The sequence below is a fragment of the Streptomyces djakartensis genome, assembly GCF_014651075.1.
Taxonomy (GTDB): domain Bacteria; phylum Actinomycetota; class Actinomycetes; order Streptomycetales; family Streptomycetaceae; genus Streptomyces; species Streptomyces djakartensis.
In genome coordinates this window covers 453,880-507,709 of the sequence record NZ_BMWE01000001.1, presented here as the reverse complement: position 1 = coordinate 507,709, position 53,830 = coordinate 453,880, and the positions used below count along the sequence as shown (strand labels likewise).

At 68.9% G+C, this 53,830-nt stretch carries 66 protein-coding genes and 1 pseudogene (2 of these 67 running past the window's edge); 57 read left to right on the top strand and 10 right to left on the bottom strand.

The genetic code is table 11. The annotated features are described in order from the left end of the window. The 6 genes from fusA to IE212_RS02345 all read left to right on the top strand — a co-directional run. Positions 1-1,513: the 3' portion of an elongation factor G gene (gene fusA, locus IE212_RS02370; RefSeq protein ID WP_190195948.1), read on the top strand. The gene continues 614 nt to the left of window position 1, outside the view; only the last 1,513 of its 2,127 coding nucleotides appear in the window; its start codon lies beyond the left edge, outside the window; it ends in the stop codon at positions 1,511-1,513. Between the two features lie 157 nt (positions 1,514-1,670). After that, the gene (tuf, locus tag IE212_RS02365; protein WP_003992342.1) at positions 1,671-2,864 is read left to right on the top strand and encodes an elongation factor Tu; all 1,194 of its coding nucleotides are present in this window, start codon (positions 1,671-1,673) and stop codon (positions 2,862-2,864) included. A gap of 126 nt (positions 2,865-2,990) precedes the next feature. Next, positions 2,991-3,347: a hypothetical protein gene (locus IE212_RS02360; RefSeq protein WP_229863992.1), complete on the top strand. Its 357-nt coding sequence runs from the start codon at positions 2,991-2,993 to the stop codon at positions 3,345-3,347. Between the two features lie 755 nt (positions 3,348-4,102). Continuing rightward, complete coding sequence (locus IE212_RS02355; protein ID WP_190195947.1) at positions 4,103-5,431, top strand: hypothetical protein; 1,329 nt, start codon at positions 4,103-4,105, stop codon at positions 5,429-5,431. Positions 5,432-5,475: 44 nt separating this feature from the next. Then, entirely contained in the window at positions 5,476-5,973 is a 498-nt protein-coding gene (locus tag IE212_RS02350) for a hypothetical protein (RefSeq protein ID WP_190195946.1), read from the top strand. 59 nt (positions 5,974-6,032) lie between these two features. Continuing rightward, positions 6,033-6,545 (top strand): hypothetical protein, encoded by a 513-nt coding sequence (locus tag IE212_RS02345; RefSeq protein WP_190195945.1) that lies wholly within the window; start codon positions 6,033-6,035, stop codon positions 6,543-6,545. A gap of 433 nt (positions 6,546-6,978) precedes the next feature. On the opposite strand, the gene IE212_RS02340 is transcribed toward IE212_RS02345, so the two are convergent. After that, positions 6,979-7,404 carry an ATP-binding protein gene (locus tag IE212_RS02340; RefSeq protein ID WP_190195944.1) on the bottom strand — a complete coding sequence of 142 codons (426 nt, stop codon included), beginning with the start codon at positions 7,402-7,404 and terminating at the stop codon, positions 6,979-6,981. 157 nt (positions 7,405-7,561) lie between these two features. Here IE212_RS02340 and IE212_RS02335 point away from each other — a divergent pair. The 36 genes and pseudogenes from IE212_RS02335 to truA form a co-directional block, all read left to right on the top strand. Further along, positions 7,562-7,903 (top strand): annotated as a pseudogene (locus IE212_RS02335) (helix-turn-helix domain-containing protein); the annotation flags it as partial. Between the two features lie 77 nt (positions 7,904-7,980). After that, complete coding sequence (locus IE212_RS02330; RefSeq protein ID WP_190195943.1) at positions 7,981-8,199, top strand: DUF397 domain-containing protein; 219 nt, start codon at positions 7,981-7,983, stop codon at positions 8,197-8,199. A 95-nt stretch (positions 8,200-8,294) separates the two neighbouring features. Next, on the top strand, positions 8,295-8,672 hold the full coding sequence (locus IE212_RS02325; protein ID WP_190195942.1) for a peptidase inhibitor family I36 protein: 378 nt from the start codon (positions 8,295-8,297) through the stop codon (positions 8,670-8,672). 14 nt (positions 8,673-8,686) lie between these two features. Continuing rightward, a complete protein-coding gene (locus tag IE212_RS02320; RefSeq protein WP_190195941.1) occupies positions 8,687-9,070 on the top strand; it encodes a peptidase inhibitor family I36 protein in 384 nt (127 codons plus the stop codon). Positions 9,071-9,195: 125 nt separating this feature from the next. Continuing rightward, positions 9,196-11,322 (top strand): ATP-binding protein, encoded by a 2,127-nt coding sequence (locus IE212_RS02315; RefSeq protein WP_190195940.1) that lies wholly within the window; start codon positions 9,196-9,198, stop codon positions 11,320-11,322. Positions 11,323-11,736: 414 nt separating this feature from the next. Next, positions 11,737-12,045: a 30S ribosomal protein S10 gene (rpsJ, locus tag IE212_RS02310; RefSeq protein ID WP_003948644.1), complete on the top strand. Its 309-nt coding sequence runs from the start codon at positions 11,737-11,739 to the stop codon at positions 12,043-12,045. A 17-nt stretch (positions 12,046-12,062) separates the two neighbouring features. After that, a complete protein-coding gene (gene rplC / locus IE212_RS02305; RefSeq protein WP_010036739.1) occupies positions 12,063-12,707 on the top strand; it encodes a 50S ribosomal protein L3 in 645 nt (214 codons plus the stop codon). 4 nt (positions 12,708-12,711) lie between these two features. After that, positions 12,712-13,368, top strand: a complete 657-nt coding sequence (gene rplD / locus IE212_RS02300) for a 50S ribosomal protein L4 (protein WP_190195939.1) — start codon at positions 12,712-12,714, stop codon at positions 13,366-13,368. After that, the gene (gene rplW, locus IE212_RS02295; RefSeq protein ID WP_190195938.1) at positions 13,368-13,787 is read left to right on the top strand and encodes a 50S ribosomal protein L23; all 420 of its coding nucleotides are present in this window, start codon (positions 13,368-13,370) and stop codon (positions 13,785-13,787) included. The genes rplD and rplW overlap by 1 nt, the downstream gene beginning before the upstream one ends. Before the next feature lie 40 nt (positions 13,788-13,827). Further along, the gene (rplB, locus tag IE212_RS02290) at positions 13,828-14,664 is read left to right on the top strand and encodes a 50S ribosomal protein L2 (RefSeq protein WP_006130778.1); all 837 of its coding nucleotides are present in this window, start codon (positions 13,828-13,830) and stop codon (positions 14,662-14,664) included. 12 nt (positions 14,665-14,676) lie between these two features. After that, a complete protein-coding gene (gene rpsS, locus IE212_RS02285; protein ID WP_030233885.1) occupies positions 14,677-14,958 on the top strand; it encodes a 30S ribosomal protein S19 in 282 nt (93 codons plus the stop codon). A 44-nt stretch (positions 14,959-15,002) separates the two neighbouring features. Then, positions 15,003-15,350, top strand: coding sequence for a 50S ribosomal protein L22 (gene rplV, locus IE212_RS02280; protein WP_010036727.1), 348 nt, complete (start codon positions 15,003-15,005; stop codon positions 15,348-15,350). Next, a complete protein-coding gene (rpsC, locus tag IE212_RS02275) occupies positions 15,350-16,174 on the top strand; it encodes a 30S ribosomal protein S3 (protein WP_030233882.1) in 825 nt (274 codons plus the stop codon). The genes rplV and rpsC overlap by 1 nt, the downstream gene beginning before the upstream one ends. 5 nt (positions 16,175-16,179) lie before the next feature. Then, entirely contained in the window at positions 16,180-16,599 is a 420-nt protein-coding gene (gene rplP, locus IE212_RS02270; RefSeq protein ID WP_004984526.1) for a 50S ribosomal protein L16, read from the top strand. Further along, positions 16,599-16,823, top strand: a complete 225-nt coding sequence (rpmC, locus tag IE212_RS02265) for a 50S ribosomal protein L29 (RefSeq protein WP_003974259.1) — start codon at positions 16,599-16,601, stop codon at positions 16,821-16,823. Before rplP ends, rpmC begins: the two co-directional genes overlap by 1 nt. Continuing rightward, on the top strand, positions 16,823-17,110 hold the full coding sequence (rpsQ, locus tag IE212_RS02260; RefSeq protein ID WP_030233870.1) for a 30S ribosomal protein S17: 288 nt from the start codon (positions 16,823-16,825) through the stop codon (positions 17,108-17,110). The genes rpmC and rpsQ overlap by 1 nt, the downstream gene beginning before the upstream one ends. A gap of 103 nt (positions 17,111-17,213) precedes the next feature. Continuing rightward, entirely contained in the window at positions 17,214-17,582 is a 369-nt protein-coding gene (gene rplN / locus IE212_RS02255; protein WP_003998823.1) for a 50S ribosomal protein L14, read from the top strand. A gap of 2 nt (positions 17,583-17,584) precedes the next feature. Next, positions 17,585-17,908: a 50S ribosomal protein L24 gene (rplX, locus tag IE212_RS02250; RefSeq protein WP_010036713.1), complete on the top strand. Its 324-nt coding sequence runs from the start codon at positions 17,585-17,587 to the stop codon at positions 17,906-17,908. Next, the gene (gene rplE / locus IE212_RS02245) at positions 17,908-18,465 is read left to right on the top strand and encodes a 50S ribosomal protein L5 (protein ID WP_033308965.1); all 558 of its coding nucleotides are present in this window, start codon (positions 17,908-17,910) and stop codon (positions 18,463-18,465) included. The genes rplX and rplE overlap by 1 nt, the downstream gene beginning before the upstream one ends. Positions 18,466-18,470: 5 nt before the next feature. Then, positions 18,471-18,656: a type Z 30S ribosomal protein S14 gene (locus IE212_RS02240; RefSeq protein WP_003948630.1), complete on the top strand. Its 186-nt coding sequence runs from the start codon at positions 18,471-18,473 to the stop codon at positions 18,654-18,656. 213 nt (positions 18,657-18,869) lie between these two features. After that, the gene (gene rpsH, locus IE212_RS02235) at positions 18,870-19,268 is read left to right on the top strand and encodes a 30S ribosomal protein S8 (protein ID WP_003992367.1); all 399 of its coding nucleotides are present in this window, start codon (positions 18,870-18,872) and stop codon (positions 19,266-19,268) included. 24 nt (positions 19,269-19,292) lie between these two features. Further along, positions 19,293-19,832 (top strand): 50S ribosomal protein L6, encoded by a 540-nt coding sequence (rplF, locus tag IE212_RS02230; RefSeq protein WP_010036705.1) that lies wholly within the window; start codon positions 19,293-19,295, stop codon positions 19,830-19,832. Between the two features lie 3 nt (positions 19,833-19,835). Then, complete coding sequence (gene rplR, locus IE212_RS02225) at positions 19,836-20,219, top strand: 50S ribosomal protein L18 (RefSeq protein ID WP_010036704.1); 384 nt, start codon at positions 19,836-19,838, stop codon at positions 20,217-20,219. 41 nt (positions 20,220-20,260) lie between these two features. After that, a complete protein-coding gene (rpsE, locus tag IE212_RS02220) occupies positions 20,261-20,866 on the top strand; it encodes a 30S ribosomal protein S5 (RefSeq protein WP_004984517.1) in 606 nt (201 codons plus the stop codon). Between the two features lie 2 nt (positions 20,867-20,868). Beyond that, complete coding sequence (gene rpmD / locus IE212_RS02215; RefSeq protein ID WP_026244147.1) at positions 20,869-21,051, top strand: 50S ribosomal protein L30; 183 nt, start codon at positions 20,869-20,871, stop codon at positions 21,049-21,051. 2 nt (positions 21,052-21,053) lie between these two features. Further along, positions 21,054-21,509: a 50S ribosomal protein L15 gene (gene rplO / locus IE212_RS02210; protein ID WP_094054456.1), complete on the top strand. Its 456-nt coding sequence runs from the start codon at positions 21,054-21,056 to the stop codon at positions 21,507-21,509. Between the two features lie 234 nt (positions 21,510-21,743). Then, a complete protein-coding gene (gene secY, locus IE212_RS02205) occupies positions 21,744-23,057 on the top strand; it encodes a preprotein translocase subunit SecY (protein WP_190195937.1) in 1,314 nt (437 codons plus the stop codon). Then, complete coding sequence (locus tag IE212_RS02200; RefSeq protein WP_190195936.1) at positions 23,057-23,719, top strand: adenylate kinase; 663 nt, start codon at positions 23,057-23,059, stop codon at positions 23,717-23,719. The genes secY and IE212_RS02200 overlap by 1 nt, the downstream gene beginning before the upstream one ends. 133 nt (positions 23,720-23,852) lie before the next feature. Next, a complete protein-coding gene (map, locus tag IE212_RS02195; protein WP_190195935.1) occupies positions 23,853-24,689 on the top strand; it encodes a type I methionyl aminopeptidase in 837 nt (278 codons plus the stop codon). Positions 24,690-24,923: 234 nt separating this feature from the next. Continuing rightward, a complete protein-coding gene (infA, locus tag IE212_RS02190; RefSeq protein ID WP_003948620.1) occupies positions 24,924-25,145 on the top strand; it encodes a translation initiation factor IF-1 in 222 nt (73 codons plus the stop codon). Between the two features lie 59 nt (positions 25,146-25,204). After that, a complete protein-coding gene (rpmJ, locus tag IE212_RS02185; RefSeq protein WP_003974245.1) occupies positions 25,205-25,318 on the top strand; it encodes a 50S ribosomal protein L36 in 114 nt (37 codons plus the stop codon). A gap of 189 nt (positions 25,319-25,507) precedes the next feature. Beyond that, a complete protein-coding gene (gene rpsM / locus IE212_RS02180) occupies positions 25,508-25,888 on the top strand; it encodes a 30S ribosomal protein S13 (RefSeq protein WP_190195934.1) in 381 nt (126 codons plus the stop codon). Positions 25,889-25,952: 64 nt separating this feature from the next. Next, complete coding sequence (rpsK, locus tag IE212_RS02175; protein WP_003956432.1) at positions 25,953-26,357, top strand: 30S ribosomal protein S11; 405 nt, start codon at positions 25,953-25,955, stop codon at positions 26,355-26,357. A 204-nt stretch (positions 26,358-26,561) separates the two neighbouring features. Beyond that, the gene (locus tag IE212_RS02170; RefSeq protein ID WP_003966937.1) at positions 26,562-27,584 is read left to right on the top strand and encodes a DNA-directed RNA polymerase subunit alpha; all 1,023 of its coding nucleotides are present in this window, start codon (positions 26,562-26,564) and stop codon (positions 27,582-27,584) included. A 176-nt stretch (positions 27,585-27,760) separates the two neighbouring features. Then, a complete protein-coding gene (rplQ, locus tag IE212_RS02165) occupies positions 27,761-28,249 on the top strand; it encodes a 50S ribosomal protein L17 (RefSeq protein ID WP_190195933.1) in 489 nt (162 codons plus the stop codon). 140 nt (positions 28,250-28,389) lie between these two features. Continuing rightward, positions 28,390-29,244: a tRNA pseudouridine(38-40) synthase TruA gene (truA, locus tag IE212_RS02160; RefSeq protein ID WP_190195932.1), complete on the top strand. Its 855-nt coding sequence runs from the start codon at positions 28,390-28,392 to the stop codon at positions 29,242-29,244. 17 nt (positions 29,245-29,261) lie between these two features. On the opposite strand, the gene IE212_RS02155 is transcribed toward truA, so the two are convergent. After that, the gene (locus tag IE212_RS02155) at positions 29,262-30,077 is read right to left on the bottom strand and encodes a hypothetical protein (RefSeq protein ID WP_308430168.1); all 816 of its coding nucleotides are present in this window, start codon (positions 30,075-30,077) and stop codon (positions 29,262-29,264) included. Between the two features lie 227 nt (positions 30,078-30,304). Between IE212_RS02155 and IE212_RS02150 the strand changes: the two genes are divergently transcribed. The 5 genes from IE212_RS02150 (at position 30,305) to IE212_RS02130 (ending at position 37,100) form a co-directional block, all read left to right on the top strand. Further along, the gene (locus tag IE212_RS02150) at positions 30,305-31,447 is read left to right on the top strand and encodes a CapA family protein (RefSeq protein WP_229863990.1); all 1,143 of its coding nucleotides are present in this window, start codon (positions 30,305-30,307) and stop codon (positions 31,445-31,447) included. A gap of 205 nt (positions 31,448-31,652) precedes the next feature. Next, positions 31,653-33,896 (top strand): HAMP domain-containing protein, encoded by a 2,244-nt coding sequence (locus IE212_RS02145; protein WP_190196163.1) that lies wholly within the window; start codon positions 31,653-31,655, stop codon positions 33,894-33,896. Positions 33,897-33,903: 7 nt separating this feature from the next. After that, positions 33,904-35,412 carry a poly-gamma-glutamate synthase PgsB gene (pgsB, locus tag IE212_RS02140; protein ID WP_190195931.1) on the top strand — a complete coding sequence of 503 codons (1,509 nt, stop codon included), beginning with the start codon at positions 33,904-33,906 and terminating at the stop codon, positions 35,410-35,412. Positions 35,413-35,493: 81 nt separating this feature from the next. Further along, the gene (locus tag IE212_RS02135) at positions 35,494-35,976 is read left to right on the top strand and encodes a poly-gamma-glutamate biosynthesis protein PgsC/CapC (protein WP_190195930.1); all 483 of its coding nucleotides are present in this window, start codon (positions 35,494-35,496) and stop codon (positions 35,974-35,976) included. Between the two features lie 38 nt (positions 35,977-36,014). Further along, positions 36,015-37,100 carry an NlpC/P60 family protein gene (locus IE212_RS02130; protein ID WP_190195929.1) on the top strand — a complete coding sequence of 362 codons (1,086 nt, stop codon included), beginning with the start codon at positions 36,015-36,017 and terminating at the stop codon, positions 37,098-37,100. Positions 37,101-37,149: 49 nt separating this feature from the next. Here IE212_RS02130 and IE212_RS02125 read toward each other — a convergent pair whose 3' ends face one another. Next, on the bottom strand, positions 37,150-38,019 hold the full coding sequence (locus IE212_RS02125; RefSeq protein ID WP_190195928.1) for a hypothetical protein: 870 nt from the start codon (positions 38,017-38,019) through the stop codon (positions 37,150-37,152). A gap of 74 nt (positions 38,020-38,093) precedes the next feature. Between IE212_RS02125 and IE212_RS02120 the strand changes: the two genes are divergently transcribed. The 4 genes from IE212_RS02120 to glmM all read left to right on the top strand — a co-directional run bounded on the left by IE212_RS02120 (position 38,094) and on the right by glmM (position 41,183). Next, on the top strand, positions 38,094-38,435 hold the full coding sequence (locus tag IE212_RS02120; RefSeq protein WP_190195927.1) for a hypothetical protein: 342 nt from the start codon (positions 38,094-38,096) through the stop codon (positions 38,433-38,435). A 228-nt stretch (positions 38,436-38,663) separates the two neighbouring features. Continuing rightward, a complete protein-coding gene (gene rplM / locus IE212_RS02115; RefSeq protein ID WP_031118775.1) occupies positions 38,664-39,107 on the top strand; it encodes a 50S ribosomal protein L13 in 444 nt (147 codons plus the stop codon). Between the two features lie 42 nt (positions 39,108-39,149). Beyond that, a complete protein-coding gene (gene rpsI, locus IE212_RS02110) occupies positions 39,150-39,662 on the top strand; it encodes a 30S ribosomal protein S9 (RefSeq protein ID WP_190195926.1) in 513 nt (170 codons plus the stop codon). A 162-nt stretch (positions 39,663-39,824) separates the two neighbouring features. Next, positions 39,825-41,183: a phosphoglucosamine mutase gene (glmM, locus tag IE212_RS02105; RefSeq protein ID WP_190195925.1), complete on the top strand. Its 1,359-nt coding sequence runs from the start codon at positions 39,825-39,827 to the stop codon at positions 41,181-41,183. A gap of 108 nt (positions 41,184-41,291) precedes the next feature. On the opposite strand, the gene IE212_RS02100 is transcribed toward glmM, so the two are convergent. Both IE212_RS02100 and coaA read right to left on the bottom strand, forming a co-directional pair. After that, positions 41,292-42,221, bottom strand: coding sequence for a DUF389 domain-containing protein (locus IE212_RS02100; RefSeq protein ID WP_190196162.1), 930 nt, complete (start codon positions 42,219-42,221; stop codon positions 41,292-41,294). Between the two features lie 28 nt (positions 42,222-42,249). Continuing rightward, entirely contained in the window at positions 42,250-43,218 is a 969-nt protein-coding gene (gene coaA / locus IE212_RS02095) for a type I pantothenate kinase (RefSeq protein ID WP_190196161.1), read from the bottom strand. A 194-nt stretch (positions 43,219-43,412) separates the two neighbouring features. Here coaA and IE212_RS02090 point away from each other — a divergent pair, with 194 nt between their 5' ends. The 3 genes from IE212_RS02090 to glmS all read left to right on the top strand — a co-directional run bounded on the left by IE212_RS02090 (position 43,413) and on the right by glmS (position 47,194). After that, the gene (locus IE212_RS02090; protein ID WP_190195924.1) at positions 43,413-44,420 is read left to right on the top strand and encodes an ATP-binding cassette domain-containing protein; all 1,008 of its coding nucleotides are present in this window, start codon (positions 43,413-43,415) and stop codon (positions 44,418-44,420) included. Continuing rightward, positions 44,417-45,226 carry an ABC transporter permease gene (locus tag IE212_RS02085; protein ID WP_190195923.1) on the top strand — a complete coding sequence of 270 codons (810 nt, stop codon included), beginning with the start codon at positions 44,417-44,419 and terminating at the stop codon, positions 45,224-45,226. Before IE212_RS02090 ends, IE212_RS02085 begins: the two co-directional genes overlap by 4 nt. 120 nt (positions 45,227-45,346) lie before the next feature. Continuing rightward, entirely contained in the window at positions 45,347-47,194 is a 1,848-nt protein-coding gene (gene glmS / locus IE212_RS02080) for a glutamine--fructose-6-phosphate transaminase (isomerizing) (RefSeq protein WP_190195922.1), read from the top strand. A 73-nt stretch (positions 47,195-47,267) separates the two neighbouring features. On the opposite strand, the gene IE212_RS02075 is transcribed toward glmS, so the two are convergent. The 3 genes from IE212_RS02075 to IE212_RS02065 all read right to left on the bottom strand — a co-directional run bounded on the left by IE212_RS02075 (position 47,268) and on the right by IE212_RS02065 (position 49,466). Next, positions 47,268-47,885 carry a hypothetical protein gene (locus IE212_RS02075; RefSeq protein WP_190195921.1) on the bottom strand — a complete coding sequence of 206 codons (618 nt, stop codon included), beginning with the start codon at positions 47,883-47,885 and terminating at the stop codon, positions 47,268-47,270. Positions 47,886-47,899: 14 nt separating this feature from the next. Further along, positions 47,900-48,604 (bottom strand): hypothetical protein, encoded by a 705-nt coding sequence (locus tag IE212_RS02070; protein ID WP_190195920.1) that lies wholly within the window; start codon positions 48,602-48,604, stop codon positions 47,900-47,902. Between the two features lie 199 nt (positions 48,605-48,803). Next, entirely contained in the window at positions 48,804-49,466 is a 663-nt protein-coding gene (locus tag IE212_RS02065; protein WP_229863988.1) for an ankyrin repeat domain-containing protein, read from the bottom strand. 64 nt (positions 49,467-49,530) lie between these two features. Between IE212_RS02065 and IE212_RS02060 the strand changes: the two genes are divergently transcribed. Further along, the gene (locus IE212_RS02060) at positions 49,531-49,902 is read left to right on the top strand and encodes a holo-ACP synthase (protein WP_190195918.1); all 372 of its coding nucleotides are present in this window, start codon (positions 49,531-49,533) and stop codon (positions 49,900-49,902) included. Positions 49,903-49,916: 14 nt separating this feature from the next. On the opposite strand, the gene IE212_RS02055 is transcribed toward IE212_RS02060, so the two are convergent. After that, the gene (locus IE212_RS02055) at positions 49,917-50,189 is read right to left on the bottom strand and encodes a hypothetical protein (protein WP_190195917.1); all 273 of its coding nucleotides are present in this window, start codon (positions 50,187-50,189) and stop codon (positions 49,917-49,919) included. Between the two features lie 101 nt (positions 50,190-50,290). On the opposite strand from IE212_RS02055, the gene IE212_RS02050 reads away from it, so the two are divergent. Further along, positions 50,291-51,280 (top strand): BtrH N-terminal domain-containing protein, encoded by a 990-nt coding sequence (locus IE212_RS02050; RefSeq protein ID WP_190195916.1) that lies wholly within the window; start codon positions 50,291-50,293, stop codon positions 51,278-51,280. A gap of 58 nt (positions 51,281-51,338) precedes the next feature. Here IE212_RS02050 and IE212_RS02045 read toward each other — a convergent pair whose 3' ends face one another. Next, positions 51,339-52,496, bottom strand: coding sequence for a right-handed parallel beta-helix repeat-containing protein (locus IE212_RS02045; RefSeq protein WP_190195915.1), 1,158 nt, complete (start codon positions 52,494-52,496; stop codon positions 51,339-51,341). A gap of 221 nt (positions 52,497-52,717) precedes the next feature. Here IE212_RS02045 and IE212_RS02040 point away from each other — a divergent pair, with 221 nt between their 5' ends. Next, positions 52,718-53,830, top strand: partial view of an NAD(P)H-hydrate dehydratase gene (locus IE212_RS02040; RefSeq protein WP_190195914.1) — the 5' portion only. 336 nt of this gene lie beyond the right edge of the window; only the first 1,113 of its 1,449 coding nucleotides appear in the window; its start codon is at positions 52,718-52,720; its stop codon lies beyond the right edge, outside the window.

Below are 53,830 nucleotides of genomic sequence, written 5' to 3'. Positions count from 1 at the left end.
CATCCCCGACACCCACGCCGAGGCTGCCGAGGAGTACCGCGGCAAGCTGCTCGAGGCCGTCGCCGAGAACGACGAAGAGCTGATGGAGCTGTACCTGGAGGGCACCGAGCCCACCGTGGAGCAGCTCTACGCCGCGATCCGCCGTATCACCATCGCGTCCGGCAAGGGCGGCGGCACCACCGTCACCCCCGTGTTCTGCGGTACCGCGTTCAAGAACAAGGGCGTCCAGCCCCTGCTCGACGCGGTCGTGCGCTACCTGCCCACCCCCCTGGACGTCGAGGCCATCGAGGGCCACGACGTCAAGGACCCGGAGAAGGTCATCGCGCGCAAGCCGTCGGAGGACGAGCCCCTCGCCGCGCTCGCGTTCAAGATCATGAGCGACCCGCACCTCGGTAAGCTCACCTTCGTCCGTGTGTACTCCGGCCGCCTGCACGCCGGCACCCAGGTGCTGAACAGCGTGAAGGGCAAGAAGGAGCGCATCGGCAAGATCTACCGCATGCACGCGAACAAGCGTGAGGAGATCGACTCGGTGGGCGCCGGCGACATCGTCGCCGTCATGGGCCTGAAGCAGACCACCACCGGTGAGACGCTGTCCGACGACAAGAACCCGGTGATCCTGGAGTCCATGGACTTCCCGGCGCCGGTCATCCAGGTCGCCATCGAGCCCAAGTCGAAGGGCGACCAGGAGAAGCTCGGCGTCGCGATCCAGCGCCTGGCCGAGGAGGACCCGTCCTTCCAGGTCCACTCCGACGAGGAGACCGGCCAGACCATCATCGGCGGCATGGGCGAGCTGCACCTCGAGGTGCTCGTCGACCGCATGCGCCGTGAGTTCAAGGTCGAGGCCAACGTCGGCAAGCCGCAGGTCGCGTACCGCGAGACGATCCGCAAGGCCGTCGAGAAGGTCGAGTTCACCCACAAGAAGCAGACGGGTGGCACCGGCCAGTTCGCTCGCGTCATCATCGCGATCGAGCCGATCGAGGGCGGCGACGCCTCGTACGAGTTCGTCAACAAGGTGACCGGTGGCCGTGTGCCGAAGGAGTACATCCCTTCGGTGGACGCCGGTGCGCAGGAGGCCATGCAGTTCGGCATCCTCGCCGGTTACGAGATGACCGGTGTCCGCGTGACGCTGCTCGACGGTGCCTACCACGAGGTCGACTCCTCCGAGCTCGCGTTCAAGATCGCCGGTTCGCAGGCCTTCAAGGAGGCCGCGCGCAAGGCCAGCCCCGTGCTGCTCGAGCCGATGATGGCCGTCGAGGTCACCACGCCCGAGGACTACATGGGTGAGGTCATCGGCGACATCAACTCCCGCCGTGGCCAGATCCAGGCCATGGAGGAGCGGGCGGGTGCCCGCGTCGTGAAGGGCCTCGTGCCCCTCTCGGAGATGTTCGGTTACGTCGGCGACCTGCGCAGCAAGACGTCCGGCCGTGCGAGCTACTCCATGCAGTTCGACTCCTACGCCGAGGTTCCGCGGAACGTCGCCGAGGAGATCATCGCGAAGGCCAAGGGCGAGTAACGCACCGCGTCTACACGCCGTAGGCTTGACTCCGGAGCCTTGAGGGGCATTCCGCCGCGATCGTGGTGAGAATGCCCCGAGGATCCGGGCTATCCAGCAAAGATCACCTGGCGCCGATGAGTAAGGCGTACCAGAACCACTCCACAGGAGGACCCCAGTGGCGAAGGCGAAGTTCGAGCGGACTAAGCCGCACGTCAACATCGGCACCATCGGTCACATCGACCACGGTAAGACGACCCTCACGGCCGCCATTACCAAGGTGCTGCACGACGCGTACCCGGACCTGAACGAGGCCTCGGCCTTCGACCAGATCGACAAGGCTCCTGAGGAGCGCCAGCGCGGTATCACCATCTCCATCGCGCACGTCGAGTACCAGACCGAGACGCGTCACTACGCCCACGTCGACTGCCCCGGTCACGCGGACTACATCAAGAACATGATCACGGGTGCGGCGCAGATGGACGGCGCCATCCTCGTGGTCGCCGCCACCGACGGCCCGATGCCGCAGACCAAGGAGCACGTGCTCCTGGCCCGCCAGGTCGGCGTTCCGTACATCGTCGTCGCCCTGAACAAGGCCGACATGGTGGACGACGAGGAGATCCTGGAGCTCGTCGAGCTCGAGGTCCGTGAGCTCCTCTCCGAGTACGAGTTCCCGGGCGACGACGTTCCCGTCGTCAAGGTCTCCGCTCTGAAGGCCCTCGAGGGCGACAAGGAGTGGGGCAACTCGGTTCTCGAGCTCATGAACGCCGTCGACACGGCGATCCCGGAGCCCGAGCGCGACGTCGACAAGCCGTTCCTGATGCCGATCGAGGACGTCTTCACGATCACCGGTCGCGGTACGGTCGTCACCGGCCGTATCGAGCGTGGTGTCCTCAAGGTCAACGAGACCGTCGACATCATCGGCATCAAGCCGGAGAAGACCACCACCACGGTCACCGGCATCGAGATGTTCCGCAAGCTCCTCGACGAGGGCCAGGCCGGTGAGAACGTCGGTCTGCTCCTCCGCGGCATCAAGCGCGAGGACGTCGAGCGCGGCCAGGTCATCATCAAGCCGGGCTCGGTCACCCCGCACACCGAGTTCGAGGCGCAGGCCTACATCCTGTCCAAGGACGAGGGTGGCCGCCACACGCCGTTCTTCAACAACTACCGCCCGCAGTTCTACTTCCGCACGACGGACGTGACCGGCGTGGTGACCCTCCCCGAGGGCACCGAGATGGTCATGCCGGGTGACAACACCGAGATGAAGGTGGAGCTCATCCAGCCCGTCGCCATGGAAGAGGGCCTGAAGTTCGCCATCCGCGAGGGTGGCCGGACCGTGGGCGCCGGCCAGGTCACCAAGATCAACAAGTAAGTCTCCGGACTGGCTTGAGGGTCAACTGACCTGAGTGGCTCGAAGGGGCCCGTACGACTTCGGTCGTGCGGGCCCCTTTGCCGTGTCCGGGCCCGGTCACCGGGCCTTCCGCCTAGGGTCTCCATCATGTTCAGGTCAGGGGTGGGGTTCTTCGTGTTGTTCGGGCTCGGCTGGTGGCTGCTGGGCTTGAGCGCATTCGACGGGTTGACACGGCAGGTTCTGGTCATGGTTGGCTGTGCCGTCACGGCGGGGCTGATGCTCTCCGCGCGCCGTTTCCTTCCCTCGTCGGCAGGGGGGCCACTCCCCGGTAGCCGGCGTCGGCGGTTCAACCAGATCAACGGGCTCCAGTGGCTGCTGATCATCGCCGTCGCCGCAGTCTGCCGTCACGTCGGCGTGCCGGTTCTCATTCCCCCGCTGATCGCGGTTGTCGTTGGATTCCACTTCCTGCCGTTGGCGGCGGTGTTCGAGCAGCCCCGACTGTGAATACCGGCGGCCCTGCTGATCGTTTCCGGGGCGGCGGGGACGACCGTCTGGCTCACGAACGGCCCGGATGAGAGCGTTCGCCTCGTGGTGGGTCTTACTTCTGCCCTCTCCCTGTGGGGCATGGCGACATGCACAGTCGCTGCGGCGGCATCCGCTGCCGGGCAAGAGGCAGGAAATGAGGGACCTGGCGGCGCGTGCCAGGCACCATGTCCACCTGCGTCCTGCGGGCGCTCACTCTGCTCCGCGAGCACGGCTACGTTTCGCAGAGTCGACGCGTCCGCGTCAAAGAGCGGGTACTCTTCGGACCACACGAAACACACCAAACACACGACAACACGGGGAATTCGGCATGCCAGCCGGGACGGAAATCGAGAATCCTGCAGCGCTCAATTCCGCGGGCACCGGAGCGCGCGAGATCGAGGGACAGACACGGACCGCCGGTGCTCATCCAGTGGACGAGACACGCTCGGCATCCCGGGACTTCGGGACCGGTGACTGGGACGGTGGGCTGGGCAGGGTGCTTACCGGGCTGGCGGAGACGTGGTCGGCTCAGGTCGCCGCACTCGCGGCCGACTGCAACAGTCTTGCCAGCCAGTGCGGCGCTTCCGGAGTGCGGTATCAGCGCACCGAAACGGCGAACACGCAGACTATGCACTCTCTGGCCAGTGACTTCGGCTGAACCAAGCCCCCTCATCCACCGCCGCACGGTTTCAGCCTGACAAGACACACGACTCCACGGGGGACTCGCCGAGCTCATGCCGACGTACGAGCAGCTGTACCACCTCAACCTCAGCAATTTAGAAGCGGCCGCTCACCGTTGGGAGGAGACAGCCACCAAGTTCAAGGGGTTGGGCATCGCATACGGCGACCAGGTGGCTCGCCCCTTCAGCCAGGCGGGCTGGACCCAGCCGGTCATGACGGTGGCCAAGGCCAGCAACGACATACGCGCCGCCCAGCAGCAGTTCGAGAGCGCCTACAAGGAGGCAAAGGGTATCGCCGGCGTTCTCATGTCGCTGCACGCCGAGTTGAAAAAGGCCAGGGACGACCTGCACCGCCTTGCTGGCATCGAAGCCAAGGAGCAGGACCTCCACGTCAGCACTACCGGCACTGTCACACCACGCCATGACCTTTCCCAGGACGTTGGTGCTCGTCACGATCCCGATGGCCAAGCCGCCATCCGTGAACAGCAGCAAGCTTGCGAGGCGTTCGCCCGCCGCCTTGAGGCTGTCCTGAGGCGTGCAGCCGAGGCCGACGAGACCGCATGCTGGGCGCTACGCCGCGATCTCGGCAACAGCCGAAGCGACTTCAACTCCAATGTCGTCACCTCCCTCGACGACGCGAACGCAACGCGCGCGGCCGAGTCCAAGAGGAAGGAGGCCCGAACGAGAACCGACGGGTGGGTTGCCGAAGGCGAGGCCGAAGCCTCCGGCCTTGGGACCGGGACATCGGTCTCCGGGCCGGACACCGGGGCCGGCAAACTGGGCGAGGCCGAGGCGCATGCTGATCTCGGCCGCGCGAGTGCGGAGGGCAAGCTCTCCAACGGCCCGATGCAGCTCGCCGGAGCGTCTGAAGCCTATGCGGGTGCCAAGGTCTCTGCCGCTGGCGGGATCACAAACGAGGGCATCAGGGGTGAGGCTGGTGCCTTCGCAGGGGGCGAATCCTCGGCCAACGGTCGTGCCGACCTCGGCCCCATCGGGGTCTATGGCCGTGCCGAAGCCAAGGCGGGCGCTGAGGCCGGGGCCAGTGCCGGGGTCGGCCTCGACGGGCTGCAGTTGGGCGCAGAGGCCTTCGCTGGTGCGAAAGGAGGTGCCTCCGGAGGCGCTGACATTGGGGGAATCGGGGTGGGTGCCACAGCCGAGGGCTGGGCCGGTCCTGGTGCGGAGGCAAGCTTGAACTTCGGTAAGGACGCCAACGGTACATGGCACTTCGCCCCCAAAGTGGGTGTCTCCCCCATCCTCGGTGGCGCCGTGGGCATGGAGGTCACCGTCGACCCTGGGAAGATTGCAGATACCGCGGGCGACGCGGCCGATGCCGTGGGGGACGCGGCCGGATGGGTCGCCGACGGTGTCGGCAGCCTGCTCTGACGAACGCCCCCGCAGGCCCGTTGCCGTAGCAAGGATGGACCGAGATGCCCACGACTTTGCCTGTACCGATCCAGTTCGAACTGCCGGAAGGCTGGCGCGCCGAACCACCGGATGCGGCCGGCGCCCCGGGCGCGGCGTTCGTCGCGCGGCACCCGCGACCGGACGCCGGATTCACCGCGAACATCACAATCGACGGGGAGTTCCGCCCGGACGCGGCGACGCTGCCCGAGATCGCCCACGAGTCCGTGGAGCGCTTGCGCCAGGCCGGCACCTTGGTCGAGGCGATTGGGCGCCGTGAGATCGGCTCCGCCGACGCGCCCGGCCTCACACAGACACTGGCTGTTTCGGCTCTCGTCGGCGGTGTGCACCGGGACCTCGTCCAGTCGCAGGTGTACCTCTCCATGCTGGATGTCGCCGACCCGAGCAAGCGGGCGGTAATCCGGCTGATCCTGACTGCGACCGCCTCTCAGCATCCCCAAGTACTGAGCGACTTCCAGGACTTCGTACGCACGGTCCGCCCTGACACCGGCGCTGTTTCCTAGCGCGTTTCGCGCAAGTGGCAATCCTGAACCTGTACCCCGACACCTCAGAGGTTGACTTCATGGGACTTTTCGACAAGCTGACCGGAACGAAGCACCCCGACGACGGCGTCGCCCCGCTACCGGCCACTGAGGTGCACGCGGCCCTGCTCGGGGTCAACCGAGCCGATGCCCCGTACGTCGTCCGCGACGGTGCCGCCGAAGACGCCGACCTGGTGGCGGAGTGGCGGATGGCGGAGCCTGCTTGGCAGACCTTCTTCGTCGCGTCGCAGTTGACACGCGCCGTCCGGATCCGGATGCGGCTGGTCCCGGAGAACCATGAAGTACGCGTTCTCGAGGAAAGCTGGGAGGTCACCCGGGTCGGTAATCCGCCGCAGTTGAAGATCTCGGGGGCGTACTCGCGCGGGCCCGACAGGACCGTCTCCAGCCGCTACAAGGTCGAGCGCGGAGACAGCGGTGGCTTTGAAGCGACGGAGACCTTCCGCTTCGACAGCTCGGAGCTGCGCGACCCCCTCCAGAGCGTCGTCCTCAAGTCGGGGTGGACCTGGCGCAGCGTCATCTTGGGCAAGCTCTGAGGTTGCAGGGCCACATCTTCTTGTCGGCCAATCGAGTGCCTCGCACAACAGCTGGTGAAAAAGGGCTCGGACATGTCGGACAGGGAATCCAGCTGTTCACCGAGCTGTTGCGGGCCCTCCGGCTTGGCGGGCTGTGACAGCGCCGGTGGGGGAGTGACAGGTGGTGCGGTAGGCGGGGTGGCGTCCGCCTTGCGGTGTGGCGTCCCCGTGGCCAGTGGCTGGTTGTACGAGACGGTGTGCGTGACGATCCGGCCGCTTGGGAGACGTTCGCGGGTGCGGGCCAGGTAGCCGTGGGTCTCCCGTTCGCACAGGGCGGCGGTGCTGGGTATCCCATCGAGAAGGGGCTCGCGATCGGCGACCACAACTGTCGTCTGAGTCTCAGCGACACGCCGTACGCCCAGCGTGTCGCTGAGACTGAGCGGACACTTACCGCTCACTGCATGGATTGGTCAACAGCATCGGCATGCCAGTCCCGGCCGGGGGCCGTCGCATGTCTGCGGTCCGCGAGGGCTTCCACGAGGACGAGGCCACGGCCCGACTCGCCGTCGGGGGTGGCGGGTTCGCGGTGCGGCAGTCGGTCGCCCCTGGTGTCGGTGACCTCGATGCGGAGGGTGTCGCCCACGACGTACAGCGTGAGCCGGAAGTCCCGTCCCGGGACGCGGCCGTGTGTGACGGCGTTCGCCGCCAGCTCGGCCACGATGTGCTCCGCGGGGTCCAGCGGGAGTCCCCAGGCGCGGAGCTGCTCGGTCGCCAGCAGGCGGGCGAGGCGGGCTCCGCGTGGTGTGGAGGACAGCGGCACGCTGAAGTCGCGGACGCGGGGGTGCAGTTCGGGGTCGGGCTCGGCGATTTTCTGATTCACGTGACTTAGCGTGGCGGCCCGCGCCTACCGTGAACAGTGACGACTCCGATACGTACGGTGACTGTCGGGTGCTTGTCCGGTGGTGTCCGGGCTTGTCGTGCGCGGCCGTACGGCGGCGGAGCGTCGAAGTTCGGCGGTACGACAGAGGGGCGGTGCGATGACGGTCGACGGGGAAGCTGTGCGGCTCAAGAGCGAGGCGGACGAGCCGGGTTGGGAGGTGGATCCCGACGACGAGTGGGGTCTGGCGGTCATCGCCACCGGGGGGCGGCAGCTGAAGCTGCGGCGGGAGGCGGTGGGGATGCGGGCCGGCGAGTTCGGGACGGCGGTCGGGTACGGCGAGGACATGGTCTACAAGATCGAGGGCGGGAAGCGGATCCCTCGGTTCGAGTACCTGGACAAGGCCGACGAGGTTTTGGGAGCCGGTGGGCTCATCTCGGCGATGAAGGAGGACGTGAAGAAGGTCCGGTACCCGAAGAAGGGGCGGGACCTCGCGGAACTGCGGTATGGCACCATCCGGGCGCAGGCCTTCCCGCCGCGGGAGTCGCTGGCATTCATCGAGAGACTGCTGGGAGAGACATGATGCGCAAGGGCTCCGCCGGGGACGCCTCCGAACTGGCGTGGTTCAAGAGCAGCTACAGCGGCGGTACCGACGGCGAATCCTGTCTGGAGGTCGCCGTCGCCCCCCGCACGATCCACGTCCGCGACTCCAAACAGGCCGACGGCCCTCGCCTCGCCCTGACCCCGAAGGCGTGGACCCCGTTCCTGTCCCACGCGGTCATGAATGAGCACTGCTGAGCACCGAGTGAGCTGGTAACCGAGCAATCGCCTGAATGAGCATCTGTCCTGTGAGCCCGGCGGAAGAACCGGGCCCGAAGGAAGGAACGGGACAGATGTTCAGGCCCTTAACCAGGCGTCTTTCGACGACAGCGGCCGCCCTGGCCGCCGTGGCGGGAGTGTGGACCGCCGCCGCCCCGGGTGCCACCGCGGCGCCCGGAGACTGTCCGGCCGGCAAGTTCTGCGCATGGGAGAACTCCAGCTACACCGGCCGGCTCATCATCGCGAACGCCGGGGAGTCGAACCCCAACGTCGGCTCGTACTTCAACGACAAGCTGACGTCGTACTGGAACCGCACCGGCAACTACATCACGCTGTACTTCGACTCGAACTACCGCGGGTGCATGATCACCATCCCGCCGGGCGGGTCCTCGGCGGCCATCCCGACCCAGTTCAACGACAAGATGACCTCATTCCGGGTGGGCACGTGCTGAGCGGGGGGACGAAGATGACGGCGACGGGGAAGCGGCACGGCAGGGTGCTCACGGGTGTGCTCGCCCTGGCGGCGGCGGCCGGGATGTCCGTCGTGGCGACGGGCACGGCGCAGGCGCTGCCCGAGCAGTGCCCGGACAAGCACTTCTGCGTGTGGGAGCACACGGGCTACCAGGGACGGTTCTTCTCCGCCCCTGGTTCCGTTGGCAACATCGGTGCCTACATGAACGACCGTACGACCTCGTACTGGAACCGCACCGACAGCTGGATCACGCTCTACAACGACTCGAACTACGGCGGCTCCTGCCTGGTCAGCGTCCCGCCCGGCGGGTCCTCCTACAACGTGAGCTCCTCCGTGAACGACCGGATGACCAGTTTCCGGACGGGGAAGTTCTGCTGATCGGACATTCGAAATCCGCTTACGCGGGTCGGCGTTGACGCCGGCCCGCTCAAGCGTTTCCCTGAGGAGGGCACCGGGCTAGACCACCCGGCGCTCTCAGGGGGTATTCACGTATGCGGGCACCCATGCGCGCACACGCCGTTCTGGAACGCCGGATCGTCGCGGCGCGGGAGCGCGCCTTCGTCGGCCGTGCGGCGGAACTGGCTCTGTTCGAGAAGACATTGACCGGTGCGCCCGACGCGCATCCGGTCCTGTGGTTCCACGGACCCGGCGGCATCGGCAAGTCCGCCCTGCTCGACCGCTTCGCCCACCGGGCACGGGCCGAGGGCCGCTCGGTCGTCACCGTCGACGGCAGAAGCGTGGAACCGACCGCGGAGGCCTTCGCGTCGGCCGCCCGGCCGGTGCTGCGGGAGGAAGGCGGGCTCCTGCTCGTCGACGCCTTCGAGCGGTTCCCGGGGCTGGAGAACTGGCTCATGGAGGACTTCCTGCCGCGGATCCCGCTCGGCACGGCCGTGGTCGTCGCCGGACGGGACGCGCCGAACCCCCGGTGGACGGCGGACCCGGGCTGGACGGACGTCCTCAGGAGCGTCGCGCTGCGCGAGTTCGGCCTGGTGGAGTCGGCCCGCTACCTCCAGCTCAGAGGCCTGCCCCGGTCCGCGCAGCGCGTGCTGCTGCCCGTCGTCGGCGGCAATCCGCTCGCGCTGTCGCTCGCCGCCGAGTCGCTCGGCGCGGCCGTGCGGAGGTCGAGCGCGCGGCCGGCGGCGCCTCCCCCCGAGTGGCGGCCCGGCCAGGACGTCCTCGGCTCCCTGCTCCCGCACCTTCTGGGCCGGCTGCCGGACCCCGACCACCGCCGCGCCCTGGAGGTCTGCGCCCACCTGCGCGTCACCACGGAGGCCCTGCTGCGGGAAGTCCTCGGTGACCGCGCGCCCGAACTGTTCGACTGGCTGCGCGCCCAGCCCTTCGTCGACGGAGCCGACGACGGTCTCTACCCGCACGACGCGGTCTGCGGAGCGCTGCGGGCGGACCTGCGCTGGCGGGACCCGGAGGGGGCGCGCGAGCTCCACGAACGACTCCACCAGCGGCTGCTCGACCGGGTGCGCACCGTCGCCGACGCCGAGGTGCCCAGGGCCGTGCACGACCTGATGTTCCTGCACGCGCCGCCCGATCGCCGCTGCTGCTACCGCACCGCCGGCAGCGGCGTCCGTGAGGCGCCCTACGCGCCGGGCGACCGGGCGCAGGTGCTCGCGCTGGCCCGGCAGGCCGAGGGCGAGGACTCCGCCGCTCAGGTCGCCCACTGGCTCGACCGGCAGCCGGAGGCGTTCCGGGTGTACCGGGCGGCGGGCGGGGACGAGGAGGGGATCGTCGCCTTCCTGGCGGTCCCGCTCCTGCCCGCCGGCGCGCCGGGCTCCGCCGACCCGCACCCGGACCGGGACGCGGTGGTGGCCGCCGCCCTCGAACACGTCCGGGGTACGGCGCCCTCGCTTCCCGGCGACCTGATCGCCGTCGTCCGCTTCCTGGTCGCGGCGCCCGGTGCCCGGGAGGGAGACTCGTGGCGGGCGATGTGGTGGCGCCTGTGCGGCGAACTCGTCCGCGCCGAGCGGCTGACCTGGGTGTTCACGGCCGCGCGCGACGGTGAGCAGGGCTGGTCCCCGGCCGAGAGGTACCTTCCGGCCGTCGACCGTCAGCCGGCGACCGCCGGACCCGTTCCCACCCTGCGCGGCCTCGACCTGCGGCTCCACCCGCCCGTTCCCCTCCTGGAGGCGAGCCTGCGGGACGGGCTCTCGAGCGAACCACGGACCGCCTTCGCCACGCGCCACGAGCGTCCGGCCGCGCCGCCGACGCTGCACCGCGCCGACTTCGACGCGGCCGTACGCGACGCCCTGCGCGCGTTGCGCACACCGGACCTGCTCGCCGTCAACCCGCTCTCTCAGTGCCGGATCGCCGCCGGCGCGGACACGGACCTGGCCGCGGTCCTGGAACGGGCGATCGCCGCGCTCCCGAGGGAACGCGGCGGTGCGAAACGGCACCGCGCACTCGTGACCACGTACGTCAAGGGCGCGCCCACGCAGCAGGCGGCGGCCCACCGGCTGGGCCTGCCGTTCAGCACGTACCGCCGGCACCTCACCGGGGCGGTGCAACGGGTGTGCGACCTGCTGTGGCAGTGGGAACTGAACGGCGTACCCCCCGAGGCGGGCCCGGGGGACGGGCCACCGGCGCCCGGTCCGGCCCGGTCCAGGGACGTCGCGGTTTGACCTACGTCACCCCCGGGGTATTCTCTCCGGCTCGATTGGCGTAGGCCCCGCCCCATATGGCAGACTGTCCGAGTTGCTCGGTCGAGTGTTGATGCTGCGCGCCTCCCGCCGGGGGGACCGGAAGCGAGTCCCACAGTACTCGTCGCCCTAACTGCCACACGGCAGCACTGGGGCGGACGTACGGGAATCTTTCGGGAAGTGTCAGTGCGGCACCGGCCAGGCACCCGGTGGGCCTTCGCCCCCGGCCTGCGGTTCCGGAAGGGCCGTGTGCATTCCCAGCAGGGATGTCCGAACAAGGGACATCCATGTCAGCGAGAGTGCGACACGCCCGACCGCGTGGGTCGGAGGAACGAAGGCAGCAGAAGGAATCCGCCGGGTTCCAGAGCGTAAGAGAGACAGGACTACTGAGTAGCCATGGCGGGACAGAAGATCCGCATCCGGCTCAAGGCCTACGACCACGAGGTCATCGACTCCTCGGCGAAGAAGATCGTCGAGACGGTGACCCGCACTGGTGCGTCGGTCGCGGGCCCGGTGCCGCTGCCCACTGAGAAGAACGTGTACTGCGTCATCAAGTCGCCGCACAAGTACAAGGACTCGCGCGAGCACTTCGAGATGCGCACGCACAAGCGCCTGATCGACATCCTCGACCCCACCCCCAAGACCGTTGACTCTCTGATGCGACTCGACCTCCCGGCCGGTGTCGACATCGAGATCAAGCTCTGAGGCCGGTGATCTGAGAGATGGCTAAGCAGATCAAGGGCATCCTGGGCGAGAAGCTCGGCATGACGCAGGTGTGGGACGCGAACAACCGCGTCGTCCCGGTCACCGTCGTCAAGGCCGGCCCCAACGTCGTCACCCAGGTCCGCACGAACGATGTCGACGGCTACGAGTCCGTCCAGATCGCCTTCGGCGAGATCGACCCGCGCAAGGTGAACAAGCCCCTCAAGGGCCACTTCGCCAAGGCCGACGTCACCCCCCGTCGCCACCTCGTCGAGATCCGCACCGCGGACGCCTCCGAGTACACGCTGGGCCAGGAGATCACCGCTGAGGTGTTCGAGGCCGGCGTGAAGGTCGACGTGACCGGCAAGAGCAAGGGCAAGGGCTTCGCCGGTGTCATGAAGCGCCACAACTTCCGTGGCCTCGGCGCCGGACACGGCACCCAGCGCAAGCACCGCTCTCCCGGTTCCATCGGTGGCTGCGCCACCCCGGGCCGTGTGTTCAAGGGCCTCCGCATGGCGGGTCGCATGGGCAACGAGCGGGTCACCACCCAGAACCTGACCGTCCACGCCGTTGACGCGGAGAAGGGTCTGCTGCTCATCAAGGGCGCGGTTCCCGGTCCGAACGGCGGCCTCGTCCTGGTCCGCACCGCGGCCAAGGGGGCCTGAGGTAATGAGCACTGTTGACATCCTTTCGCCGGCGGGCGACAAGGCCGGTTCCGTCGAGCTCCCCGCGGAGATCTTCGGCGTTGAGAAGGTCAGCATCCCGCTGATCCACCAGGTCGTCGTCGCACAGCTGGCCGCTGCCCGTCAGGGCACGCACAAGACCAAGACCCGTGGCGAGGTCCGCGGCGGTGGCAAGAAGCCGTACCGCCAGAAGGGCACCGGTCGCGCCCGTCAGGGTTCGACCCGCGCGCCGCAGTTCGCCGGTGGTGGCGTCGTGCACGGTCCCGTGCCGCGTGACTACTCGCAGCGGACCCCGAAGAAGATGAAGGCTGCCGCCCTGCGTCACGCCCTCACCGACCGGGCCCGCCACAACCGCATCCACGTCGTCTCCGGCGTCGTCGAGGGTGAGAACCCGTCGACGAAGGCCGCCAGGACGCTGTTCGGCAAGATCTCGGAGCGCAAGAACCTGCTCCTGGTCGTCGACCGCGCCGACGAGGCCGCGTGGCTGTCCGCCCGCAACCTGCCCCAGGTCCACATCCTGGAGCCGGGCCAGCTGAACACGTACGACGTTCTCGTCTCGGACGACGTGGTCTTCACCAAGGCTGCCTTCGAGTCCTTCGTGTCCGGCCCGAAGGCCAATGACACCGAAGGGAGCGAGGTCTGATGGCTATCCGTCACCCCGCAATCGCCTCCAAGGCGGCGAAGAAGGCCAAGGCCGCTCGCGTCGCCAAGGCGCGTCGCCACGCCGCCGAGGGCAAGAACACCGTCGAGACCCCGCTGAGCAAGTCCTTCACGGACCCCCGTGACGTGCTGCTCAAGCCGGTCGTCTCCGAGAAGAGCTACGCGCTCCTCGACGAGGGCAAGTACACGTTCATCGTCGACCCGAGCGCCAACAAGACCCAGATCAAGCAGGCCGTCCAGGCGGTCTTCTCGGTCAAGGTCACCGGGGTCAACATGATCAACCGCCAGGGCAAGCGCAAGCGGACCCGCACCGGCTTCGGCCAGCGCGCGTCCACCAAGCGCGCGATCGTGACCCTCGCCGAGGGCGACCGTATCGACATCTTCGGCGGTCCGACCGCCTGAGGGCGGTCCGGATCGTCCGATATCGGACGAGGACTGAGAAATGGGAATCCGCAAGTACAAGCCGACTACGCCGGGCCGTCGCGGCTCGAGCGTCGCCGACTTCGTCGAGGTCACGCGGTCCACGCCGGAGAAGTCGTTGGTCCGCCCCCTGCACAGCAAGGGTGGCCGTAACAACTCCGGTCGTGTGACCGTCCGCCACCAGGGTGGTGGCCACAAGCGCGCCTACCGCGTGATCGACTTCCGTCGTCACGACAAGGACGGCGTGCCGGCGAAGGTCGCGCACATCGAGTACGACCCCAACCGCACCGCGCGCATCGCGCTCCTGCACTACGCGGACGGCGAGAAGCGCTACATCCTCGCGCCGCGTGGCCTGAGCCAGGGCGACCGCGTCGAGAACGGTCCCGGGGCCGACATCAAGCCGGGCAACAACCTCGCCCTGCGTAACATCCCGGTCGGTACCACGCTGCACGCCATCGAGCTGCGGCCGGGCGGCGGCGCGAAGTTCGCCCGCTCCGCCGGCGCCTCGGTGCAGCTGCTCGCGAAGGAGGGCCAGATGGCCCACCTCCGTATGCCGTCCGGTGAGATCCGCCTGGTCGACGTGCGCTGCCGCGCCACCGTCGGCGAGGTGGGCAACGCCGAGCAGAGCAACATCAACTGGGGCAAGGCCGGCCGTAAGCGGTGGCTGGGCGTTCGCCCGACCGTCCGTGGTGTGGTCATGAACCCGGTTGACCACCCGCACGGTGGTGGTGAGGGCCGGACCTCCGGTGGTCGCCACCCGGTGTCCCCGTGGGGCAAGAAGGAAGGCCGTACTCGTTCGCCCAAGAAGGCGTCGAACAAGTACATCGTCCGCCGCCGCAAGACGAACAAGAAGCGCTAAGGACGGGTTGAGATGCCTCGTAGCTTGAAGAAGGGGCCCTTCGTCGACGACCACCTGATGAAGAAGGTGGACGCCCAGAACGAAGCGGGCACCAAGAACGTCATCAAGACCTGGTCCCGTCGCTCGATGATCGTGCCGGCCATGCTCGGCCACACGCTCGCGGTGCACAACGGCAAGACCCACATCCCGGTGTTTGTCACCGAGTCGATGGTCGGCCACAAGCTCGGCGAGTTCTCGCCGACCCGCACCTTCCGGGGCCACGTCAAGGAAGACCGGAAGTCGAAGCGCCGCTAGTCAGCGGGGTGCGAATGACCATGACAAACATCGAAGGGACAACCATGGAAGCCAGGGCCCAGGCGCGGTACATCCGCGTCACGCCCATGAAGGCCCGCCGTGTGGTGGACCTCATCCGTGGCCTGAACGCCACGGAGGCTCAGGCGGTCCTGCGTTTCGCCCCGCAGGCCGCGAGCGTGCCGGTCGGCAAGGTGCTGGACAGCGCCATCGCCAACGCCGCGCACAACTACGACCACACCGATGTCGACAGCCTCTACATCTCCGAGGCCTACGTCGACGAGGGCCCGACCCTGAAGCGGTTCCGTCCGCGCGCCCAGGGCCGTGCCTACCGGATCCGCAAGCGGACCAGCCACATCACCGTGGTCGTCAGCAGCAAGGAAGGAACCCGGTAATGGGCCAGAAGGTAAACCCGCACGGGTTCCGGCTCGGTGTCACGACCGACTTCAAGTCGCGTTGGTACGCCGACAAGCTGTACAAGGACTACGTCAAGGAAGACGTCGCCATCCGTCGGATGATGACGTCCGGCATGGAGCGCGCCGGCATCTCCAAGGTCGAGATCGAGCGCACCCGTGACCGTGTGCGTGTGGACATCCACACCGCTCGTCCGGGCATCGTCATCGGCCGCCGTGGCGCCGAGGCCGACCGCATCCGCGGCGACCTCGAGAAGCTCACGGGCAAGCAGGTCCAGCTGAACATCCTCGAGGTCAAGAACCCCGAGACGGACGCTCAGCTCGTGGCCCAGGCCGTCGCCGAGCAGCTCTCCTCCCGCGTCTCCTTCCGCCGGGCCATGCGCAAGAGCATGCAGTCCGCCATGAAGGCCGGCGCCAAGGGCATCAAGATCCAGTGCGGTGGCCGCCTCGGTGGCGCCGAGATGTCCCGCTCGGAGTTCTACCGCGAGGGCCGTGTGCCCCTGCACACGCTCCGCGCGAACGTGGACTACGGCTTCTTCGAGGCCAAGACGACCTTCGGCCGCATCGGCGTGAAGGTCTGGATCTACAAGGGCGACGTCAAGAACATCGCCGAGGTCCGCGCCGAGAACGCCGCCGCCCGTGCGGGTAACCGCCCGGCCCGCGGTGGTGCCGACCGCCCGGCCCGTGGTGGCCGCGGTGGCGAGCGGCGCGGTCGCAAGCCGCAGCAGGCCGCTGGTTCCGAGGCCCCCAAGGCCGAGGCTCCCGCGTCCGCCGCTCCGGCTGAGAGCACCGGAACGGAGGCCTGACCGAAATGCTGATCCCCCGTAGGGTCAAGCACCGCAAGCAGCACCACCCCAAGCGCAACGGCATGTCCAAGGGTGGCACGCAGGTTGCGTTCGGCGAGTACGGCATCCAGGCGCTGACCCCGGCGTACGTGACGAACCGTCAGATCGAGGCCGCTCGTATCGCCATGACGCGTCACATCAAGCGTGGTGGCAAGGTCTGGATCAACATCTACCCGGACCGCCCCCTCACCAAGAAGCCGGCCGAGACCCGCATGGGTTCCGGTAAGGGTTCGCCGGAGTGGTGGGTGGCCAACGTCAAGCCCGGACGCGTGATGTTCGAGCTGTCGTACCCCAACGAGAAGATCGCGCGCGAGGCCCTGACCCGTGCGGCTCACAAGCTGCCGATGAAGTGCAAGATCGTCAAGCGCGAGGCAGGTGAAGCGTGATGTCGGCCGGTACCAAGGCGTCTGAGCTGCGCGAGCTGGGCAACGAGGAGCTTCTGGCGAAGCTCCGCGAGGCCAAGGAAGAGCTGTTCAACCTCCGCTTCCAGGCGGCGACGGGCCAGCTCGAGAACCACGGCCGGCTGAAGGCCGTCCGTAAGGACATCGCGCGGATCTACACCCTGATGCGTGAGCGCGAGCTGGGCATCGAGACGGTGGAGAGCGCCTGATGAGTGAGAGCAACGTGACTGAGCAGACTGCAGAGGCTCGCGGCTTCCGCAAGACCCGTGAGGGTCTCGTCGTCAGCGACAAGATGGACAAGACCGTCGTCGTCGCCGTCGAGGACCGCGTCAAGCACGCGCTGTACGGCAAGGTCATCCGTCGTACCAGCAAGCTCAAGGCCCACGACGAGCAGAACGCCGCGGGCGTCGGCGACCGCGTCCTCCTCATGGAGACCCGGCCGCTGTCCGCCACCAAGCGCTGGCGCGTCGTCGAGATCCTCGAGAAGGCCAAGTAATCCCTCCTAGGGGGATTCCCTAGGAATCGTTCCGCCAGGCTCGGGGCGGGTGTGCGGGTCTCGCACCCCGCCCCGGGAACCGGCAGACAATCAGGAGATAGACGTGATCCAGCAGGAGTCGCGACTGCGTGTCGCCGACAACACTGGTGCGAAGGAGATCCTTTGCATCCGTGTGCTCGGTGGCTCCGGTCGCCGCTACGCGGGTATCGGTGACGTCATCGTCGCCACCGTCAAGGACGCGATCCCCGGTGGCAACGTGAAGAAGGGTGACGTCGTCAAGGCGGTCATCGTTCGCACCGTCAAGGAGCGCCGCCGTCCGGACGGCTCGTACATCCGCTTCGACGAGAACGCCGCTGTCATTCTCAAGAACGACGGCGACCCTCGTGGCACCCGTATCTTCGGCCCGGTCGGCCGTGAGCTGCGCGAGAAGAAGTTCATGAAGATCATCTCCCTCGCGCCGGAGGTGCTGTGAGCATGAAGATCAAGAAGGGCGACCTGGTCCAGGTCATCACCGGTAAGGACAAGGGCAAGCAGGGCAAGGTCATCGCGGCCTTCCCCCGCGAGGACCGTGTCCTGGTCGAGGGTGTCAACCGGGTCAAGAAGCACACCAAGGCCGGTCCGACGGCTCGCGGTTCGCAGGCCGGCGGCATCGTCACCACCGAGGCGCCGATCCACGTCTCCAACGTCCAGCTGGTCGTGGAGAAGGACGGCAAGAAGGTCGTGACCCGCGTCGGTTACCGCTTCGACGACGAAGGCAACAAGATCCGCGTTGCCAAGCGGACGGGTGAGGACATCTGATGGCTACCACCACCACTCCGCGTCTGAAGCAGAAGTACCGTGAGGAGATCACGGGCAAGCTGCGTGACGAGTTCAAGTACGAGAACGTCATGCAGATCCCCGGTCTCGTCAAGATCGTGGTCAACATGGGTGTGGGCGACGCCGCCCGCGACTCCAAGCTGATCGAGGGCGCCATCCGCGACCTCACCACGATCACCGGTCAGAAGCCGGCCGTCACCAAGGCTCGCAAGTCCATCGCGCAGTTCAAGCTGCGTGAGGGCCAGCCGATCGGTGCCCACGTCACGCTGCGTGGCGACCGCATGTGGGAGTTCCTGGACCGCACCCTGTCGCTCGCGCTGCCGCGCATCCGCGACTTCCGCGGCCTGTCCCCCAAGCAGTTCGACGGCCGTGGCAACTACACCTTCGGTCTCACGGAGCAGGTCATGTTCCACGAGATCGACCAGGACAAGATCGACCGCACCCGGGGTATGGACATCACCGTGGTGACCACGGCGACCAACGACGCTGAGGGCCGCGCGCTCCTTCGTCACCTCGGCTTCCCCTTCAAGGAGGCGTGAGCGAGATGGCGAAGAAGGCTCTGATCGCTAAGGCTGCTCGCAAGCCCAAGTTCGGTGTGCGTGGCTACACCCGCTGCCAGCGCTGCGGCCGCCCGCACTCCGTGTACCGCAAGTTCGGCCTGTGCCGCGTGTGCCTTCGTGAGATGGCTCACCGTGGCGAGCTGCCGGGCGTGACCAAGAGCTCCTGGTAATCCCCCTAATAAGGGATTCGCAGGGCTCTCGGTAAGCATCTGGGGCGGCCGGACGTCCAGCTCACATGCCTTAGGCTTGTGGGGTTGGGCGTCTGCCGCCGCCCTTACGACTTACTACGCCGTAGGTCCACCGCGCCGCACCCGTCCCGTCTCGGATCGGGGAGAGGGATGGCGCACCAGGAAACCCCGGCGAGAGAGGCCGAAGGCCAATTCATGACCATGACTGATCCGATCGCAGACATGCTGACGCGTCTGCGGAACGCGAACTCGGCGTACCACGACTCCGTGGCGATGCCGCACTCGAAGATCAAGTCGCACATCGCGGAGATCCTCCAGCAGGAGGGCTTCATCACGGGCTGGAAGGTCGAGGACGCCGAGGTCGGCAAGAACCTCGTCCTGGAGCTGAAGTTCGGCCCCAACCGTGAGCGCTCCATCGCGGGCATCAAGCGGATCTCCAAGCCCGGTCTCCGGGTGTACGCGAAGTCCACCAACCTGCCGAAGGTTCTCGGCGGCCTGGGCGTGGCCATCATCTCCACGTCCCACGGTCTCCTGACCGACAAGCAGGCGCAGAAGAAGGGCGTGGGTGGGGAAGTCCTCGCCTACGTCTGGTAGTTCGGGAACGGAGGAGAGACAGCAATGTCGCGTATCGGCAAGCTCCCCATCCCGGTTCCCGCCGGCGTGGACGTCACCATCGACGGCCGTACGGTCGCGGTCAAGGGCCCCAAGGGCGAACTGACCCACACCGTCATCGCGCCGATCGACATCGCCAAGGCCGAGGACGGCACCCTTCAGGTGCTCCGGCCCAACGACGAGCGGCAGAGCAAGGCCCTGCACGGCCTGTCCCGCACGCTGGTGGCGAACATGATCACCGGTGTGACCCAGGGATACGTCAAGAAGCTCGAGATCAGCGGTGTGGGTTACCGCGTCGTGGCGAAGGGCTCCAACCTGGAGTTCTCCCTCGGCTACAGCCACCCGATCCTGGTCGAGGCCCCCGAGGGCATCACCTTCAAGGTGGAGTCCCCGACCCGTTTCTCGGTCGAGGGCATCGACAAGCAGAAGGTCGGCGAGGTTGCGGCCAACATCCGCAAGCTGCGCAGGCCCGACCCGTACAAGGCCAAGGGCGTCAAGTACGAGGGCGAAGTCATCCGCCGCAAGGTCGGAAAGGCGGGTAAGTAAGCCATGGCATACGGGCAGAAGATCCTGAAGGGCGACGCCTACAAGCGCGCCGCGATCAAGCGCCGTCACATCCGGATCCGCAAGCGGATCAACGGTACGGCGGAGCGTCCCCGTCTGGTCGTGACCCGCTCCAACCGCCACATCGTGGCGCAGGTGATCGACGACCTGAAGGGCCACACCCTGGCATCGGCGTCCACCCTGGACAGCTCGATCCGCGGTGGCGAGGGCGACAAGTCCGCGCAGGCCAAGCAGGTCGGCGCCCTGGTCGCCGAGCGTGCCAAGGCCGCCGGTGTCGAGGCCGTCGTGTTCGACCGTGGTGGTAACCAGTACGCGGGGCGCATCGCCGCCCTGGCGGACGCCGCCCGCGAGGCCGGGCTCAAGTTCTGAGCCGGTTCCGTAGCTAGCGGAAACAGAGAGAGGTAATTCCAATGGCTGGACCCCAGCGCCGCGGTGGCGGTGCCGGTGGCGGCGAGCGGCGGGACCGGAAGGGCCGTGACGGCGGCGCTGCTGCCGCCGAGAAGACCGCGTACGTTGAGCGCGTCGTCGCGATCAACCGCGTCGCCAAGGTTGTGAAGGGTGGTCGTCGCTTCAGCTTCACCGCGCTGGTCGTGGTGGGCGACGGTGACGGCACCGTGGGTGTCGGATACGGCAAGGCCAAGGAGGTGCCGGCCGCCATCGCCAAGGGCGTTGAGGAGGCCAAGAAGCACTTCTTCAAGGTCCCGCGTATCCAGGGCACCATCCCGCACCCCATCCAGGGTGAGAAGGCTGCCGGCGTCGTGCTGCTCAAGCCCGCGTCGCCCGGTACCGGTGTTATCGCCGGTGGTCCGGTGCGTGCCGTGCTCGAGTGCGCCGGTATCCACGACGTGCTGTCGAAGTCGCTCGGCTCCGACAACGCCATCAACATCGTGCACGCCACCGTGGAGGCCCTGAAGGGCCTGCAGCGTCCCGAGGAGATCGCGGCCCGCCGTGGTCTGCCGCTCGAGGACGTCGCCCCCGCGGCTCTGCTGCGTGCGCGTGCCGGGGCGGGTGTGTGATCATGGCGCAGCTCAAGATCACGCAGGTCAAGTCCTACATCGGCAGCAAGCAGAACCACCGTGACACCCTGCGCACCCTTGGTCTCAAGGGCATCAACACGCAGGTCGTCAAGGAGGACCGCCCCGAGTTCCGCGGCATGGTGCACACCGTCCGCCACCTCGTGACGGTCGAGGAGGTCGACTGATCATGGCGGAGCAGAACCCGCTCAAGATCCACAACCTCCGTCCCGCCCCGGGCGCCAAGACCGCCAAGACCCGTGTCGGTCGTGGTGAGGCGTCGAAGGGTAAGACGGCCGGTCGTGGTACCAAGGGCACGAAGGCCCGCTACCAGGTTCCGGAGCGCTTCGAGGGTGGCCAGATGCCCCTCCACATGCGTCTCCCGAAGCTGAAGGGCTTCAAGAACCCGTTCAAGACCGAGTACCAGGTCGTGAACCTCGACAAGCTGGCCGCGCTCTACCCCGAGGGTGGCGAGGTCACCGTCGAGGGTCTGGTGGCCAAGGGTGCCGTTCGCAAGAACGCGCTCGTCAAGGTGCTCGGCCAGGGCGAGATCTCCGTGGCGCTGCAGGTGACGGTCGACGCCGTCTCCGGCTCCGCCAAGGAGAAGATCACCGCCGCCGGCGGTTCCGTCACCGAGCTCGTCTGACCTCACAGGCGTCTCGATGACCTGAGCGATCCCGACCGGGGATACCCCACAAATGGGGTATCCCCGGTCGGTCGTTCCTAGGGCGGCAGTCTCGCCGGTAAGGTGGCCTGCACTGCCCTCTTTACACAGGGTGCTGCACTTCCGGCACTCTGAGCGGCAGTTGACCGTTACCTATTCGTCGAACCTCAAGACCGTCACCCTTGACGCAGTTGCGCGGGGGTCGCAGGAGGCACCGTGCTCACCGCGTTCGCCCGGGCGTTCAAGACGCCCGACCTGCGCAAGAAGCTGCTCTTCACGCTCGGCATCATCGTGGTCTACCGGGTCGGTACGCACATCCCGATCCCAGGCGTCGACTACCGGAACGTCCAGACCTGTATCGACGCGGCCCAGGCCAACCAGGGCCTGTTCGGTCTCGTCAACATGTTCAGCGGCGGCGCGCTGCTGCAGATCACGATCTTCGCGCTGGGCATCATGCCGTACATCACGGCGAGCATCATTCTGCAGCTGCTGACCGTGGTGATCCCGCGCCTGGAAGCCCTGAAGAAGGAGGGCCAGGCCGGTACGGCGAAGATCACCCAGTACACGCGTTACCTGACGATCGCCCTGGCCATCCTCCAGGGCACCGGCCTCGTCGCCACCGCCCGCAGCGGAGCGCTGTTCCAGGGCTGCCCGGTGGCCAGCCAGATCGTCCCCGACCAGTCGATCTTCGTCACCATCACCATGGTCATCACCATGACCGCCGGTACGGCCGCCGTCATGTGGCTCGGTGAGCTCATCACCGACCGCGGCATCGGCAACGGCATGTCGATCCTGATGTTCATCTCGATCGCCGCCACCTTCCCGTCCGCCCTGTGGGCGATCAAGGAGCAGGGCTCGCTGGCCGACGGCTGGATCGAGTTCGGCACCGTGATCCTGGTCGGTCTCGTCATGGTCGGCCTGGTCGTCTTCGTCGAGCAGGCCCAGCGCCGCATCCCGGTGCAGTACGCCAAGCGGATGATCGGCCGCCGCTCCTACGGCGGTACGTCCACGTACATCCCGCTCAAGGTGAACCAGGCGGGTGTGATCCCTGTCATCTTCGCCTCGTCGCTGCTCTACATCCCGGCGCTGATCGCCCAGTTCGCCGGAGGCAACTCGGGCTGGAAGACCTGGATCGAGCAACACTTCGTCAAGGGCGACCACCCGTATTACATCGCTTCGTACTTCCTGCTGATCGTTTTCTTCGCGTTCTTCTATGTGGCGATCTCCTTCAACCCCGAGGAAGTCGCCGACAACATGAAGAAGTATGGTGGCTTCATCCCGGGCATCCGGGCTGGCCGACCGACCGCTGAGTACCTCAGCTACGTACTCAACCGGATCACCTGGCCGGGTTCGCTGTACCTGGGTCTGATCGCTCTCGTACCGACGATGGCGTTGGTTGGTTTTGGGGCAAACCAGAACTTCCCGTTCGGCGGGACCAGCATCCTGATCATCGTGGGTGTCGGCCTGGAGACGGTGAAGCAGATCGAGAGCCAGCTCCAGCAGCGCAATTACGAAGGGTTCCTCCGCTGATGCGAATCGTCCTCGTCGGTCCGCCGGGTGCCGGTAAGGGAACGCAGGCCGCGTTCCTGGCCAAGAACCTGTCGATCCCGCACATCTCCACGGGCGACCTGTTCCGGGCCAACATCAGCCAGCAGACGGAACTCGGCAAACTGGCGAAGTCCTACATGGACGCGGGCAACCTGGTGCCCGACGAGGTCACCATCGCGATGGCGAAGGACCGCATGGAGCAGCCGGACGCCGAGAACGGCTTCCTGCTGGACGGCTTCCCGCGCAACGTCTCCCAGGCCGAGGCGCTCGACGAACTGCTCGAGACCGAGAGCATGCAGCTCGACGCCGTGCTGGACCTGGAGGTCCCGGAGGACGAGGTCGTCAAGCGGATCGCCGGCCGGCGCATCTGCCGCAACGACTCCTCGCACGTCTTCCACGTGACGTACAAGCAGCCGGCCAAGGAGGGCGTCTGCGACGTCTGCGGCGGCGAGCTCTACCAGCGGGACGACGACTCCGAGGACACCGTCCGGACGCGGCTGGAGGTCTACCACACCCAGACCGAGCCGATCATCGACTACTACAAGGCGCAGGGCCTGGTGGTCACGATCTCGGCGCTCGGCAAGGTGGAGGACGTCACGACGCGCGCCATGGAGGCGCTGGGGCGTGGCGAGGACGGCAAGTAGTCGTTCGTACGCAGCTACGGCCGCGGTTCCCGCTTCAGGGGCCGCGGCTGCTGCGTGGACGGGGCCGGTCGCGAGGCCCCGTATCGTTGAAGGCGTTCGTACCCGCCGAAGGTCCAGAAAGGCCGTAGCCCCCATGGTGCAGATCAAGAGCCCCGAGCAGATCGCCAAGATGCGTGAGGCGGGGCTGGTCGTCGCCGCCATCCACGCGGCGACCCGTGAAGCCGCCGTGCCCGGGGCCACGACGAAGGATCTGGACCAGGTCGCCCGCAAGGTGCTCGCCGAGCACAACGCCAAGCCGAACTTCCTCGGCTACGGCGGCTTCCCGGCGACGATCTGCACGTCCGTGAACGAGGTCGTCGTCCACGGCATCCCGTCCGACGAGGTGGTCCTCAAGGACGGGGACATCATCTCCATCGACTGCGGCGCGATCATCGACGGCTGGCACGGCGACGCCGCCTACACGGCCTTCGTGGGATCCGGTCACGCCCCGGAGCTGGTCGAGCTCTCCCGGGTGACCGAGGAGTCGATGTGGGCCGGCATCGCGGCCATGAAGCAGGGCAACCGGCTGGTCGACGTCTCCCGGGCCATCGAGACCTACATCCGCCGCCAGCCCAAGCCGGGCGGCGGCAAGTACGGGATCATCGAGGACTACGGCGGGCACGGCATCGGCACCGAGATGCACATGGACCCGCACCTGCTGAACTACGTCGACCGGCGGCGCGGCAAGGGCCCGAAGCTGGTGCCGGGCTTCTGCCTGGCGATCGAGCCGATGGTGTCCCTGGGGACGCCGAAGACCGAGGTCCTCGAGGACGACTGGACGGTCATCACCACGGACGGCACGTGGTCGTCGCACTGGGAGCACTCGGTCGCCCTGACGGAGGAGGGGCCGCTGGTGCTGACGTCTCCCGACGGGGGGAAGGCGAAGCTGGCGGAGCTGGGCGTTGTCGCCGCTCCGGACCCGCTGGGCTGAGCGCCTACCGGGCGGGGTGGTCCGGTCAGGTGGCGGCCGCGGCTTCGTCGTGGTTGTTCGCGCAGCTCCCCGCGCCCCTTCGGGGGCGCTTAAAGCTCGCCCCGTCGGGGCAGACTTCCCCGATTCGTGTTTCTGAGGGGCCTGACGTAGACTGACTCGTCGGCTCTTGTGTACCCGCATGTCTGCATGCGCTCGCATGGAGTCGATCAAGGTAGTCGATTCGAAGGGCGAAGCGTGGCCAAGAAGCAAGGTGCCATCGAGATCGAGGGCACTGTCGTCGAGTCTCTGCCGAACGCCATGTTCAAGGTCGAGCTCCAGAACGGCCACCAGGTCCTGGCACACATCAGCGGCAAGATGCGCATGCACTACATCCGCATCCTCCCTGACGACCGGGTCGTGGTGGAGCTGTCTCCGTACGACCTGACGCGTGGCCGGATCGTCTACCGCTACAAGTAGATCTTGCCCGCATCCCGCTTCCGGCGGGGTGGTGGCACTGACCCGGAGAACCTCACCTAATGAAGGTCAAGCCGAGCGTCAAGAAGATCTGCGACAAGTGCAGGGTGATCCGCCGTCACGGCCGGGTCATGGTCATCTGCGACAACCCGCGCCACAAGCAGCGCCAGGGCTGACGCACGACCGATCCCTCTGCATCCATCGCAGGGATTCGCGCGACGCGAGCTGAATATGTTCATACGCAGGACCCAAGCCGACACGGCTTGACACCCCCGGTTCGGAGGCCGGGGACCCAGTTCGTACCTGGTACGGCGGCTGGGAGTCGGTTCTGTGGAAGACCTCCGACAAGTAACTGGAGCCATTGAATGGCACGCGTTTCCGGTGTTGACATCCCGCGCGACAAGCGCGTGGAGATCGCCCTCACCTACGTGTTCGGCATCGGCCGGACCCTGTCCCAGCAGACGCTGGCCGCCACCGGCGTGGACCCGAACACCCGTGTTCGTGACCTCACCGAGGAGCAGCTGGTCGCGATCCGCGAGTTCGTGGACAACAACATCAAGACCGAGGGTGACCTCCGTCGCGAGATCCAGGCCGACATCCGCCGCAAGGTCGAGATCGGTACCTACCAGGGTCTGCGTCACCGTCGTGGTCTGCCCGTCCGCGGTCAGCGCACCAGCACCAACGCCCGCACCCGCAAGGGCCCGCGTCGCGCCATCGCCGGCAAGAAGAAGCCGGGCAAGAAGTAGTCCTCAGCGGACGCTCGTCAGCGGTCTTCGCTGCAGGACCGACCACCTCCCGTAGGAGTTATAGATGCCCCCCAAGGGACGTCAGGGCGCTGCCAAGAAGGTGCGCCGCAAGGAAAAGAAGAACGTCGCTCACGGCCACGCGCACATCAAGAGCACGTTCAACAACACGATCGTCTCGATCACGGACCCGTCCGGCAACGTGATCTCCTGGGCCTCCGCCGGCCACGTCGGCTTCAAGGGCTCCCGGAAGTCCACGCCGTTCGCCGCGCAGATGGCCGCCGAGTCGGCCGCCCGCCGCGCCCAGGAGCACGGCATGCGCAAGGTCGACGTGTTCGTCAAGGGCCCGGGCTCCGGTCGTGAGACCGCGATCCGCTCCCTGCAGGCCACGGGCCTCGAGGTCGGCTCCATCCAGGACGTCACCCCGACCCCGCACAACGGCTGCCGTCCGCCGAAGCGCCGCCGCGTCTGACGCCTGCGCTTCCAGGGCTAGCTGTGCCTCCGGACTTCTCGGCCGGGGGTGTGGGGGTTGTCCCCCACATGTAACAGCCGGGCGGTACGGCTCTGTAAAGGGCCGTATCGCCCGTACCCTTGCAGTACCCGTCCCTTTCCGTCGGGACGGTTCAAGTCGGGCGTCAAATAGCGGGCGCCCCCGACTGAAGGATCTGATCCACACATGCTGATCGCTCAGCGTCCCTCGTTGACCGAAGAGGTCGTCGACGAGTTCCGCTCCCGGTTCGTGATCGAGCCGCTGGAGCCGGGCTTCGGTTACACCCTCGGCAACTCCCTGCGCCGGACCCTCCTCTCCTCGATCCCGGGTGCGGCGGTCACGTCCATCCGCATCGACGGCGTGCTGCACGAGTTCACCACCGTGCCGGGCGTCAAGGAGGACGTCACCGACCTGATCCTCAACATCAAGCAGCTGGTCGTCTCCTCGGAGCACGACGAGCCGGTCGTGATGTACCTGCGCAAGCAGGGCCCGGGTCTGGTCACCGCCGCCGACATCGCGCCCCCGGCCGGTGTCGAGGTGCACAACCCCGACCTCGTCCTCGCCACGCTCAACGGCAAGGGCAAGCTGGAGATGGAGCTGACGGTCGAGCGCGGCCGCGGTTACGTCTCCGCCGTGCAGAACAAGCAGGTCGGTCAGGAGATCGGGCGCATCCCGGTCGACTCGATCTACTCGCCGGTTCTCAAGGTCACGTACAAGGTCGAGGCCACGCGTGTCGAGCAGCGCACCGACTTCGACAAGCTGATCGTCGACGTCGAGACCAAGCAGGCCATGCGTCCGCGTGACGCCATGGCGTCGGCCGGCAAGACCCTGGTCGAGCTGTTCGGTCTCGCCCGCGAGCTGAACATCGACGCCGAGGGCATCGACATGGGTCCGTCCCCGACGGACGCCGCCCTGGCCGCCGACCTGGCGCTGCCGATCGAGGAGCTGGAGCTCACCGTTCGGTCGTACAACTGCCTCAAGCGTGAGGGCATCCACTCCGTGGGTGAGCTCGTGGCGCGTTCCGAGGCCGACCTCCTCGACATTCGCAACTTCGGTGCGAAGTCCATCGACGAGGTCAAGGCGAAGCTGGCGGGTATGGGCCTGGCGCTCAAGGACTCCCCGCCCGGATTCGACCCGACCGCTGCGGCCGACGCCTTCGGTGCGGACGACGACGCGGACGCCGGGTTCGTCGAGACCGAGCAGTACTGATCGCTCCGCGGGGAGGCAGTACTGCGTCCGCGGACCGGCCGTGGCTGGTCGCGCGGTTCCCCGCGCCCCTTCCAGGCCCCCTCCGGGGGGCCTGGATCTCCGACGGGCAAACCCGCTCGCTCGGATACTGACCCCGGTACCTGATACGGCCGGGGCAGACACCTAGGAGAAGCACCATGCCGAAGCCCACCAAGGGTGCCCGTATGGGCGGCAGCGCCGCGCACGAGAAGCTGATGCTCGCGAACCTCGCGAAGTCGCTGTTCGAGCACGGCCGTATCACCACCACCGAGGCGAAGGCCCGCCGCCTGCGCCCGTACGCCGAGCGTCTGGTCACCAAGGCGAAGAAGGGCGACCTTCACAACCGCCGTCAGGTGCTCCAGGTCATCACGGACAAGAGCGTCGTCCACACGCTCTTCACCGAGATCGGCCCGCGCTACGAGAACCGTCCGGGTGGCTACACCCGCATCACCAAGATCGGCAACCGCCGTGGCGACAACGCGCCCATGGCTGTCATCGAGCTGGTCGAGGCGCTGACGGTGGCGCAGGAGGCGACTGGCGAGGCCGAGGCCGCGACCAAGCGTGCCGCGAAGGACGCCGAGGCTGCCGAGGCTCAGGTCGAGGAGACCAAGGCTGACGACGCCGCCGAGGAGTCCAAGGACGCCTAAGCGTCTGCCGGGGGCTGTGCGCTTGCGGCTGCGGCTGTGCCGTGGCTTGTCGCGCAGTTCCCCGCGCCCCTTCAGGGCGCCCGCGGGTCCGTTCCCTTTCGGGGGCGGGCCCGCTTTTGTGTTGCTGAGAGGATCTGTACGTGAGTGATGAAGCAGCAGCGGGTTACGTTCGTGTCCGTCTTGATCTGTCGTACGACGGGAGCGAGTTCTCCGGGTGGGCCAAGCAGGCCGGGGGGCGGCGGACCGTGCAGGGGGAGATCGAGGACGCCCTGCGGACGGTGACACGGTCGCGGGAGACGTACGAGCTGACCGTGGCGGGGCGTACCGACGCCGGGGTGCACGCCCGCGGGCAGGTCGCTCATGTCGATCTGCCGCGTGAGGTGTGGGCCGAGCACCACCAGAAGCTGCTGAAGCGGCTCGCCGGGCGGCTGCCCCGGGACGTGCGGGTCTGGGCCCTCAGGGAGGCGCCCAGCGGCTTCAACGCCCGCTTCTCGGCGGTGTGGAGGCGGTACGCGTACCGGGTCACCGACAACCCCGGTGGCGTCGATCCGCTGCTGCGCAACCACGTGCTGTGGCACGACTGGCCCCTCGACGTGGACGCCATGAACGAGGCCGCCCACCGGCTGCTGGGGGAGCACGACTTCGCCGCGTACTGCAAGAGGCGGGAGGGCGCCACCACCATCCGCACGCTCCAGGAACTGAGCCTGGTCCGGGGCGAGGACGGGATCATCACCGCCACCGTGCGGGCCGACGCCTTCTGCCACAACATGGTGCGGTCGCTCATCGGGGCGCTGCTGTTCGTGGGGGACGGACACCGGCCCGCCGACTGGCCGGGCAAGGTGCTGGCGGCCGGCGTACGGGACTCGGCCGTGCATGTCGTACGGCCGCACGGGCTGACGCTGGAGGAGGTCGGCTACCCGGCCGACGAACTGCTCGCCGCGCGCAACAAGGAGGCCCGGAACAAGCGGTCGCTGCCGTCGGCGGGGTGCTGCTGACCTGCTTCCGCGGTTCGTCACCGGCCTGCGGCGTTCCAGGTCATGACCAGTTCGGAGAGGGCCTTCGCGGCCTCCTCGGCGTCGTTGCCGTCGCCACGCGCCCTGGGGGAGAGCTCGACGTGGAGGAACCTGCCGTGGTGGCGCTCGGCGGCCCTGCCCTGGACGTTGCTGGTGCCTTCCAGAGGGCAGCGGGCCGACCAGCCGCGGCAGACCCGCAGCCCGTCGGCCTCCATGCCGTCGGCGAGGGCGACGGCCTCATCGAAGGTGCTCCGCGCGGCTCCGGTGGAGAGGACTGCCTCGTAGGGGCGGTGTGACTCCTTGGCGAAGCCGTGCAGCTGAACCCCCGGCACGTCGCGTTTCTGGAGCTCCACGACGATGGCGTGGAACATGCTGTCCCGCTGGTGGGCGACATCGGCGGCGTCCCCTCGGCCCGCCTCGCGGTGCGCGCCGGCCAGGACCAGCGAGCCGCCGGGGTTGTCCTCCAGCAGCCGTACGCCGAGGCGCTCGGTGTCCCGGTCGGAGACGGGGTGCGGAACCTGCGCGTTCCAGCGGACGTCCGAGTCCGCGGTCAGATAGAGGCGCCCCCAGCGTTCGGTCCTGCCCGGACGGGCGGCGGCGATCTCGTCGTACCTGCGGCCGGAGTCGGTGTCGGTGAGGCGGGTGAGCTTCAGGCCGAGGGGGGCGAGCAGTCGTTCGGCCTCCGTGGTGTCGCCGTCCAGGAGATGGCCGACGCTTTCGGCGACGCGGTCGCGCTGGGCGCCGTCCGGCGGGGAGTACGCGTCGTCGGACTCCAACTCGGCCGTGTAGGTGAGGATCCTGCTGCGGAGGTCCACCAGTTCCCGGGCATGCGGAGTGGCATCGTCCGTTGACCGCTCCGTTGACGACTGGCAGCCACACAAGGCCAGGATCAAACCGATTAGAGTCAGAATGTGCGTCAAATGTGACTGCCTTGTGACGGATACGCCCGTGAGGCATGTGAGGTTCATGTGAATATGATGGGGTGACACTTCGTAAACCTCTCCGGATCGCTCGGGCGGTAACCGCTTTCACGGCCATCGCCGTGACGGCCGCGTGCACCTCCGGGGCCTCCACGGCGCAGGTGAAGCCGGGCGGGCGTTCCTTCACCGTGGCGGCCGCCGGTGACGTCCTGATCCATCCCGAGCTGGTGGACCAGGCCGCCAAGGACGCCAAGGAGACCGGCGAGGGAGAGGCCGGGCTGGACTTCGGGCCGTTGCTCGCCGGGATCAAACCGGTCATCAGCAAGGCTGATCTGGCCATCTGTCACATGGAGACGCCCGTCGGAAAGCCACGGGGACCCTTCGAGGGGTACCCGGAGTTCCTCGTCCCGCCGCAGATCCTGACGGCGCTGAAGAACGTGGGCTACGACACCTGCTCGACGGCCTCCAACCACACCTACGACCACGGCCTGGGTGCCGTACGGCGCACCCTGAACGCCATGGACAAGGCCGGCCTCGGGCACACGGGCTCGGCCCGTACGCCCAAGGAGGCGGAACAGGTCAACATCCGTGAGGTCAACGGCGTCAAGGTCGCCCACCTCTCGTTCTCCTGGATGTCGTTCCTCAACCCGACGCCGGACAAGGAGAAGTGGGCGTTCAACCGGATCGACACGGACGCCATCAAGAAGGCCGAGGCCCGGGCGCGCGACAAGGGCGCCGAGGTGGTGATCCTCTCGGTCCACTGGGGGCTCGAGCACTACAACGAACCCAGCGCCCCCCAGCTGGAGCTGGCGGAGCGGCTCACCAAGGAGACCGGGATCGACCTGGTCATCGGGCACCACGCCCATGTGGTGCAGCCGATCCAGAAGGTGAACGGCACCTGGATCGCCTACAGCCTGGGCAACCAGGTCGCCCGTCACTCCTCGCCCACCGGGCTCACCGAGGAGGGCGCGATCGGCTGGTTCGAGTTCCGCGAGACGACCGACGGCTGGGACGTCTCGGCCCGCTACGCCACGACGCTGATGGACATCCCGCCGGAGGTGGAGACCGGCGAGAAGCCGCCCGCCGGCGCCGTCGAGGACCACCGGCTGGTGGACGTGCGCAGGGCGCTCGAGACTCCGGACGACCTCTCCGAGGAGCGGCTGGCCCGCTACCGGCTGGCGGCCGACCGCACGCGCGGTTTCCTGTACAACCGCGGGACGCCGGGGGGCGACGGCCTGAAGGAGCTCACGCTGGAGCGTGACTAGAGCCACAGCACCCGGGGGCGGCGAACGGTACAACCCCGGCCCCTTTCAACAGTCTTGATAAACGGCGGCCCGTCACCCTCCGCGTGAGTGGTGCTCTGTTCGGCTGTCCTTCATCCAGAGAGGCCGGAGGAGACCACCGGTGACACCCACCCGCGCCGTGCGCCCCGCGAAGGGAGGACGGCGGCGCAGTCGGCGACGCGCGGACATGCCGCTGCTGGGCGGCATCCGCCCCCCGATCGCGCTGCTGTGTGTGCTGGTGCTCGCCCTCGCGGGCCTCACCGCCCAAGTGCTCGGCCCCGCCGGTGAACCGGCCGTACCGCAGGCGGTGCTCTCCTCGCAGCAGCACTTCGCCGAGGACGGCGCCATCGCCCTGCGTGCCTCGATCGACGAGCGGGTCACGGACCTGAACCGCACCGCCGCCGCGCTGAACGCGGGGCCGCCGGTGAAACCCGAGCGGATTCTGTCCGACCTGGGCAGGACGTACCAGAAGTGGACGGGCACCACGGTTCTGGACCTGGAGAGCGGCAAGGTGCTGGCCGCCAGGGGGGAAACGATTCCCCTCGGCTGGCTGGACAAGGACGTCCTCACCGGGGACAAGGCCCTCAAGCCCCGCATGGTGCGGCTGGAGACCGGTGACGTACGCCTGATGACCATGGCGGTCCTCGACTTCGAGGGCGGGCCGCAGCAGCTGCTGCTCGCCTCCAACAGCCTGTCCGTGCCCGCCATCAACCTGGGCCCGTTCCGCTCGATGGCGGTCGTCGCCACCGGCGGGGAAATCCTCGCCACGGCCGGGTTCGAGCAGTCCGAGGCGCTCAACTCCGACCAGGAGCGCAAGGAACTCGGCTTCCTCCAGAAGCAGATGAGCGGACTGTCCGCCCGGGCGGCACGGGAGACCGAGCAGGACCCGGTCAGCGCCCGGGAACCGGGCTCCCGCGGTTACCCCGGGGTCAGCGGGACCCTCGTCGGCGAGAACTACAACGGCCGTATCGCCACGGCCGGTTACGCCTCCCTGTCCTCCTCCGACCCGGAGGAGAAGAGCAGCGTCGGCGCGGGGCTCGGGCTCACCGTCGTCGCCCTGCTGCCCGTGGTCCAGCAGGCCGCCGGCCCCGGCCGGGAACTGTACGGGCTGCTGGCGGCCGGAGCCCTGGTGGTGCTCGGACTGCTCGCCGCCGCCGTGCTGTGGGCGACCGTGCAGCGGCCGCTGCTGCGCCTCTTCCTCGAGTCCCGCCGACTGGCCCGTGGCGACCTCACCCGCCCGGTGGCCGTACCCCGCTGGGGCGAGGCCGCGCGCGTCGGCTCCGCCCTGGAGAGGCTGCGCGCGCAGCTGGGCGGCCCGGACGGCGACTCCGGCGGGCGGCAGCGCGTCAAGGGACGGTTCGGGGTGCGCGGGCCGCTCGCACTGACCACCGTCCTGCTGTTGCTGTGGTGCCTGCCCGTCGGCCTCCTGCTGAACCGCACCGACGACTCCGTCAGCATCCCGGCCTCCATGGTCAACGACCAGCGCGACCGCACCGACCTGGTCGCCGACCGGGTGCGCCGGGCGCTCAACGAGGCACAGGCGGACCTGGTCTCCACCTCCCGGCTGATCGACCCGGACGACGCCGGCGCGGGCCGGGCGCTGCTCGAGGAGACCCTGCGCGAGCACACCCGCTACCAGGCGCTGTACCTCCTCGGTGAGGACGGCGATGTGGTCGCCCGCGCGGGGGAGGAGCCGCGCGCCGACTTCGTGGACGGGGACGACCCGCCGCTGGTCCGGGTCACAGGCAAGGGCGGGAAGAAGCCGGTCGTCCAGGCCGCCGCGCCCCTGCCGGACCACAAGGGGATGACCCTGGTCGGCGAGGTCAGGGTCGAGTTCCTCAACTCGCTGCTGAAGCGGCCCGGGCTCGGCGAGGTCCGCGTGGTCGACTCCGAGGCGGAGACGATCGCCGCCAGCGACGGCTTCCTGGCCTTCGAGGAGCTGCCGCGCGACGCGCTCGCCGACCTTGTCCGGGCCGGCAACGTCCACGTCGGCGCCGGCCCCGTCGAGAACGGCCTGCTGATCCGCGAAGGGCGCGGCACCACGGTGGCCGCCGCCGCCCCGTTCTCCGGCGGCGGTGTGGCGGCCGACATCGGCTGGACCGTGGTCAGCTGGCAGAACGCCAAGGACTTCCAGATCACCCCGTACCAGCGCGAGGACCGCAGCGTCCTGGCCGGACTGCTCGGCCTGGCCCTGATCGTCGTCTGCCTCGGCTGGGTGCACCTGGTGGTGGCCCGGCCGATGCGCGCCCTGGCGGCCAGCGCGGAGAAGCTGGCCGACGGCGACCTCAAGTCCGTGCTGTACCCCCGCTACCAGGACGAGGTGGGCGCCGTCATACGCAGCCTCGAACTGCTGCGTCAGCAACTCCAGGCCCGTAAGCAGACCCAGGCGCGCCGGCTCGCGGAGCCGGAAGCCGGCGTTCGGGGAAGGTGACCCAGCCGTGCTCTATCTGTACTTCGTCCTGCTCACCGGCGGTGTGCTGCTGCTCGTGGCGGGCATCGTGGAACAGCGCCGGCACTACGCCAGCCTGCACAGCATCCCCTCGCGTGTGCTCGTGAACGGCATCCGCGGCAAGTCCTCCATCACCCGGCTGTGCGCCGGGGCGCTGCGCGGCGGCGACCTGGTCACCGTGGCGAAGACCACGGGCACCGCGGCCCGGTTCATCCACCCCGACGCCACCGAGGAACCGGTCTACCGCAAGTTCGGCATCGCCAACGTGGTGGAGCAGATCGGCATCGTGCGCCGGGCCGCCACCTACCGGCCCGACGCCCTCGTCATCGAGTGCATGGCCGTCATGCCGGCCCTTCAGGAGGTGAACCAGAGCAAGCTGATCCGCTCCACGATCGGCGTGCTGTGCAACGTCCGCGAGGACCACCTCGCCGAGATGGGACCCACCCTCGACGACGTGGCCCGGTCGCTGTGCCGCTCCATGCCGGAGGGCGGCATCTGCGTCACCGCCGAGAAGGAGCGCTTCCACATCCTCCAGGAGGAGGCCGACGCCCGTAACTGCAAGCTCGTCTACGCGGACCCGGAGACGGTGACCGACGAGGAGCTGCGCGGCTTCAGCTGGTTCACCTTCAAGGAGAACGTCGCGATCGCCCTCGTGGTGGCCGAACTGCTCGGCGTCGAGCGGCGGGTCGCCCTGCAGGGCATGTACGACGCCCCGCCGGACCCGGGCGTGCTGTCCGTCGAGCGCTACGTGACGCCCGAGGGCAAGAAGCTCGCCTTCGCCAACGTCTTCGCGGCCAACGACCCCGAGTCGACGCTGATGAACATCAACCAGCTGCTCGACCTCGGAGCGATCCACCGGCCGCTGAACGTCGTGATCAACTGCCGGCCCGACCGCGTCGAGCGCAACGGGCAGATGGGTGAGATCATCCCCGACCTCGAGCCGGACAACGTGTTCGTGATCGGTCACCCCGCCAAGAGCGCCATCGACGCCATCCCGGCCGAATGGCGCGACCGCGCGGTCGACCTCGGTGGTGAGCGGCGGTCGGCCGACGAGTTCATGCCGGCCCTGCTGGAGCGCATGGCGGCCGACTCCTCCCTCGTCGCCATCGGCAACATCCACGGCCAGGGCGAGGAACTCCTCGAATACCTGGCCGAACTCCCGGCGGACGACTCCGTGCCCGCGGAGGCGGACCGGCCCGCGGACGGCCCCGTGCCGCCGCCCCAGCCGGCGCGCCTGGACCCGTACGCCCCGTACCCCGTGGCCTACGAGGAGCGCTACCAGGCCGCGCAGACCCAGGAGATCCCGGTGGTCCGCTTCCCCGCTCAGCAGCGCCACCCGTCATGGGCCCAGCAGACCGATGGGCACCAGGGGAGTTACGGCCAGGAGCAGGGGCGGTACGCCGCCCCGGTCCAGCAGACCTGGCCGTACGGCGACGACGCGGGCGGCGGTCATCCGTACCCGGCGGCCGACGGCGGTGGGCAGCATCCGCGCCACTGACCTCAGCGGGCGGGGACGACACCCCGCGCCCGCACGCCGACCGCCCCGCACCACGACCCGCACCCGTGCCCGGAGACTCCGTTGACCACCGCCGCCCTGACCCCCGAGATGGCCGCCCTCGGCATCGCCATCGGCCTGTTCTTCTCGTTGCTGTGCTACCTGACCACCAACCTCTCGCCCGGCGGCATGATCACGCCCGGCTGGCTCGCCCTGACCCTCATCGAGGACCTCCAGCGGGCGGCCATGGTGGTCGGCGTCACCGCGCTCACCTACGCGGGCACCAAGGTCATGCAGCGGCTGGTGATCCTCTACGGCAAGCGGCTGTTCGCCGCGGTGGTCCTGCTGGGCGTGCTGCTCCAGGCCACCGTGATGATCGTGCTCTCGCTCGAGTTCCCGCTGCTCTACGGCAACCAGACCCTCGGCTTCATCGTGCCCGGCCTGATCGCGTACCAGATGGTCCGCCAGCCCAAGGGGGCGACGCTGCTGGCGACCGGCACCGTCTCGCTCATGGCCTACATCGTCGTCGCCGCCGGACTGCTGCTCGGCATCATGCCCACCGTCTGAGAACCGCGTCCGGAGATCGACATCCCAGGAGGGAACACATGGCAGGGAAGAAGAAATCGCGGCCGGTCCTCTCAGGCCTCGTGGTGCTGGCGCTCGTCGCCACCTCCGGCTACCTCACCGTGGAGCTCCGCAAGCAGGAGGACGCCGGCGTCCCGGAGATCACGAACGTCGGCGTGCTGGACGGCTCGGACCGGGCCGGCGGCGCGACGAAGGCCCGGGACAAGGGCGGCGAGAGCTGGTCCCGGCTGGAGAACCCGGCCCGCTCCGTGCTGCGCGGTTCCGACGGCAAGGTCAGGGCGGTGTTCACCGACGGGGCCCGCACCGCGACCCTGACCGGGCCGGCCCGCACCTTCGCCGAACCCTCGTCGACGAGCTCCAAGGTCTCCACGACCGACTGGGTGCGCCTCATGCCCGAGCCCTGGAAGAAGGGCGCCGACAAGCAGAAGTGGTTCAAGGACTGGTACGCCGAATACGGCACCAGCAAGGAGGACGACCTGCTGGCCATCGCCTTCCAGTACGTCGCGGGCGCCAAGCAGAAGAAGGACGCGCGGGGCACCGTCTACGCCGGTGACGCCAACTTCGGTCCCCTCAACACGGGCGGTGCGGAGGGCGGGGACCTCCGCCTGGAGCAGTCCGACTTCTACGACTACCTCGGCGTCCCGTACCCCTTCCGGGACGGCGTGATCGGGCAGCCGGAGACGCTGCGCGCCCGGTCCATCGACTGCTCGGGATACATGCGGATGGTGTTCGGCTACCGCGGCCGCTACCCGCTGATGTCCTCGGACGAATCCGGCGACGGCCTGCCGCGCACCGCCAACGGCATGGCCCGCTCCGACCGCGGGACCGACATCCTGCCGCTCACCGGCATCTCGCCCAAGGACCGGCCGACCGGCATCGACCAGCTCCAGCCCGGTGACCTGGTCTTCTTCAAGCTCGACACCCGCACGAAGCAGCGCCTGGACCATGTCGGCATGGTGCTCGGCTACGACACCGAGGGCCACCTGCTCTTCGTATCCAGCCGCGAGGAGGTCAACGGGCCGACCATCGGTGACGTCGGCGGAGTCTCCCGGCTGGACGGCAACGGCTACTACGCCAAGACGCTGCGGAGCGCCAAGAGGCTCTGACCGGACGCGGGCCGCGGCCGGTCATCCGTAGGCCGTGGCCCGTTACCCGTCATCCGTTGGCCGCGGCCGACGCCTGGGCCTGTCCGCGGCGGTGGATCTGACGGAACGTGAACAGGTTCAGGTTGTCGCCCGTGGTGAACACGGCCGTGTCCTGCTCCGTCACGTTCTTGCCGCTGGTGAAGCCGGCGTTGGTGAAGTAGGCGTAGCGGCCGTACGAGTTGCTGGTGGTGCGGCAGACCCCGGACTCGCAGAAGGCCTTCACGCCGCCGCCGGAGAGCGACTTGACGAAGCTCTTCTTGTCGGTCTGGCCCTTGGCCCTGGTGGCCTGTGCCTCGGTGTCGAAGACCGCCACGCCGACCGTCACCGCGATGCCGTCCTTGGAGTAGGTGACGCGTATCAGGCGGGTGCAGTCGTTCGCTGTGAGGATCTTGGAAAGGGTGCCTCCCGAGGCCGACGCGCAGTTCCTCGTGTCAGCGGTCGGGCCCTTCTTGTACACCGTCTCGCCCATGGTCAGCTGGGTGCCGGGAAAGAGCGTGTCCGGGCTGAGCGGAGCCGTGTCCTTCTTCGCGGCGGCGATGAAGTCCTTCGGATCCAGCGGGGGAGGCGCGCTGGTGGGGGCGAACGACGGGGCCGAGGCGGTCTGGCTCGGGATGTCGGGCGAGGGCTGGGAGGCCGGGTTGTTCGCCTGGTTCTCACCACCCGCCGAGACCACGGCCACCGCGACGGCGGCGCCGATCGCGACGGTGGCGAACGCGCCGCCGCCGATCAGCAGCAACCGCCGCCGTTTGTTGCGGGTCTCGGACGCCTCGGCGAGCGCCGCCCAGTCCGGGGACTGGCCGCCCCCGCCGGTCCAGGGCTGCTCCGACTGCGGTTTCCAGGGATCCCACTGGGACTGAGGTCCCCCCTGCCCAAAGCTCATGGGGCGCATCTTAGACGGGACATGGGGTGTGCTGGTCCGCATGGAACGGCTTCGGAAGCCCTAGCGTTCCTCCCATGCGGACGGGCAAAGGCGACATCTCCGGGTGGTTGGGGCGACCCGTGAGCCGGTGTCTGCGGGTGGGGTTCGCGGCGGCGCGCTTGCTGGTGGTCGTGGCGCTGCTGGTGGGGCTGTGGTCATGGCCGTCGGTCGCTGTCGCTGTCGCCGCCGGGGCGCTGCGGGCGTACCGGCGTCCGCGCGGAGGTGGATCGGTGCTGCGGTTGTGCGCCGGGGTGGTCTGCGATGTGCTGCTGTCGTCGGTGTTTCCGTATGTGCGGCCCGTCCGGCGGCGGACCCTGCGGAGGGCCGTCACGCTGTGTGCCGGCCTGTGCGTGTCCGTGGCCGGTCGTCGGCGGTGACCTCCGGGGGGACCCGCGTTTTGACCCTTGTCGCGAGCCCCGGTATTCTGCTTGTTCGTTGTGTATTGGCTTGCTCATTCTCACGGGACGGGCCCTTACACCGGTCCACCGGGCCGATGACCAGCGACCCCACGTACGCGGTATGCGTCGCCGCCGTGCGGTCTAGGCTGTCGTGATCGTTTCGGTGACCTGTTATGGACCATTCACTCGAAGCGAAGGCTACGAACCGTGCGTACGTACAGCCCCAAGCCCGGCGATGTGACGCGCCAGTGGCACGTCATCGACGCTCAGGACGTCGTCCTGGGCCGTCTCGCCTCCACCGCGGCCACCCTTCTGCGGGGCAAGCACAAGCCGATCTACGCGCCGCACGTCGACGCTGGTGACTTCGTCATCATCATCAACGCCGACAAGGTGCACCTCTCCGGCAACAAGCGGACCCAGAAGATGGCCTACCGCCACTCCGGCTACCCGGGTGGTCTGCGCTCCGTCCGTTACGACGAGCTGCTGGACAAGAACCCGGAGAAGGCCATCGAGAAGGCCGTCAAGGGCATGCTCCCGAAGAACTCCCTGGGCCGTCAGATGCTCTCGAAGCTGAAGGTCTACAAGGGTGACCAGCACCCGCACGGCGCGCAGCAGCCGCAGCCGTACGAGATCACCCAGGTCGCGCAGTAAGTCCGGCCACCCCCTAAGACTGAAGAGAATCTGAGGAGAATCGTGGCCGAGACCACTGCCGAGCAGCCGCTCGAAGAGCTTGACATCGACAGCTACACCACCGAGTCCGACGTTCCGGTGGAGGGTGAGTACACCTCCGAGTCCCTCGGTTCGCGTTTCGGTGAGCCCCAGCCGGCCGCCGGCCTGGGCCGTCGCAAGAACGCCATCGCCCGTGTCCGGATCGTCCCCGGCACCGGCAAGTGGAAGATCAACGGTCGCACCCTTGAGGACTACTTCCCGAACAAGGTGCACCAGCAGGAAGTCAACGAGCCGTTCAAGGTTCTCGAGCTCGAGGGCCGCTACGACGTCATCGCCCGCATCGCCGGTGGCGGTGTCTCCGGCCAGGCCGGTGCGCTCCGTCTCGGTGTCGCCCGCGCGCTGAACGAGGCGGACGTCGACAACAACCGCGGCCCGCTGAAGAAGGCCGGCTTCCTCAAGCGCGACGACCGTGCGGTCGAGCGCAAGAAGGCCGGTCTGAAGAAGGCCCGCAAGGCCCCGCAGTACAGCAAGCGCTAAACGCGTCGCCCGTCCTCGCGACTGGCTTCGCACCGATCGCCCCGGCGGCACGCACTGTGCTGCCGGGGCGGTTCGTTTACACAACCCCTACCGCCCCCGGACAGTGTCAGGGGATGTACTTGGGGAGTGAGCCGCACTCTCTTCAGCAATCGGAGGACACCAGTGGGACGACTCTTCGGCACGGACGGTGTGCGCGGTGTAGCCAACGCGGACCTGACGGCGGAGATGGCGCTGGGCCTCTCCGTCGCCGCGGCGCACGTGCTGGCCGAGGCGGGCACCTTCGAGGGGCACCGGCCGACCGCGGTCGTCGGGCGTGACCCGCGCGCGTCCGGGGAGTTCCTGGAGGCCGCCGTGGTCGCGGGCCTGGCCAGCGCCGGTGTGGACGTCCTGCGGGTCGGTGTGCTGCCGACGCCCGCGGTGGCGTACCTGACCGGTTCGCTCGGTGCCGACCTCGGTGTGATGCTCTCCGCGAGCCACAACGCCATGCCCGACAACGGCGTCAAGTTCTTCGCCCGCGGCGGGCACAAGCTCGCCGACGAGCTGGAGGACCGGATCGAGTCCGTCTACGAGGAGCACCGCACCGGCGCCCCGTGGGACCGGCCGACCGGCGCCGGGGTGGGCCGGGTGCGGGAGTACGAGGAGGGCTTCGAGCGTTACGTCGAGCATCTGCTGGGTGCCCTGCCGAACCGGCTCGACGGGCTGAAGATCGTCCTGGACGAGGCGCACGGCGCCGCCGCCCGGGTCTCGCCGGAGGCCTTCCAGCGGGCCGGGGCCGAGGTCGTCACGATCGGTGCCGAGCCGGACGGGCTCAACATCAACGACGGGTGCGGATCGACGCACCTGGACAAGATCAAGGCCGCCGTCGTCGAGCACGGGGCCGATCTGGGCATCGCGCACGACGGGGACGCCGACCGGTGCCTCGCCGTGGACCACACCGGCGAGGAGGTGGACGGGGACCAGATCCTCGCCGTGCTCGCGCTGGCGATGCGGGAGCGCTCCGCGCTGCGGGCCGAGACGGTCGTGGCGACAGTGATGTCCAACCTCGGGTTCAAGCTCGCCATGGAGCGTGAGGGCATCCGGCTCGTGCAGACGGCCGTGGGTGACCGGTACGTGCTGGAGGAGATGAAGGAGCACGGGTTCGCGCTCGGGGGCGAGCAGTCCGGGCACGTGATCGTCCTCGACCATGCCACGACGGGTGACGGAACGCTGACCGGGCTGATGCTGGCGGCTCGGGTCGCCGGGACCGGGCGGTCGCTGCGGGAGCTGGCGGCTGTCATGGAGCGGTTGCCGCAGGTGCTGATCAATGTGCCGGACGTGGACAGGTCCCGGGTGGGGACGTCCTCGGAGCTGGCTTCGGCGGTCGCGGACGCGGAGCGGGAGCTGGGCCCCACCGGGCGGGTGCTGCTGCGTCCCTCCGGGACCGAGCCGCTGGTTCGGGTGATGGTCGAGGCCGCTGACATCGAGCAGGCTCGGTCTGTCGCGGGGCGGCTCGCTGATGCGGTGAAGTCCGCGCTGGGCTGAGGAGCGGGCAGGGGGGTGCGGGCTGCGGTTCGCTGCGGGCCGACCCTTCGTCGAGGCTGGTCGCGCAGTTCCCCGCGCCCCTGAGGGCACTGTCCCACGCGGCCGTTCTCAGACGCGCTGGCGTTGCTTCGCCCAGAACCACTTCTGGGCCAGCAGAGTCGCCGTGCCCGCGATCATGATGCCCAGCAGGTTCAGCAGGAGCTGCTCCGTCGATCCCCAGGTCTGCCTCGTGTCGCCGTAGCTGAGGGCCACGGCCGCGTTCGCGGCGGCCGGGACCGTGGTGACCGAGATGGCCACACCGACCAGGGCGCCGGACTTGGCCGAGGTCAGGGAGAGCGTGCCGGCGATGCCGGCCAGGACCGCCACGACGAAGGAGAACCAGTCGGGCGCGTAGATGAAGTCGGTGTTGGGGCGGTCGGCCCTGAGCTGTTGCTCGCTGAACAGGTCGACCGCGTCCATGAAGAGGCTGAAGCCGACCGTCACCGCCATGGCCACCGCGAAGCCGGCCAGCAGGGCGATCATCGAGCGCATGGCCAGGCCCGGGCGGCGCTGGACGACCGCGGTGCAGACGCCGGCGAGCGGGCCGAACTCGGGTCCGACCGCCATGGCGCCCACGATCAGGATCGCGTTGTCCAGGACCACGCCGCAGGCCGCGATCATCGTGGCGAGCGTGATGAACGCGAGGTAGGTGACCGAGAGGGTCGACTCCTCGTGCGTCGCCTCGCCCAGCTGCTCCCACAGAACCGCGTCCGCGGCCTCGCCCGGGGCGTCGGCCTCCGCCTTGTCGGCCCGTTCGGACAGCGACAGGTCGATGGACTCGACGGCGATGGAACCGCCGGCGTCGATGCCCAGCTCCCGCAGGCCGTTGAGCAGTTCGTCGCCGGCCTCCCGCGCCACGTCGCACATCACCACGTCCCCGGCGGGGTCGCGGGCGGCGTCCGGCAGCACGACGAGGTGGGTGGTGCCGACCGTACTCTCGACCAGTCGCACCACATCGCCGGTCTTTTCGGACGGCGTGATCAGGCGCAGATGAAGCATGGCGACCATCTAACCCGCTTCTCCCGGGTCAGAGCTTGCGCAGGCTCAACCGCTGCACCGTGTGGTCGGGTCCCTTGCGCAGGACCAGGGTGGCCCGGCCGCGGGTCGGAGCGATGTTCTCGACCAGGTTCGGCCGGTTGATCGTGCGCCACATCGTCCGGGCGTAGTCCAGGGCCTCCTCCTCGGAGACCTGCGTGTACTTGCGGAAGTACGAGGACGGGTCCTGGAAGGCGGTCGCGCGCAGTTTGCGGAAGCGGTTGAGATACCAGTGCTCGATGTCCTCGACGCGGGCGTCGACGTACACGCTGAAGTCGAAGTAGTCGGCGAGGCCGACCCGGGTGCGGCCGTCCTTGCCGGGCAGGGCGGGCTGGAGGACGTTCAGGCCCTCGACGATCAGGATGTCGGGGCGGCGGACCGTGAGCTTCCTGTCCGGGACGATGTCGTAGATCAGGTGGGAGTAGACGGGGGCCGTGACCTCGTCCTTGCCGGCCTTGATGTCGGCGACGAACCGGGTCAGCGCCCGGCGGTCGTAGGACTCGGGGAAGCCCTTCCGCGACATCAGGCCGCGGGCCTGGAGCTCCTCGGTCGGCAGCAGGAAGCCGTCGGTGGTGACCAGCTCGACACGCGGGTGCTCAGGCCAGCGCGAGAGGAGGGCCTGGAGGAGGCGGGCGACCGTCGACTTCCCCACCGCGACCGAGCCGGCCACCCCTATGACGAACGGGGTGCCGGACTGCGAGCCCTGCTCGCCCAGGAAGGTGTTGAGCGCACCTCTGAGGCCGTCCGTGGCACCGACGTAGAGATTGAGAAGCCTGGACAGCGGGAGGTAGATGTCCCGCACCTCGTCGAGGTCGATGACGTCGCCGAGGCCGCGCAGCTTCTCGACCTCCTCGGCCGTCAGCGGCAGCGGCGTCTTGTCGCGCAGCGCGCTCCACTCGGCACGGGTGAGGTCGACGTAGGGAGTCGCCTCCGGCCGCTGCCGGTGGGCGCTCCGGGGCATCGAGGAGACCGGAGAGATCACAGTCCATTGTTACGGGCGTACGAACGGACCGTGAGGTGGGATCGGTCACGCGGGGTTCACGGTCCCTCCCGTTTGAGCCAAAGGTGAGCAACGAGAGGAATGTCAGTGGTGTGCGTCACAGTTGTGGGAGAGGTGGGCCCAGGCCGGGGCTCACCGACGCCGAGGGGTGACCCATGACGTATGCGATAGAGGCGGAAGGCCTGGTCAAACGGTTCAAGGAGACCGAGGCGCTGGCCGGTGTGGACCTGGCGGCCCGCAAGGGCACGGTGCTCGGCCTGCTGGGTCCCAACGGCGCCGGGAAGACGACCGCCGTGCGGATCTTCGCGACGCTGCTCCGGCCCGACCGGGGCAGGGCCCACGTGGCCGGCCACGACGTGGTCCGGGAGGCCGGGGTGGTGCGGGCCATGGTCGGGCTGACCGGCCAGTACGCGGCGGTCGACGAGAACCTGACCGGCACGGAGAACCTGCTCCTCATCGGCCGTCTGCTGGGCCTGCCGAGGCGGGAGGCGAAGGCCCGGGCGGGTGAGCTGCTGGAGCGGTTCCAGCTGACGCACGCGGCCACGCGGGCCGCGAAGACCTTCTCCGGAGGCATGCGCCGGCGGCTGGACCTCGCGGCCAGCCTGGTCGGCCGGCCCAGCGTCCTCTTCCTCGACGAGCCGACCACCGGTCTCGACCCGCACAGCCGCGGTGAGCTGTGGGACCTGCTGCGCGGCCTGGTCGCGGACGGCGCGACCGCGCTGCTGACCACGCAGTACCTGAACGAGGCCGATGTGCTGGCCGACGACATCGTGGTGATCGACAAAGGCCGGGTGATCGCCGAGGGCACACCGGACCGGCTCAAGGCGCAGGTCGGCGGGCAGGTGCTGGAGCTGCGACCGATCCTCGGGCAGGACCTGGTGCGGGCGCACGCGCTGGTGGCCGGCGCGGCCGGTCCCGAGGCCCGGATCGAGGGCGAGATGATCACCGCGCCGGTGAAGGACCCCGAGCTGATGCCGGCCGTGGTGCGCGCGCTGGACCGGGAGGGAATCGCGGTGGGCGAGCTGGCCCTGCGCCGTTCCTCGCTCGACGAGGTCTTCCTCGCGCTGACCGGTCACCGCGCCGAGCCGGGCGAGCAGGAGGAGGACGGCGACGCCCCCGCCCGGGAGGACCAGGAGCTGGAGAAGGTGGTGAGCCGGTCATGACCGCCACCACCGTCACCGCGCCCGTCACCACGTCGGGCCGGGTGCCGGCCCTCGCAGGGCTGCGGCAGACCTTCACCATGGCCTGGCGGAGCCTGGTCGCCGTCAAGCACAACCCGCTCGAACTGGTCGACTACAGCATCACGCCGATCATGTTCGTGTTCCTGTTCACCTACGTACTGGGCGGGCAGATGGCCGGGTCGCCCGAGGCGTACCTGAAGTACGCGCTGCCCGGGATCATCGTGCAGAACACCCTGTTCATGACGATGTACACGGCGATGGCGCTCAACACCGACCTCACCAAGGGAGTCTTCGACCGGCTGCGCAGCCTGCCGATCGCCCGTTCCGCCCCGCTGATCGGGCGGATCACGGCCGACCTCGCGAAGCACGTGTGGGCGCTGCTGCTGATGATCGGTCTCGGACTGCTGCTCGGCTTCCGGGTCACGGGCGGGTTCGGCGGATTCCTGCTCGGCACGCTGCTGGTGGTGGTGTTCGCCGCGGCGGTGTCGTGGAGCGCGGTACTGATCGGGATGCTGGCGGGGGACGCGGAGAAGGTGCAGGCGTTCGCCTTCACCCTCATCTTCCCGATCACCTTCACGAGCAGCGCGTTCGTCGTGGTCGACACCATGCCGGGCTGGCTCCAGGCGTGGAGCGACGTCAATCCGGTCACGCATCTGTCCGACGCGTTCCGGGGGCTGCTGCTCGGTGGGGCGGTGGCGGAGCCGGTGATGTGGTCGTTGGTCTGGGCGGCCGGGATCGCGCTGGTGTTCTATCCGCTGGCCATGCGGGCCTACCGGGCGAAGGTGTGAGCAACGCCGGGGAGCGGGCCGGCTCCTTGCCCTGAAGCGTGTTCGATCCCCGGTGGGAATTTCCGATTCCGGGCACGCGCAAGGGCTTTTGGTGCGGGGTCGACCCGTAGGCTGCGCCTCATGTGCGGAATCGTGGGATACGTGGGGCCACAGTCGGCGCTCGAGATCGTGATGGCCGGGCTGAAGCGGCTGGAGTACCGGGGTTACGACTCGGCGGGTGTCGCCGTGCTGGCCGACGGCGGCCTGGCGACGGCCAAGAAGGCCGGGAAGCTCCTCAACCTGGAGAAGGAACTGGACGGCCGGCCGCTGCCGACCGGCACGACGGGCATCGGACACACCCGGTGGGCCACGCACGGCGGACCGACGGACGCCAACGCCCATCCGCACATCGACAACGCGGGCCGGGTAGCCGTCGTCCACAACGGCATCATCGAGAACTTCGCCGTGCTGCGGGCCGAGTTGGAGGAGCGCGGCCACGAACTGGCCTCCGAGACCGACACCGAGGTCGTGGCGCATCTGCTCGCCGAGGAGTTCTCCTCGTGCGCGGACCTCGCCGAGGCGATGCGGCTGGTGTGCAGGCGGCTGGAGGGCGCGTTCACACTCGTCGCGGTGCACGCCGACGAACCGGACGTGGTGGTGGGCGCCCGGCGGAACTCGCCGCTGGTGGTCGGCGTCGGCGAGGGCGAGTCCTTCCTCGCCTCGGACGTCGCCGCGTTCATCGACCACACGCGGTCGGCGATCGAACTGGGGCAGGACCAGGTCGTGGAACTGCGCCGGGACGGCGTGGTGGTGACCGGCTTCGACGGCCGCCCGGCCGACGTCCGCTCCTACCACGTCGACTGGGACGCGTCGGCCGCCGAGAAGGGCGGCTACGACTACTTCATGCTCAAGGAGATCGCCGAGCAGCCCAAGGCGGTCGCGGACACGCTGCTGGGCCGGATCGACGGTTCCGGCTCGCTGACCCTGGACGAGGTGCGGATCCCCCCGGGCGTGCTGCGCGAGATCGACAAGATCGTCGTCGTGGCGTGCGGTACGGCCTTCCACGCCGGGATGATCGCCAAGTACGCCATCGAGCACTTCACGCGCATCCCGTGCGAGGTGGAGCTGGCCAGTGAGTTCCGGTACCGGGACCCGATCCTGGACGCGCAGACCCTGGTCATCGCGATCTCCCAGTCCGGCGAGACCATGGACACGCTCATGGCGCTCCGTCACGCCCGGGAGCAGGGCTCCAGGGTCCTGGCGATCTGCAACACCAACGGCTCGACGATCCCGCGCGAGTCGGACGCGGTCCTGTACACGCACGCCGGGCCGGAGGTCGCCGTCGCGTCCACCAAGGCGTTCCTGACGCAGCTCGTGGCGTGCTACCTGGTCGCGCTGTACCTGGGGCAGGTCCGGGGCACCAAGTGGGGCGACGAGATCGAGGCGGTGGTCCGCGACCTGTCCTCGATCGCCGGTGCGGTGGAGCAGGTGCTCGGCACCATGGAGCCCGTGCGGGAGCTGGCCCGCTCGCTCGCCGCCAAGAACACGGTGCTCTTCCTGGGGCGGCATGTCGGGTATCCGGTGGCCCTCGAGGGCGCGCTGAAGCTCAAGGAGCTGGCCTACATGCACGCCGAGGGGTTCGCGGCCGGGGAGTTGAAGCACGGGCCGATCGCCCTGATCGAGGAGGATCTGCCCGTGGTCGTCGTGGTGCCGTCACCGCGAGGGCGGTCCGTGCTGCACGACAAGGTCGTGTCCAACATCCAGGAGATCCGGGCGCGGGGTGCGCGGACGATCGTGATCGCCGAGGAGGGCGACGAGGCGGTGGTGCCGTACGCCGACCATCTGATCCGGATCCCGGTCACACCGACGCTGCTGCAGCCGATGGTGGCGACGGTGCCGCTGCAGGTGTTCGCCTGTGAGCTGGCCACGGCCCGGGGCAACGAGGTGGACCAGCCGCGGAACCTGGCGAAGTCGGTGACGGTGGAGTAGGAAGCGGGGGCGAACGGCGACAGCCGTTCACCCCCGCCGCCCATCGGTTGTCCGGTCCCGGCGTCTCGTCGCGTCAGTCGGCGACCCGCGCACCGATGGCCCGGGCACGGCGCCGGGCCTCGGGGCTGAGGCCTTTGCGGCGGGGGGAGGTGCGGGGGTTATAGGCGGTTGGCTGGGCGAGGTAGCCGAGGCCACTCAGGCCCGGAGGCCTGGCCACCACGCAGGCGAAGCGCGGGTCACCCGCGTACCAGAGTTCCTCGTCGTACTGCTTGAGGGCCTCGTGGCTCCAGGTCCGGAACAGCCCGGCAGACACCTTCAGCGACACAGTTTTCTCCGGGGTGTCAGGGTCGGGCAGCACGAAGACCGCGTCCTTGCCCTTGGTGATTCGCACAGCACCGGACTGCCGACGCCAGGGGTAGACGGTGAGGATGCGCCGCATTCGCCACCCCAAGGCGAGTCGGCCGAGGGCTAGGCACGCCATGAGCCCGATCAGCACAAGGACCACGGCCATGGGAAGCGACGCTTCCACGGGCAACAAGAGGGTGACGAACAACGTCGCCCACCAGAGCGCCACCCAGCCGAGTGACTTCGCCAGGTGACGCGCCGTCCGGATGCGGAAGGCACGTCGAGTGCCCGGCGTGTCCCATGCCTTCGGTCCGTCGAAGCCCTGTGCGTCGAAGTTCATGGTCATTCGCACATCCTGGTTCAGCCGAAGTCGGACGCGATGTCGTCCGCGATGCTGCTTGTGCCGTCGGCTGCGTCGTCGTGGACGGCGCGCTCGATCTCCGGCAGCGGATCGTGGAACGACACCGTGTGCGCGATGCCTTCCATCATGTCGCGGTAGTGCTTGCGGGAGCCCACGGCCGTACTGCTCAGCGTCAGAACACCCAGCTGCGTGCCTGAGGGGGCCGGGATATAGACATTGCACTGGTAGAGGTCTTGACTTGGCATCCCTTCAAGGGCGGGCATGGTGATCACTGTGTCGGAGACCGAGGCCGGACGGCCGCCCGGCAGCGTCAAGAGCCCTACGTTGCCAGCGCATTCACGCAGGGAGACCGCGCGGACCGCCGTGATCTTGGCTGGGGCCCACTCGACGTCTCGGAGCGCCACAGTGAATACTGATGACGCAGACGACCCGTCGTCCGCGTAGTGCATTCCGAGGGAGCAGGCGATGACGCCTTCACTCCGCATCTGGGCGGTCATGAACCGAACGTCCCGCAGCGCAGCCGTATACCGGTCGCGCTCGTCCTCGGGGACAAGGTCCAGGACCAGCGCCAGCGCCTGTTCGAGGTGCGTCTCCTGCTCTGAGCCCGGTTCGGGGTCGAGAGCGTCGATCGGAACGCTGAAGAACCCGGCCGGCAGGGCGTACCAGATCTTCGAACTCGGGTCTCTGGCCGTGTCGTCGATCACCAGCGGATGGGAGTCTCCGAGGCTTCTTGTCGGTCTTGAAGTGATCCCCCACTCGGGCCTCCCCGTTCGCGTATCGGCGGGCGCATCGGCAAACGACACCGGCGACAACGGTCAGTCGAACGGGCCGATCATGCCATGTGACGGCAGCGACACCGTCCGGCGGCACAGAACCGAACTGGCCGCCGTAAGGGGGCGGTTGTCACGGCAGGCTCCACGGGTGCGGCGGCCTGGGGCTGTAGGGGAGCATGGTCCAGTTGTCGGGGGTCACGTGGTAGTAGTCCCCGTTGTCGGCGTCCATCCGGGAGCTGCCGTGCACGTGCACGATGTCCGCGTGGAGGCGGTAGTGGAAGCCGCCCATCATGCCCGCCACCCGGAAGAAGACCCGTACGTCCAGGCCCTCCGTGAGCGGTGACAGCGGTGGCAGGAGGTGCTCGATCTCGTCGAAGCAGCTGCCGGTGCGCTCCCGCAGCAGCGCGTGGAAGTGGTGCTCCAGCGCATCGGAAGGGGAGGGGAGCTGCCGGACCGTGACCGGTTCCAGGAGTTCCAGCAGATGCGTGTGCCCTCGCTCCCGGGCGATGTCCACGGGGCGCCGTCCGTCCCGGGTGCGCTGCGTACGCCAGGCGCCGTGCGCGATCAGCCGGGAGACGACGGCTATGCCGGCGCCGTGCCAGGCGGCCTGGTGCAGCGGGGCGAATCCGCTGCGGTTCCCGGGCCGGGCGAGATTGACGTACTGGGGATTGCTCTCCAACGCCCCGAACAGCCCGGCCCAGTCGGCATCCCGGGCCAGATCCGAGAACCGGTCCCGGTCCTTCAGGTACCAGTCCCCGTAGCGGTCGCGGTCGGTGAGGCCGTCCCATTCCATGTTGATCATGCTAGGGCCCGTTGCGGGCGGGGAAACGCCGTGGCGTCCCCATAGGGTGCATGGCATGAGCATCATCGGGGTCGGGATCGACGTCGCCGAGATCGAGCGGTTCGCGGCGTCCTTGGAGCGTACGCCCGCGCTGGCGGAGCGGCTGTTCGTGGAGCGGGAGTTGTTGCTGCCCGGCGGGGAGCGCCGAGGTGTCGCCTCCCTGGCCGCCCGGTTCGCTGCCAAGGAGGCCCTGGCCAAGGCGCTCGGCGCTCCGGGCGGGCTGCTCTGGACCGATGCCGAGGTGTACGTCGAGGACAGTGGGCGGCCCCGGCTGCGGGTGACCGGGACCGTGGCCGAGCGGGCCGCCGAACTCGGGGTCCGGTCCTGGCACCTGTCCCTGAGTCATGACGCCGGGGTGGCCTCGGCCGTTGTCATCGCGGAGGGGTGATGCGGGCCGGCGCGTCAGTACATCGCCCACAGGAGGGTGACGGTGCCGATGAAGCCTACCGCACCCAGCGCCGTGCCCGCCGCCGCGGTCCACATGCGGCCCATGCCCTTGCGGGCGTAGTGCATGCCCATCACGCCGAACGTGATGGCCAGCGCCCCGGCCAGCACCGTCCAGGGGAACAGGAACGCCCACGTGCCCACGGCGGACAGGACGCCGAGAACGAGTGCCGTGGGGCCGAGGGCGGTGGCGGGTGTGTCGGTTGCCGTGGAGGTGGTGGATCCGGCCATGGTCTGGCCTCCCCTTGTTGGACGACCTTCTTGAACGACATTTTTGAACGAGTTCAAATCGTGCGTCGATCATAGCGGACTTCCAGGAGCAGGAGAACGGCATGGTCATGGTGAAGGGGGTCGACACCCGCGGCGCGCAGCACTGCGAGACGACAGCGCTGGGAGTGCTGCTGCGGCATCAGGGCATCGATCTGTCCGAGCCCATACTCTTCGGCCTCGGCTCCGGCCTGTCCTTCGTCTACTGGGACAGCAAGAACATGGACTTCCCGTTCCTCGGAGGGCGGGTCAAGCCCTTCGAGCTCACCAGGAACCTGGCCGGCGCACTCGGGCTGGAACTCGTGGTGCGGGAGACCGGATCGGCCCGCAAGGGTTGGGAGCACGTGGCGGCCGCCATCGACGCCGGTCACCCCCTCGGGTTGCAGCTCGACAGCCACCACCTGGACTACTTCACCTCGAAGGTGCACTTCGGCGGTCATGTCGTCGCCATGTACGGCTATGACGAGCGGGATGCCTACCTCGTGGACACCGCGCAGCAGGGCGGCGCCGTGTCCACCGGCCTGGACGGCCTCGCCCGGGCCAGGGCCGCGCGCGGGCCCATGACCGCCAGGCACCGGTCCTTCACCCTCACCGCTCCCGAGAAGCCGCCCGCCCCGCGGGACCGGATCGTTCCGGCCATCACCGCCTGCGCGGACGCCTTCCTCGACCCGCCCATCGCCAACCTCGGCCACCGGGGCATCGAGAAGGCCGGCAGGCTCGTACCCCGCTGGCTCCAGCGCACCGGCGACCCGCGGCGGGACCTGCCGCAGGCCGCCCGTCTGATGGAGCAGGCCGGCACCGGCGGTGCCCTGTTCCGCAACCTCTACCGCGACTTCCTCGCCGAATGCGCCGAGTGGCTCGACAGTGACCGTCTGCGGACCGGGCACCGGCTGTACTCGGAGGCGGCCGCCTGCTGGACGGAAGTCGCGGCACTGGTCGCGCAGGCCGGGGAGTCGGGTGACGGGCAGTACCTCGTGCGGGCGGGTGCCGTCCTGTCGGACGTCGCGCGCATCGAGCGTGAGGCCATGCGGGCGCTGAGCCGGCTGGGCGGTTGAGCGCCCGCCGCGCCCCCGCCGGGTGAGGGGGCCCGGGTGAGGGTGCAGCGGGCCGGTGTCAGCAGACGGACTGGCTGCTGTTCACCCGTGTGATGTTGCGGAACGTCGTGTTCTCGCCGCACGGGCTCTCCCTGATGGCCGAGTTGGTGACCGTCAGGTTCTGCACGGTGATGTCCTTGTTGTTGGGGAACTCCGAGCGGGCGGCCAGTCGCAGCTCGCCGCCGCCGGTGATCGTGCCGCTCCGGGCCGCCAGGCTGACGTTGTAGCAGTTCTCGATCAGCACCGAGTTGTTGCCGGTGCCGGAGAGGGTCACCCGGTCGATCGTCGCCCCGCCGCTCTCGGAGACGCAGAACACGCCGCGCCCGCCGCCCCGGGCGATGACCTCGCCGACCCGGATGTTGGTGGGGTAGCCGTTGCCGATCCGGCCGTTGCGGTTGGCCATGCGGAAGGCGGCGTAACCGGTACCGGTGCCGGCGTTCTCCGCGTCCACCTTGGTGACGCTCGCGTTGACGGTCTGGTTGAGCAGCAGGCCGGACTCGCCCACGTTGCGGGCCGTCACCGTGCCGATGGTGATGCCGTCGACGCCGTAGGTCTCGACCGCGTGGCTGGACGCGCCGGAGACGTGGACGTTGTCGATGCGGACGTTGCGCGTCCACTGGCTGGTGTCGCCGCGGTTGTCGATGCGGACGCCCAGGCCGCGGGAGAGGCGCATGTCGATCTGGCCGAGCACCACGTTCTGGACGTTGCGCAGGAAGATGCCGTACAGCGGGGTGCCGGTGAGCCTGAGGTTCTGGACCTCGACGTCGCGGGTGCCGCGGGAGTAGACCGGCGCCTGGTCGCCCGAGCCGCTGCCGGTGACGTCGATGGTGCCGCAGACGTCGAGAACGGTGTGGCTCGGGAGGGAGATGCGGGAGTTCGCCGGGATCGAGCCCGAGCCGCGGACCACGACCCGTTCCTTCGCGGTGCGTCCCGGCGTGAGGCTGTTGACGGCCGCCTGGACGGCGGCGCGCATGTCGGTGCCGGTGTAGACGACCGTGCCGTTGCCGCGCCGGGCCGTCCAGGTGCCGCCGCTTTGCGCGGCCTCGGCGTGGTGGGGACCTTCTCCGCAGGCCGCCGCACGCGTGGGGGCGGCGGTGGCCGGAGCGGTCAGGGTGCCGGCGGCGGTGAGGAGGGCGGTGGCGCCGGCGGCGGCGAGTAATGCGGCTCTGCGTCCCATGGGGCCTCGGTTTCGTCGGACGTGGGGGGTGGGCAAGCGTGCGCTAGCGAGTGCGCGAGGGAGGGTGCAAGCGCTTTCTGCGCGATCGGGGAGTCTGGCAAAGGGCACGCAAAGCGTCAACGGGTCCGGCCCGGCCGGGAGGTGTCGGAGGTGCGACACGGGACCGAAGCCGCGCGCGATACGGGGGAGTGGTCCGGCGGTCGTACGGGAAACTCGACCGCATGCGTAGTGCGTACAGCGTGGAGACGGTCAGGACCGCCGAACGGGAGCTGATGGCGCGGCTGCCGGAGGGGGCGCTGATGCAACGCGCCGCCGCCGGACTCGCCGCCGCCTGCGCCGACCTGCTCGGGCGGGTGTACGGCAGCCGGGTCGTGCTGCTGGTCGGCAGCGGCGACAACGGTGGCGACGCGTTGTACGCCGGTGCCCGGCTGGCGAGGCGCGGGGCCGGTGTCACGGCGGTGCTGCTCGCGCCCGGGCGGGCTCACGCGGAAGGCCTGGCGGCGCTGCGGCGGGCCGGGGGCCGCGCCGTGGACGCCGGCGCGCCCTTGGACGGGGGTGGCGTGGAGGAACTGGTGGAGCGGGCCGATCTCGTCGTCGACGGCATCGTCGGGATCGGTGGGAAGGGCGGGCTGCGGCCGGACGCGGTGCCGCTGGCCGCCGCCGCCGAGCGGTCGCGGGGCGCAGTCGTCGCCGTCGATCTGCCGAGCGGGGTCGAGGCCGACACGGGCGAGGTGCGCGGGGCCGCGGTACGGGCGGATCTGACGGTGACGTTCGGGACGCACAAGCCGGGGCTGCTGATCGACCCCGCGCGGGAGTACGCGGGTTCCGTGCGGCTGGTCGGCATCGGGCTGGAGCTGCCCGCCGAGCCGGAACTGGAGGCGTTGCAGCACGCGGACGTGGCGGAGCTGCTGCCGGTGCCGCGGGCCGAGAGCGACAAGTACCGGCGGGGTGTCGTCGGGATCGCCGCCGGGTCGGCGCGCTACCCGGGCGCCGCCGTGCTCGCCGTCGCCGGGGCGCTGCGCGGCGGGGCCGGAGCCGTGCGGTACGTCGGGCCCGCCGGGGACGCCGTCATCGCGCGCTTTCCCGAGACGCTCGTGTCGGACCAGGGGCCGAAGCATGCCGGGCGGGTGCAGGCGTGGGTCACCGGGCCCGGGGCCGGTGACGACGCGGCGACGGTGGGGGAGGTGCTGGCGGCGGAGGTGCCGGTGCTGGTCGATGCGGACGGCCTGCGGTTGGCCGACGCGGCGGTCGTGCGGGCCCGGAGGGCGCCGACGCTGATGACGCCGCACGCGGGTGAGGCGGCGGCGCTGCTCGGGGTCGAGCGGCGGGAGGTC

Excerpts from the sequence above, each read along its gene's own strand:
- IE212_RS02055 (WP_190195917.1), bottom strand. The coding sequence starts at position 50,189 with ATGGCCGGATCCACCACCTCCACGGCAACCGACACACCCGCCACCGCC.
- IE212_RS02090 (WP_190195924.1), top strand. The coding sequence starts at position 43,413 with ATGACGTATGCGATAGAGGCGGAAGGCCTGGTCAAACGGTTCAAGGAG.
- rplV (WP_010036727.1), top strand. The coding sequence starts at position 15,003 with ATGGAAGCCAGGGCCCAGGCGCGGTACATCCGCGTCACGCCCATGAAG.
- IE212_RS02085 (WP_190195923.1), top strand. The coding sequence starts at position 44,417 with ATGACCGCCACCACCGTCACCGCGCCCGTCACCACGTCGGGCCGGGTG.
- rplW (WP_190195938.1), top strand. The coding sequence starts at position 13,368 with ATGGCTATCCGTCACCCCGCAATCGCCTCCAAGGCGGCGAAGAAGGCC.
- rplR (WP_010036704.1), top strand. The coding sequence starts at position 19,836 with ATGGCATACGGGCAGAAGATCCTGAAGGGCGACGCCTACAAGCGCGCC.
- IE212_RS02045 (WP_190195915.1), bottom strand. The coding sequence starts at position 52,496 with ATGGGACGCAGAGCCGCATTACTCGCCGCCGCCGGCGCCACCGCCCTC.
- rplP (WP_004984526.1), top strand. The coding sequence starts at position 16,180 with ATGCTGATCCCCCGTAGGGTCAAGCACCGCAAGCAGCACCACCCCAAG.
- rplE (WP_033308965.1), top strand. The coding sequence starts at position 17,908 with ATGGCTACCACCACCACTCCGCGTCTGAAGCAGAAGTACCGTGAGGAG.
- IE212_RS02350 (WP_190195946.1), top strand. The coding sequence starts at position 5,476 with ATGCCCACGACTTTGCCTGTACCGATCCAGTTCGAACTGCCGGAAGGC.
- IE212_RS02130 (WP_190195929.1), top strand. The coding sequence starts at position 36,015 with ATGGCAGGGAAGAAGAAATCGCGGCCGGTCCTCTCAGGCCTCGTGGTG.
- IE212_RS02330 (WP_190195943.1), top strand. The coding sequence starts at position 7,981 with ATGATGCGCAAGGGCTCCGCCGGGGACGCCTCCGAACTGGCGTGGTTC.
- IE212_RS02320 (WP_190195941.1), top strand. The coding sequence starts at position 8,687 with ATGACGGCGACGGGGAAGCGGCACGGCAGGGTGCTCACGGGTGTGCTC.
- rpsK (WP_003956432.1), top strand. The coding sequence starts at position 25,953 with ATGCCCCCCAAGGGACGTCAGGGCGCTGCCAAGAAGGTGCGCCGCAAG.
- rpmD (WP_026244147.1), top strand. The coding sequence starts at position 20,869 with ATGGCGCAGCTCAAGATCACGCAGGTCAAGTCCTACATCGGCAGCAAG.
- rplF (WP_010036705.1), top strand. The coding sequence starts at position 19,293 with ATGTCGCGTATCGGCAAGCTCCCCATCCCGGTTCCCGCCGGCGTGGAC.
- IE212_RS02125 (WP_190195928.1), bottom strand. The coding sequence starts at position 38,019 with ATGAGCTTTGGGCAGGGGGGACCTCAGTCCCAGTGGGATCCCTGGAAA.
- rplQ (WP_190195933.1), top strand. The coding sequence starts at position 27,761 with ATGCCGAAGCCCACCAAGGGTGCCCGTATGGGCGGCAGCGCCGCGCAC.
- IE212_RS02345 (WP_190195945.1), top strand. The coding sequence starts at position 6,033 with ATGGGACTTTTCGACAAGCTGACCGGAACGAAGCACCCCGACGACGGC.
- rplD (WP_190195939.1), top strand. The coding sequence starts at position 12,712 with ATGAGCACTGTTGACATCCTTTCGCCGGCGGGCGACAAGGCCGGTTCC.
- IE212_RS02060 (WP_190195918.1), top strand. The coding sequence starts at position 49,531 with ATGAGCATCATCGGGGTCGGGATCGACGTCGCCGAGATCGAGCGGTTC.
- IE212_RS02240 (WP_003948630.1), top strand. The coding sequence starts at position 18,471 with ATGGCGAAGAAGGCTCTGATCGCTAAGGCTGCTCGCAAGCCCAAGTTC.
- coaA (WP_190196161.1), bottom strand. The coding sequence starts at position 43,218 with ATGCCCCGGAGCGCCCACCGGCAGCGGCCGGAGGCGACTCCCTACGTC.
- IE212_RS02200 (WP_190195936.1), top strand. The coding sequence starts at position 23,057 with ATGCGAATCGTCCTCGTCGGTCCGCCGGGTGCCGGTAAGGGAACGCAG.
- rpmJ (WP_003974245.1), top strand. The coding sequence starts at position 25,205 with ATGAAGGTCAAGCCGAGCGTCAAGAAGATCTGCGACAAGTGCAGGGTG.
- rpsE (WP_004984517.1), top strand. The coding sequence starts at position 20,261 with ATGGCTGGACCCCAGCGCCGCGGTGGCGGTGCCGGTGGCGGCGAGCGG.
- IE212_RS02065 (WP_229863988.1), bottom strand. The coding sequence starts at position 49,466 with ATGGAATGGGACGGCCTCACCGACCGCGACCGCTACGGGGACTGGTAC.
- IE212_RS02050 (WP_190195916.1), top strand. The coding sequence starts at position 50,291 with ATGGTCATGGTGAAGGGGGTCGACACCCGCGGCGCGCAGCACTGCGAG.
- rpsJ (WP_003948644.1), top strand. The coding sequence starts at position 11,737 with ATGGCGGGACAGAAGATCCGCATCCGGCTCAAGGCCTACGACCACGAG.
- rpsQ (WP_030233870.1), top strand. The coding sequence starts at position 16,823 with ATGAGTGAGAGCAACGTGACTGAGCAGACTGCAGAGGCTCGCGGCTTC.
- IE212_RS02120 (WP_190195927.1), top strand. The coding sequence starts at position 38,094 with ATGCGGACGGGCAAAGGCGACATCTCCGGGTGGTTGGGGCGACCCGTG.
- rpmC (WP_003974259.1), top strand. The coding sequence starts at position 16,599 with ATGTCGGCCGGTACCAAGGCGTCTGAGCTGCGCGAGCTGGGCAACGAG.
- rplB (WP_006130778.1), top strand. The coding sequence starts at position 13,828 with ATGGGAATCCGCAAGTACAAGCCGACTACGCCGGGCCGTCGCGGCTCG.
- IE212_RS02360 (WP_229863992.1), top strand. The coding sequence starts at position 2,991 with ATGTTCAGGTCAGGGGTGGGGTTCTTCGTGTTGTTCGGGCTCGGCTGG.
- rpsM (WP_190195934.1), top strand. The coding sequence starts at position 25,508 with ATGGCACGCGTTTCCGGTGTTGACATCCCGCGCGACAAGCGCGTGGAG.
- rpsS (WP_030233885.1), top strand. The coding sequence starts at position 14,677 with ATGCCTCGTAGCTTGAAGAAGGGGCCCTTCGTCGACGACCACCTGATG.
- IE212_RS02075 (WP_190195921.1), bottom strand. The coding sequence starts at position 47,885 with ATGACCATGAACTTCGACGCACAGGGCTTCGACGGACCGAAGGCATGG.
- IE212_RS02145 (WP_190196163.1), top strand. The coding sequence starts at position 31,653 with ATGCCGCTGCTGGGCGGCATCCGCCCCCCGATCGCGCTGCTGTGTGTG.
- glmS (WP_190195922.1), top strand. The coding sequence starts at position 45,347 with ATGTGCGGAATCGTGGGATACGTGGGGCCACAGTCGGCGCTCGAGATC.
- rpsH (WP_003992367.1), top strand. The coding sequence starts at position 18,870 with ATGACCATGACTGATCCGATCGCAGACATGCTGACGCGTCTGCGGAAC.
- rplO (WP_094054456.1), top strand. The coding sequence starts at position 21,054 with ATGGCGGAGCAGAACCCGCTCAAGATCCACAACCTCCGTCCCGCCCCG.
- rplX (WP_010036713.1), top strand. The coding sequence starts at position 17,585 with ATGAAGATCAAGAAGGGCGACCTGGTCCAGGTCATCACCGGTAAGGAC.
- rplC (WP_010036739.1), top strand. The coding sequence starts at position 12,063 with ATGGCTAAGCAGATCAAGGGCATCCTGGGCGAGAAGCTCGGCATGACG.
- IE212_RS02325 (WP_190195942.1), top strand. The coding sequence starts at position 8,295 with ATGTTCAGGCCCTTAACCAGGCGTCTTTCGACGACAGCGGCCGCCCTG.
- IE212_RS02100 (WP_190196162.1), bottom strand. The coding sequence starts at position 42,221 with ATGCTTCATCTGCGCCTGATCACGCCGTCCGAAAAGACCGGCGATGTG.
- IE212_RS02355 (WP_190195947.1), top strand. The coding sequence starts at position 4,103 with ATGCCGACGTACGAGCAGCTGTACCACCTCAACCTCAGCAATTTAGAA.
- IE212_RS02315 (WP_190195940.1), top strand. The coding sequence starts at position 9,196 with ATGCGCGCACACGCCGTTCTGGAACGCCGGATCGTCGCGGCGCGGGAG.
- IE212_RS02170 (WP_003966937.1), top strand. The coding sequence starts at position 26,562 with ATGCTGATCGCTCAGCGTCCCTCGTTGACCGAAGAGGTCGTCGACGAG.
- rpsC (WP_030233882.1), top strand. The coding sequence starts at position 15,350 with ATGGGCCAGAAGGTAAACCCGCACGGGTTCCGGCTCGGTGTCACGACC.
- map (WP_190195935.1), top strand. The coding sequence starts at position 23,853 with ATGGTGCAGATCAAGAGCCCCGAGCAGATCGCCAAGATGCGTGAGGCG.